The 44481-nt window shown below is 32.7% G+C and carries 44 protein-coding genes (1 of these 44 running past the window's edge); 23 read left to right on the forward strand and 21 right to left on the reverse strand.

The features are described 5' to 3' along the window. A protein-coding gene (locus tag ACIQ2Z_RS00820; RefSeq protein ID WP_396182318.1) for a YraN family protein crosses the window boundary here: on the forward strand, positions 1-129 show its final stretch. 231 nt of this gene lie to the left of the window's left edge; 129 of the gene's 360 nt are visible here — the last part of the coding sequence; its start codon lies beyond the left edge, outside the window; its stop codon occupies positions 127-129. A 63-nt stretch (positions 130-192) separates the two neighbouring features. Further along, positions 193-852, forward strand: a complete 660-nt coding sequence (locus ACIQ2Z_RS00825) for an aspartate kinase (protein WP_396182273.1) — start codon at positions 193-195, stop codon at positions 850-852. 79 nt (positions 853-931) lie between these two features. On the opposite strand, the gene mfd is transcribed toward ACIQ2Z_RS00825, so the two are convergent. Both mfd and ACIQ2Z_RS00835 read right to left on the reverse strand, forming a co-directional pair. Then, positions 932-4228 carry a transcription-repair coupling factor gene (gene mfd, locus ACIQ2Z_RS00830; RefSeq protein WP_396182319.1) on the reverse strand — a complete coding sequence of 1099 codons (3297 nt, stop codon included), beginning with the start codon at positions 4226-4228 and terminating at the stop codon, positions 932-934. Between the two features lie 66 nt (positions 4229-4294). Further along, positions 4295-4882 (reverse strand): hypothetical protein, encoded by a 588-nt coding sequence (locus tag ACIQ2Z_RS00835; RefSeq protein WP_396182274.1) that lies wholly within the window; start codon positions 4880-4882, stop codon positions 4295-4297. 142 nt (positions 4883-5024) lie between these two features. On the opposite strand from ACIQ2Z_RS00835, the gene ACIQ2Z_RS00840 reads away from it, so the two are divergent. Beyond that, the gene (locus ACIQ2Z_RS00840) at positions 5025-5972 is read left to right on the forward strand and encodes an L-threonine 3-dehydrogenase (protein WP_396182275.1); all 948 of its coding nucleotides are present in this window, start codon (positions 5025-5027) and stop codon (positions 5970-5972) included. On the opposite strand, the gene ACIQ2Z_RS00845 is transcribed toward ACIQ2Z_RS00840, so the two are convergent. From ACIQ2Z_RS00845 to recA, 5 genes are all read right to left on the reverse strand, one after another. Next, positions 5964-6485, reverse strand: a complete 522-nt coding sequence (locus tag ACIQ2Z_RS00845) for a nuclear transport factor 2 family protein (RefSeq protein WP_396182276.1) — start codon at positions 6483-6485, stop codon at positions 5964-5966. The two genes, ACIQ2Z_RS00840 and ACIQ2Z_RS00845, sit on opposite strands and share 9 nt — an antisense overlap. Positions 6486-6632: 147 nt before the next feature. Then, a complete protein-coding gene (locus ACIQ2Z_RS00850; RefSeq protein WP_396182277.1) occupies positions 6633-8021 on the reverse strand; it encodes a hypothetical protein in 1389 nt (462 codons plus the stop codon). Next, complete coding sequence (locus tag ACIQ2Z_RS00855; protein ID WP_396182278.1) at positions 8018-8560, reverse strand: RNA polymerase sigma factor; 543 nt, start codon at positions 8558-8560, stop codon at positions 8018-8020. The genes ACIQ2Z_RS00850 and ACIQ2Z_RS00855 overlap by 4 nt, the downstream gene beginning before the upstream one ends. Positions 8561-8583: 23 nt before the next feature. Further along, a complete protein-coding gene (locus ACIQ2Z_RS00860; protein WP_396182279.1) occupies positions 8584-8991 on the reverse strand; it encodes a hypothetical protein in 408 nt (135 codons plus the stop codon). Between the two features lie 93 nt (positions 8992-9084). Beyond that, entirely contained in the window at positions 9085-10086 is a 1002-nt protein-coding gene (gene recA, locus ACIQ2Z_RS00865) for a recombinase RecA (protein WP_396182280.1), read from the reverse strand. A gap of 139 nt (positions 10087-10225) precedes the next feature. Here recA and ACIQ2Z_RS00870 point away from each other — a divergent pair, with 139 nt between their 5' ends. From ACIQ2Z_RS00870 to ACIQ2Z_RS00880, 3 genes are read left to right on the forward strand one after another with little or no spacing between them, the layout of a single operon-like run. Continuing rightward, positions 10226-10960 (forward strand): lysophospholipid acyltransferase family protein, encoded by a 735-nt coding sequence (locus ACIQ2Z_RS00870; protein ID WP_396182281.1) that lies wholly within the window; start codon positions 10226-10228, stop codon positions 10958-10960. A gap of 3 nt (positions 10961-10963) precedes the next feature. Beyond that, positions 10964-11953 (forward strand): acyl-ACP desaturase, encoded by a 990-nt coding sequence (locus ACIQ2Z_RS00875; protein WP_396182282.1) that lies wholly within the window; start codon positions 10964-10966, stop codon positions 11951-11953. A gap of 9 nt (positions 11954-11962) precedes the next feature. Then, complete coding sequence (locus ACIQ2Z_RS00880) at positions 11963-12607, forward strand: HD domain-containing protein (RefSeq protein ID WP_396182283.1); 645 nt, start codon at positions 11963-11965, stop codon at positions 12605-12607. A gap of 84 nt (positions 12608-12691) precedes the next feature. Here the strand turns inward: ACIQ2Z_RS00880 and ACIQ2Z_RS00885 are convergent, their stop codons facing one another. The 8 genes from ACIQ2Z_RS00885 to ACIQ2Z_RS00920 form a co-directional block, all read right to left on the reverse strand. Beyond that, a complete protein-coding gene (locus ACIQ2Z_RS00885; protein ID WP_396182284.1) occupies positions 12692-13810 on the reverse strand; it encodes an ATP-binding protein in 1119 nt (372 codons plus the stop codon). Positions 13811-13931: 121 nt separating this feature from the next. After that, entirely contained in the window at positions 13932-15608 is a 1677-nt protein-coding gene (locus ACIQ2Z_RS00890; RefSeq protein WP_396182285.1) for a hypothetical protein, read from the reverse strand. Between the two features lies 1 nt (position 15609). Further along, the gene (locus ACIQ2Z_RS00895; protein ID WP_396182286.1) at positions 15610-16392 is read right to left on the reverse strand and encodes an enoyl-CoA hydratase/isomerase family protein; all 783 of its coding nucleotides are present in this window, start codon (positions 16390-16392) and stop codon (positions 15610-15612) included. A gap of 3 nt (positions 16393-16395) precedes the next feature. Continuing rightward, positions 16396-17829 (reverse strand): sensor histidine kinase, encoded by a 1434-nt coding sequence (locus ACIQ2Z_RS00900; protein WP_396182287.1) that lies wholly within the window; start codon positions 17827-17829, stop codon positions 16396-16398. 53 nt (positions 17830-17882) lie between these two features. Continuing rightward, a complete protein-coding gene (locus tag ACIQ2Z_RS00905; RefSeq protein ID WP_396182288.1) occupies positions 17883-18425 on the reverse strand; it encodes a CopD family protein in 543 nt (180 codons plus the stop codon). Further along, a complete protein-coding gene (locus tag ACIQ2Z_RS00910; protein ID WP_396182289.1) occupies positions 18412-19767 on the reverse strand; it encodes an MATE family efflux transporter in 1356 nt (451 codons plus the stop codon). Before ACIQ2Z_RS00910 ends, ACIQ2Z_RS00905 begins: the two co-directional genes overlap by 14 nt. Continuing rightward, the gene (hemH, locus tag ACIQ2Z_RS00915; RefSeq protein WP_396182290.1) at positions 19768-20805 is read right to left on the reverse strand and encodes a ferrochelatase; all 1038 of its coding nucleotides are present in this window, start codon (positions 20803-20805) and stop codon (positions 19768-19770) included. Between the two features lie 17 nt (positions 20806-20822). Next, positions 20823-21689, reverse strand: a complete 867-nt coding sequence (locus tag ACIQ2Z_RS00920) for a helix-turn-helix transcriptional regulator (protein ID WP_396182291.1) — start codon at positions 21687-21689, stop codon at positions 20823-20825. 218 nt (positions 21690-21907) lie between these two features. Between ACIQ2Z_RS00920 and hemA the strand changes: the two genes are divergently transcribed. From hemA to ACIQ2Z_RS00975, 11 genes are all read left to right on the forward strand, one after another. Beyond that, positions 21908-23170, forward strand: a complete 1263-nt coding sequence (hemA, locus tag ACIQ2Z_RS00925; RefSeq protein WP_396182292.1) for a glutamyl-tRNA reductase — start codon at positions 21908-21910, stop codon at positions 23168-23170. Continuing rightward, positions 23163-24098 (forward strand): hydroxymethylbilane synthase, encoded by a 936-nt coding sequence (hemC, locus tag ACIQ2Z_RS00930; RefSeq protein WP_396182293.1) that lies wholly within the window; start codon positions 23163-23165, stop codon positions 24096-24098. Before hemA ends, hemC begins: the two co-directional genes overlap by 8 nt. Positions 24099-24108: 10 nt before the next feature. Then, positions 24109-25851: a TrkH family potassium uptake protein gene (locus ACIQ2Z_RS00935; protein ID WP_396182294.1), complete on the forward strand. Its 1743-nt coding sequence runs from the start codon at positions 24109-24111 to the stop codon at positions 25849-25851. Positions 25852-25862: 11 nt separating this feature from the next. Continuing rightward, entirely contained in the window at positions 25863-26552 is a 690-nt protein-coding gene (locus ACIQ2Z_RS00940; RefSeq protein WP_396182295.1) for a potassium channel family protein, read from the forward strand. Between the two features lie 2 nt (positions 26553-26554). Then, on the forward strand, positions 26555-27235 hold the full coding sequence (locus tag ACIQ2Z_RS00945; RefSeq protein ID WP_396182296.1) for a uroporphyrinogen-III synthase: 681 nt from the start codon (positions 26555-26557) through the stop codon (positions 27233-27235). Positions 27236-27280: 45 nt separating this feature from the next. Then, the gene (gene hemE, locus ACIQ2Z_RS00950) at positions 27281-28306 is read left to right on the forward strand and encodes a uroporphyrinogen decarboxylase (RefSeq protein WP_396182297.1); all 1026 of its coding nucleotides are present in this window, start codon (positions 27281-27283) and stop codon (positions 28304-28306) included. Positions 28307-28823: 517 nt separating this feature from the next. Beyond that, complete coding sequence (gene tnpA / locus ACIQ2Z_RS00955; protein WP_396182298.1) at positions 28824-29285, forward strand: IS200/IS605 family transposase; 462 nt, start codon at positions 28824-28826, stop codon at positions 29283-29285. A 174-nt stretch (positions 29286-29459) separates the two neighbouring features. After that, entirely contained in the window at positions 29460-30362 is a 903-nt protein-coding gene (hemF, locus tag ACIQ2Z_RS00960) for an oxygen-dependent coproporphyrinogen oxidase (RefSeq protein ID WP_396172290.1), read from the forward strand. Then, positions 30353-31294, forward strand: a complete 942-nt coding sequence (locus tag ACIQ2Z_RS00965; RefSeq protein ID WP_396182299.1) for a DUF4421 family protein — start codon at positions 30353-30355, stop codon at positions 31292-31294. Before hemF ends, ACIQ2Z_RS00965 begins: the two co-directional genes overlap by 10 nt. Before the next feature lie 34 nt (positions 31295-31328). Continuing rightward, the gene (hemB, locus tag ACIQ2Z_RS00970) at positions 31329-32318 is read left to right on the forward strand and encodes a porphobilinogen synthase (protein WP_396182300.1); all 990 of its coding nucleotides are present in this window, start codon (positions 31329-31331) and stop codon (positions 32316-32318) included. A gap of 65 nt (positions 32319-32383) precedes the next feature. Then, positions 32384-32785, forward strand: coding sequence for a c-type cytochrome (locus tag ACIQ2Z_RS00975; protein ID WP_396182301.1), 402 nt, complete (start codon positions 32384-32386; stop codon positions 32783-32785). Position 32786: 1 nt separating this feature from the next. Here ACIQ2Z_RS00975 and ACIQ2Z_RS00980 read toward each other — a convergent pair whose 3' ends face one another. Both ACIQ2Z_RS00980 and ACIQ2Z_RS00985 read right to left on the reverse strand, forming a co-directional pair. Further along, on the reverse strand, positions 32787-33467 hold the full coding sequence (locus tag ACIQ2Z_RS00980; protein WP_396182302.1) for a response regulator transcription factor: 681 nt from the start codon (positions 33465-33467) through the stop codon (positions 32787-32789). Then, on the reverse strand, positions 33464-34732 hold the full coding sequence (locus ACIQ2Z_RS00985) for a sensor histidine kinase (protein WP_396182303.1): 1269 nt from the start codon (positions 34730-34732) through the stop codon (positions 33464-33466). Before ACIQ2Z_RS00985 ends, ACIQ2Z_RS00980 begins: the two co-directional genes overlap by 4 nt. Before the next feature lie 163 nt (positions 34733-34895). On the opposite strand from ACIQ2Z_RS00985, the gene ACIQ2Z_RS00990 reads away from it, so the two are divergent. The 6 genes from ACIQ2Z_RS00990 (at position 34896) to ACIQ2Z_RS01015 (ending at position 40948) form a co-directional block, all read left to right on the forward strand. Next, a complete protein-coding gene (locus ACIQ2Z_RS00990; protein ID WP_396182304.1) occupies positions 34896-35351 on the forward strand; it encodes a DUF1573 domain-containing protein in 456 nt (151 codons plus the stop codon). Between the two features lie 363 nt (positions 35352-35714). After that, entirely contained in the window at positions 35715-36410 is a 696-nt protein-coding gene (locus ACIQ2Z_RS00995; protein ID WP_396182320.1) for a T9SS type A sorting domain-containing protein, read from the forward strand. Positions 36411-36475: 65 nt separating this feature from the next. Then, complete coding sequence (locus ACIQ2Z_RS01000; RefSeq protein WP_396182305.1) at positions 36476-37855, forward strand: T9SS type A sorting domain-containing protein; 1380 nt, start codon at positions 36476-36478, stop codon at positions 37853-37855. Positions 37856-38148: 293 nt separating this feature from the next. Next, on the forward strand, positions 38149-38862 hold the full coding sequence (locus tag ACIQ2Z_RS01005) for a 3'-5' exonuclease (protein WP_396182306.1): 714 nt from the start codon (positions 38149-38151) through the stop codon (positions 38860-38862). Then, entirely contained in the window at positions 38855-40546 is a 1692-nt protein-coding gene (locus tag ACIQ2Z_RS01010) for an ABC transporter ATP-binding protein (protein ID WP_396182321.1), read from the forward strand. The genes ACIQ2Z_RS01005 and ACIQ2Z_RS01010 overlap by 8 nt, the downstream gene beginning before the upstream one ends. 12 nt (positions 40547-40558) lie before the next feature. Continuing rightward, positions 40559-40948 carry a hypothetical protein gene (locus ACIQ2Z_RS01015; protein ID WP_396182307.1) on the forward strand — a complete coding sequence of 130 codons (390 nt, stop codon included), beginning with the start codon at positions 40559-40561 and terminating at the stop codon, positions 40946-40948. 51 nt (positions 40949-40999) lie between these two features. Here ACIQ2Z_RS01015 and ACIQ2Z_RS01020 read toward each other — a convergent pair whose 3' ends face one another. The 4 genes from ACIQ2Z_RS01020 to ACIQ2Z_RS01035 form a co-directional block, all read right to left on the reverse strand. After that, on the reverse strand, positions 41000-41659 hold the full coding sequence (locus tag ACIQ2Z_RS01020) for a CoA transferase subunit B (protein ID WP_396182308.1): 660 nt from the start codon (positions 41657-41659) through the stop codon (positions 41000-41002). A gap of 3 nt (positions 41660-41662) precedes the next feature. After that, entirely contained in the window at positions 41663-42364 is a 702-nt protein-coding gene (locus tag ACIQ2Z_RS01025) for a CoA transferase subunit A (RefSeq protein WP_396182309.1), read from the reverse strand. Positions 42365-42443: 79 nt separating this feature from the next. Next, positions 42444-43055, reverse strand: a complete 612-nt coding sequence (locus ACIQ2Z_RS01030; protein ID WP_396182310.1) for a DUF6705 family protein — start codon at positions 43053-43055, stop codon at positions 42444-42446. A 6-nt stretch (positions 43056-43061) separates the two neighbouring features. Further along, positions 43062-44481 (reverse strand): hypothetical protein (locus ACIQ2Z_RS01035; RefSeq protein WP_396182311.1); only part of this gene is annotated, 1420 nt, incomplete at its 5' end.

Consider the following 44481-nt stretch of genomic DNA (forward strand, 5'->3'; position numbering starts at 1 on the left):
AAAGCCGTTGATCAATACATGACCGAAAACGACCTTGATTTGGAGGTGCGTTTTGACATCATTGGTATTGTCCTCAACAATCACGAAACTTCTATTGAACATATTGAAGATGCTTTTTATTATTTTTAATGTTATATTTGTAACAAATTGTCTTTTATTTATAACTTTACCGTGTTTTTAAAACATTTTTAAATGAAAACAATTTCTTCTGTTGTTGAACATTACATCAAAACCAAACCTTTTTTATTGAGTGCTTTGTCGCAAGGCATCATCAATCTCACTTCATTATCTCGAAACATGATGCCCGAATTGGAGCAGGAATTGGGTAAAGATGTCAAGCAAGGAGCGGTTGTCATGGCTTTAAAACGCCTTTCGGAAGAATTAGATTTCAGAGTTAATCACAAAATCTTAAAAGTCTTAAAAAACATTGGCGAAATCACTGTTCGATCTTCGTTAATCGATTATACGTTTGCGGTTTCAGAAACCATTTTAGACAAACAAGCTGCTTTGATTTATGAAATCAATAAAGAAACAGGAATTTTCTACACGTCTTCAAGAGGCGTAAACGAAACCAATATTGTTGTTAGTGAAAGCGTAGGTCACTTAGTAGATAAACATTTTTCAGGCGAAAAATTGATTCAGAAATTGGATAATTTAGCCTCAATTACCGTAAAATTACCGAAAGAAAATATAAGCATTCCCGGAATATACTATTTCATTTTCCAACGTTTAGCTTGGGAAGGAATCATCATTAATGAAGTTATTTCTACCTCAAACGAGTTTACCATTTTAGTTAGTGAACAAGAAGTAGATGTGGCTTTTAAAGTAATTAAGGATTTAAAGAGTTTATAAAACTTATTTGACTTATATGGTTAATTTATTTTTCACCATATAAGTCATATATGTTTAAAGCTTTTAGTAGTTTTGAATTTTATCTTGCCATCAATTCCATCAATTCCAATGCTTTCTTAATAGACTTCACATTCTCAAAAGTCAACAATAAACGCAAACCGCTTTTGGTTTCTTTCTCTTTCATTTTGCATAAATTGCCATTTTGTTGCACAAATTGAAGTACTTTATGAAAACGAGAGGATTGGTAATAATCACTTTGTTGATCGCCCACAAAATAACCAATCATTTTGCCTTGTTTCATGATGAGTTTTTCAATACCTAATCGGGTAGCAATCCATTTGATACGGATGCTGTTCAACAAGGATTGGGCTTCTTTTGGCAATGCACCAAAACGGTCAATTAGTTTTTGTTCATAAGCCAATAAACCTTCTTCGTCTTTTACATTTCCGAGTTCGTTGTATAGATTCAAACGTTCATTCACGCTGTTGATGTAATCATCCGGGAACAACAATTCAAAATCGGTATCAATTTGCAAGTCTTTTACAAATTCTTTGGTTTCAATGTCATTTTCCTCCTGATACAATTCTTTGAATTCGTTTTCTTTTAGTTCTTCAATGGCTTCGTTCATGATTTTTTGGTAGGTTTCAAAACCAATTTCATTGATAAAACCACTTTGTTCACCCCCTAATAAATCGCCTGCACCACGAATTTCCAAATCTTTCATGGCAATGTTGAAACCGCTTCCTAACTCGCTAAATTGTGTTAACGCATTGATTCGTTTTCTCGCATCTTCCGTCATCACTGATTGTGGTGGCGTGATGAAATAACAAAATGCTTTTTTATTGCTTCGACCCACGCGACCCCGCATTTGATGCAAATCGGATAAACCAAAATTATTCGCGTTATTGATAAAAATCGTATTGGCATTTGGGACATCCAAACCACTTTCGATAATGGTTGTGGCCACTAACACATCAAATTCGCCATTCATAAATGCCAGCATTAATTCTTCTAATTTTTTGCCGTCTAATTGTCCGTGTCCAATGCCAACGCGAGCATCAGGAACGAGTCGCTGAATCATTCCGGCTACTTCTTTAATATTTTCGATACGGTTATTGATGAAAAAAACTTGACCATTTCGCTGAATTTCATACGAAATAGCATCCCGAATCAGCTCTTCATTAAAACCAACCACATGACTCTCAATAGGATAACGATTCGGTGGAGGAGTTGTAATAACCGATAAATCCCTCGCTGCCATTAATGAAAATTGCAACGTTCTCGGAATTGGAGTGGCGGTTAAGGTCAATGTATCAACCGTTGCTGAAATCGTTTTGAGTTTATCTTTTACATTCACTCCAAATTTCTGTTCTTCGTCGATAATTAATAAACCTAATTCTTTAAATTTTACATCTTTACTCACCAATTGATGCGTACCGATGATGATGTCCACTTTGCCTTCTGCCAAACCTTTTATCGTTTCACTTTTTTGTTTTGCGGTTCTAAATCGGTTTAAATAATTTACCGTCACGGGCATGTCTTTTAAACGTTCGGTAAATGTTCGAAAATGTTGATAAGCCAAAATCGTTGTTGGAACCAAAATGGCGACCTGTTTTCCGTTGTCAACGGCTTTAAAAGCGGCTCGAATGGCGACTTCTGTTTTGCCAAAACCAACATCACCACATACCAATCGATCCATTGGACGGTCGCGTTCCATATCGTTTTTTACATCTTGCGTAGCCGTAATTTGATCGGGTGTATCTTCATAAATAAATGAACTTTCCAATTCTTTTTGAAAATAACTGTCGGGAGCACAGGCAAAACCTTTTTCCAAACGCCTTTTAGCATACAATTGAATCAAATTGAAAGCAATGTGTTTGACTCTGGCTTTGGTTTTTTGTTTTAAAACTTTCCACGCATTCGACCCTAATTTGTAAATTTTTGGAGGTGTTCCGTCTTTTCCGTTGTATTTTGAAATTTTGTGGAGCGAATGAATGCTCACATACACAATATCATTATCGGCATATACCAATTTTATGGCTTCCTGCATTTTTCCTTCCACCTGAATTTTTTGCAAACCACCAAATTTTCCAATTCCGTGGTCAATGTGTGTCACATAATCGCCAACCGAAAGTTGCGTTAATTCCTTAAGCGTTATGGTTTGCTTTTTAGAATAACCGTTTTTGATGTTGAATTTATGATACCGTTCAAAAATTTGATGGTCGGTGTAGCATGCTAACTGATTTTCCTCATCAATAAACCCTTGAAAAAGTGAAAAAACGATTGTTTTATATTGTTTTCGAATGTTTTCATGATTTTCTTCATCAATACTTTCAAAAATATCATGAAAGCGATTGGCTTGATTTTCATTGGAACAAAACAAATAATTTTTTATTCCGTTAAAGTGATTTTCGTTCAAATCATTCAACAATAAATCAAATTGTTTGTTGAAAGAAGGTTGTGGTTTGGTATGAAATTCAAAACTTTTTTCAGTTTTGAAAATAGGTTTTAATCCGATTTCAACAATCGAAAAATCAAGAGCTTTTTTTACAAATAACGATTGATTGATAAAAAGTTCATCCGGAGAGGCATGTTTGATTTCACCTGAAAGTTTTCCGAAAGCTTCCGTTGCTTTTTTGAATAATTTATCAAATTGAGTTAAAACCATTTCCGTTTCCTGAACAAAAAGGACGGTTTTTGGGTTGATGTAATTGAGGAAACTTTCTCTATTTTCCTGTAAAAATTTATTTTCTACGTTGGGAATGATTGAAATTTTCTTTTGTTTTTCAAGCGAAAGTTGTGTTTCTACATCAAACGTTCGGATACTATCAACTTCATTTCCAAAAAACTCAATACGGTACGGATTGTCATTTGAAAACGAAAATACATCGATAATTCCACCACGAACGGAAAATTCACCAGGTTCCGAAACAAAATCAACGCGTTTAAAATTGTATTCAAATAAAACTTCGTTGATAAAATCAATCGAAATCTGATCGGCAACTGCCACTTTCAAAGTGTTTTTATCTAATTCTTTTCGGGTAACCACTTTTTCAAAAAGAGCTTCTGGATAAGTGACAATAATCGATGGTTTTTTGCGGGAATTGATTCGGTTTAACACTTCCGCCCGAAGCAACACATTGACATTATCTGTTTCTTCAATTTGATAAGGTCGTCGGTATGAACTCGGATAAAACAACACATCTTGATCGTTGATGAGGTTTTCTAGATCATTCAAATAGTAAGCAGCTTCTTCTTTATCATTAAAAAGTAACAAAAATGGTAATTCTGTTTTTTGAAATAAAGATTGAATGACAAACGAAAACGACGAACCAATTAATCCTTTGATTTGAATTTTTTTCTCGGGAATAGTAATACTTTCCGCTAACTGAACTAGTTTTACGGAAGAATTATAAACAGAATAGATGTTTTTTAAATTCAATTAATTTAAATTTTTCGGAACATTTTTAACCGCACGAGATGTGTCAAGCATTCGAATCATATCGGCTTCTCCTTTTTCCATTGGGATTTGATTTTTTCGAACTAATTCATTCATTTGTAATTCAATTGAAGCCATCTGAAGATTGATTTCAGCTATTAGATTGATTACTTTTTGATCTGGAATAGAATCCAAAGAAAGATACATTTCTAATGAACGAAATTTAGTCAACAATACAGTAAATCTACTTTTAAATTCATGCATAAATATTTCCCCAGGAATCGATTGTAAAACTTCATCTGCTTTTATAGAAAGGGTTTTTGATTTTTTTTGAAAGGCTCCTATTGAACTGGTTGGTTTTTGTTGTAGTTCAGTTAAAAATAAACGCCATTGAGCCCAGTCTTTTACTAATTCTTGGGAGGAAGGTTGAAGATTCATTGTTCTGAAATTCCAAGCACTGCTAATTTTTTTAAAAATAACTTCGTTTTTAGCAAGTTCTTTTTGTTGTTGAATCAATCGTTTCTCATTATCCTGCTGACAGGAAAAAAATATAAAAACAATCAAAAAAGGGAAAAACACTAGAATTTTCATTATAAGCAAATTTGATTTCAAAAATACAAAGGTAAATTGAATCTTGGTTATTCGCGTTAAAGCTTTCCAAAAAATAAAAGTGATTTCTTAACTGATTTCTCAATAACGAAAACGTTATATTTGTATTTTAAATCTAGAACGAATGAGTACAAAAATTCTGATAATTGGAGCCTGCGGACAAATAGGCACCGAGTTAACACATCAATTAAGAAACTTATATGGCAATGAAAATGTAATTGCTACCGATATTCGAAAGTTAAATAATGAAGTAGTTAATGATGGAATTTTTGAAGTATTGAATGCCCTAGATTTTAATCAAATTGAACACATTATTGAAAAATATCATGTAGAGGAAGTTTATTTAATGGCGGCATTACTCTCTGCTACAGCCGAAAAAAATCCTGCCTTTGCATGGGATTTGAATATGAATTCACTTTTTCACGTATTAAATTTAGCGAAAGCAAAAAAAATAAAAAAAGTGTTTTGGCCTTCAAGCATTGCTGTTTTTGGACCAACTACACCAAGGGAAAACACACCTCAATTCACCATTATGGAGCCAACAACCGTTTATGGAATTTCAAAACAATCCGGTGAACGATGGTGTGAATATTACCATAATATATTTGGTGTCGATGTTCGGAGTGTACGTTATCCCGGATTGATCAGTTGGTCAACGCCACCCGGTGGAGGAACAACTGATTATGCTGTAGACATTTATCATAAAGCTTTAAGTGATGGAAAGTTCGAATGTTTTTTGTCGGAAGAAACGCGTTTACCAATGATGTACATGGATGATGCAATACGTGCAACAATAGAAATAATGCAAGCCCCGGCTGAAAAAATTAAAATTCGTTCTTCTTATAATTTGTCCGGAGTAAGTTTTACTCCCAAAGAAATTGCAGCTGAGATTCAAAAACACATTCCGGATTTCACAATTTCATATAAACCGGACTTTCGTCAAAAGATTGCGGATAGTTGGCCTGGATCAATTGATGATTCATCTGCTAGACAAGATTGGAATTGGAAACATCAATTCAACATGAATTCAATGACTGTTGAGATGTTGGAAAACTTAAAAAAATCAATTTAAGAATTTCTTTTTAGTTTGTTTTAATTCCATTATTAGAATACTTTCGAGTGAATCTTTTATAGCAACGACTTGATTAGATTTGTCATTTGGGATAGTCATGGACAATACATAATGTTTAACTTTCCATTCTCCATTAACATTTTCTATAATTCCTGAGCCTCTACAAATTTTAAAGGAAGAGTCTAATAGTTCGTCAAACCAAGCAAATTTAGAGTTATTATCAAGATAAATATTTCTTTGGATAGGATGAAAAGTCCACGCTTTTCCTTTATCAAAATAAGGTTTTGAGAAATTTTCAAAGTCTTTTCGATTCCAGTTTTCGGTTGCGTCTGTTCCAATAAAAACAGCATCTTCTGTCATCAGCTTAAAATAATTTTCAAAATTTGCCTCTGCGGCTGCCTGATGCCAAAGATTGAGCATTTTATCAATATCTTTTTTGTTTTCAATTGGATTTGATTTTGAACAAGAAAATAGACATATTGAAATAAAAAGAAGGAATATAATTTTTTTCATCGGTTTTCAATTTGAAATAAAGATACAAAAAAAGAGCACTAAAACCGAAAGTGCTCTTTTCTGAGTTATTACTGATGGCAATAAAAGTAATAACGAACTTAACTAAAGTCTAAAACAAATAAGCAAAACCAACTTAAGGCTTATCAATTAAAATCGGTAACTAACCCCGGAATACAATCCAATAAAGTATGGTCTGAAACCACCATCATTGCTGCTAAAGGTGTTGATTTGGTATTTAAAGGTTGGTTCAAAATTTGCTTGAAAGGATTTCCAAAAGCGATATCTAAAACCAACTCCTACATTTGTGCTAAAATGAACGGTATTTAGATTATTTGCTTTTCCCAATGTTGCAGAAAAGTCATTTGAAATAACCGTTACTTCATTGTTATTTAGTATAAAGGAACTCATACCGCCAATGAAATTTATCCCTAATTTATTGTCTAAAATTTTATATGAAATTTCTAAAGGAATTTCAAAATAATCTAATTGTTGTTGTATTGAACCAGATTGTTTACTTTGTATAGCTTTTGGTTCAATTAAATTATCATGAACAACAATTGTAGCACCTTCATTGCTATAACTCAATGTTTCTATTCCCTTTCCAATAATTTCAGGATAAAAGGCAATGTCATTGGTTTTATAACTTAAATTTATTTTGCTTATGCCGGTTCGAAGATTGAATTTTTTATGAATATCATAATTCACTCCAAGGCCATAACTTAAAGTGTTTTGATAATCTTTTGGGTTATCAGCAAATTCGGAATCAATTGGTGAACCGTTGGAAGATGAACCCATGTAAATAGGGGCAACACTTGAAGTGATTTGCCACTTATTAACATTGGGTTCAACTTTTGGTTTTTTTTCTTTTTCTTTTAGCAATTCTTCCAACGCATTAGGTTCAATTTTGTTTTCAGTAATAGCTGAAAGGACAGTTGAATCTAAATTATTTTTAATTTGTTCTAAAGGATATTCCGTAAGAACAAATTCTTTTTTTGGTTCACTTTGTTGTGAATTTAATATTTCTTTTTCAAAGTTATTTGATTTATCATTGTGGGCTAGTTTATTTTTTTCTTCAATTAAACTGGCTAAATTTGGAAGAGGTAATTTACTTTTTTTCTGAATAGCAGAATTTTGAGATTTATTTTGAACTGTTTTTTGATTTTCAACATTATCATTAACAATTGCTACGCCCATTTTTGTTTTTTCAATTTGGTCAACTTTGTCACCTTGTTTTTTCTGATTTTCAATGGGTGAACTGGGATTTGTTTCAGACTTTTTTAAATCCATTTCGTCCAATACTATTTCATTTTTAATTTCTTTATTGGAAGAATTCATTACATATTGGATACCTAAAGTTCCAAAAACTAACAATGCTGCTACAGTCGATAATTTCCACCAAATTGGAATTACTCTTCGTTTTTCCTCTTTTTTATTGAGTTTTTCCTCAATGTTTTTCCAAACAATTTCCGGCGGATTTTCTTCAAAATCTTTGAATTGTTCTTGAAAATGTCGTTCTAAATTTTTTTTATCTTTCATTTGGCTTCATACATATCGTTGGACGCCTGATTTTCTATTTGGTCTTTCAATATCATTTTAGCTCTCGCTAAATTAGACTTAGAAGTGCCGGAAGATATTCCCATCATTTCTGCTATTTCATTATGTGAGTAACCATCTAAAACATATAAGTTAAACACCATTCGGTACCTGTCAGGCAATTCCTGAATTATTTTTAACAAATAACTCATGTTTATATTTTCTTCTTCAATTTCAACTTCAATTGTTTCCGGAATATTCTCCGTAACGATTTCAAAAACAGTATGAGACCTATATTTTTGAAGTATAAAATTAATCATTACTCTTTTTAACCATCCTTCAAAAGAACCTTTGTGATCATACTGATTAATTTTCTTAAAAATCAACAAAAAACCATCATGTAAATTATCTTGTGCTTCTGCATAATTCTTCGAATACTTCAAGCAAACGCTAAACAATTTAGATGAAAATAATCTGTATAATTGTTCTTGTGCTTTAGTATTTTCTTTTTTACAATCTTGTATTAGCTGATCTAAACCCACAAGCGTTCATTTTGCTAAAATTATTAATTAGTAACCGGTATTTCTATATTTTCATAAATTGCTTCACCATTTTCATCTTTACCTTTGTAAAATTTAAATAAATAGGTTTCTAAACTATTGGCATAAAAATTTAAAGAAACTTCTGAGGCTTCTCCATCATAAGTTTGACAATAACTATTATTAGCCACAGCACATTGTATTGCCATTGTCCTTGTATTATCAAAAGAATTATAATATAATCCCTGAAAAGCGTGACATGTTGTTGGCCTTTTGTAAAAAATTTTTATTTCGTAGTTATTTCTAAAAACGAAAGATTCCGGCACAATATAACTATCCACAGCTAAAATTTCATAATGAAATTTTGGTTCTTCATCAACACTACAGGAATTAAATAAAACAGCAATAACAATTAACCAAAAAAACTTTTTCATTTATTCTTTCTAAATTCTATAATTTACAGATGCAAAATTGTTCAAAAGGTTGCGTTGAAAATAAAAAAACCCGAATAATTCGGGTTTTAATTTTTATTCAGTTTCTTTTATTCGGTCTTTAATTTTAATTTCAAGTTCGTCCGCTAATTCTGGGTTGTCTTTAATTATGGCTTTAACGCCATCACGACCTTGTCCTAATTTTGTTTCACCATAGCTAAACCAAGAACCTGATTTTTTGATGATTTCAAATTCAACAGCTAAATCTAAAATTTCTCCTGTTTTAGAAATTCCCTCTCCATACATTATGTCAAATTCAGCAGTTCTGAAAGGTGGAGCTACTTTGTTCTTAACCACTTTCACTTTTGTTCTGTTACCAACAACATTTTCACCATCTTTTATTTGAGAAGATCTTCTAATGTCTAAACGAATGGAAGCATAAAATTTTAATGCATTACCACCGGTTGTAGTTTCAGGATTTCCGAACATCACGCCAATTTTTTCACGTAATTGGTTAATAAAAAACACAGTGCAATGTGTTTTGCTAATAGTTGCTGTTAATTTTCTCAACGCTTGTGACATTAAGCGAGCATGTAATCCCATCTTAGAATCACCCATTTCACCTTCAATTTCGCTTTTTGGAGTTAAAGCGGCAACCGAGTCAATCACTACAATATCAATAGCTCCTGAACGAATTAGGTTTTCGGCTATTTCTAAAGCTTGTTCTCCGTTATCCGGTTGAGATATGATTAAATTTTCGATGTCAACACCTAATTTTTGAGCATAATTTCTATCAAATGCGTGTTCAGCATCAATAAAGGCAGCAATTCCTCCCGCTTTTTGAGCTTCAGCAATCGCGTGAAGTGTCAACGTTGTCTTACCGGAAGATTCTGGGCCATATATTTCAATAATTCTTCCTTTCGGATAACCATTCACACCTAAGGCTAAATCGAGACCTAACGAACCGGAAGAAATAGTTTCTACTTCTTCAACAGCTTTGTCTCCCATTTTCATTACGGTGCCTTTGCCGTAAGTTTTGTCTAATTTGTCTAACGTTAATTGCAGGGCTTTTAATTTGGCTTCTTTCTCTGAACTCATAATATTTGGCTTTAAATTTAAATACAATTGTTTTTGTAAAAATACTTTTTTTTTTAATGTATAAATAAATTATTTTTCCACAAAAGGGAATAACCTATGTAAATTCGATTCCGTACTTTTGCAATCATCACATATTGTTATGCATAAACTTATTTCCTATCCAATTTCATTACTTTATTATATCACGTTTGTGTTGATATTGTCAGTTTTTGACCCCATTCAAAGGATATGTTATTATTTTTTTGGTTATGAAGCCCATAAGCGAAGTGTTTCTGTTTTAAATTTTTTTTTAGTTCGAAACACTCATTTGTTAGGGACTACTTATGATTTTCAAAATCGTGAAAAACTTCCAAATGGAGTGCCTTTGATTATTGTTGCTAACCACCAAAGTTTGTATGATATTTTGCCAATTATTTGGTTTATGCGAAAATGGCACCCTAAATTTGTCAGTAAAAAAGAATTAGGAAAAGGAATTCCCAGTGTTTCATTTAATTTGAAATACGGAGGGTCTGTTTTAATTGACAGAAAAGATCCGAAGCAAGCTCTTCCACTTATGAAGAAAATGGGAGAATACATTGAGAAGCACAATCGTTCTACAGTCATTTTTCCCGAAGGGACAAGAAGTAAAACAGGTGTGCCCAAAAAGTTTTCAGAAAACGGATTAAAGATATTATGCAAATATGCACCCTCGGCTTATATTGTGCCAATTTCAATTAATAATTCATGGAAAATGGTTCGATTTGGTCAATTTCCATTGGGATTAGGAAATAAAATCACACACACTATTCATGATCCCTTCCCGATAAAAGGAATTCCATTTGAAGAAATATTGCTACGAACAGAAAATGCCGTTGTAAACGGAATTAAAATTTAAAATATGTCTATAAAAAACATTAGATTAGAAGTGATGCAACTTTTGGAAAAGAACATTGACAATTTTGTGAATGATTACCTTATTCCTGTTGAAAAAATATGGCAACCTACCGATTTATTACCCGATTCTGAAAAAGAAACTTTTTTTGAAGAGGTTAAAGAATTACGTGAAATTGCTAAAGATTTACCATATGACTTTTGGGTTGTTTTAGTTGGTGATACTATTACAGAAGAAGCATTGCCAACCTATGAATCTTGGTTAATAGAAGTTGAAGGGGTTGATAATGAAGGAAGAAACGGTTGGTCTCGCTGGGTTAAAAATTGGACTGGTGAAGAAAATAGACATGGTGATGTGTTGAATAAATATTTGTATTTATCCGGAAGAGTGAATATGCGTGAAATTGAAATGACTACCCAACACTTAATTAATGATGGATTTGATATAGGTACTGGTAGAGATCCATACAAGAATTTTGTGTACACTAGTTTTCAGGAATTGGCAACATATATTTCGCATAACCGAGTTGCACAAGTGGCCAAAAAGTATGGCGATAATAAGTTATCTAAAATGTGCAAACTCATTGCAGGTGATGAAATGCGTCATCATCATGCCTACAGTGAATTTATTAATCAAATATTCAAAGTAGATCCAAGTGAGATGATGTTGGCCTTTCAATACATGATGAAGCAAAAAATAGTCATGCCGGCTCATTTTCTTCGTGAATCGGGTCAGAAAATCAGTTCTGCTTTCGAAAATTTCTCCGATTCTGCTCAACGACTTGGCGTTTATACCGCTGCCGATTACGTTGATATATTGCAAAAACTCATCGAAAAATGGGAGATCGACAAAATCAACGGACTTACTGATGAAGCGGAAAAGGCCAGAGATTTTTTAATGAAATTACCTGCTCGAATGGCTAGAGTTTCTGAACGATTAGTCGTGCCACAAGAAAGTCACATTTTTAAGTGGGTACAACCGGCTTTAGTAAAATAAACCAACTTTATGTCAATAATTGACAAGACGATTTTATTTGTAAAAGATAAACTTCAAAATGCTGAAGGATGCCATGATTGGTTTCATATTGAACGTGTTTATAAAAATGCAATGCAGATTGCAGTAGATGAAACGTGCGACTTAACAGTTGTTAAGTTAGGAGCATTGTTGCACGACATAGCCGATTCCAAATTCCATCAAGGCGATGAAGAAATTGGGCCAAAAACAGCTCAAAAGTTTTTAGAAAGTGAAAATGTGACTGAAGAAATTATTGAACATGTCATTCAAATCATCAAGAATATTTCGTTCAAAGGCGGAAATTTTGAAAAAACTTTTTCATCCAAAGAATTAGAAATTGTGCAAGATGCCGATCGATTGGATGCTTTGGGAGCCATCGGAATTGCTAGAACTTTTAATTATGGAGGATTTAAGAATAGGGCGATATATAATCCAACTATTGCTCCAAAATTAAATATGAGCAAGGAAGAATACAAAAAAAGTGAGGCTCCAACTTTGAATCATTTTTACGAAAAATTATTGCTGTTAAAAGACAAAATGAATACCGAAACCGGTAAAAAATTGGCTCTAGAACGTCACCGTTTTATGGAGTTGTTTTTGAGCCAATTTTATGCAGAATGGGAAGGGGAGAAGTAGTTTGAAGTTTTCAGTGACAGTTTTGTCATTTTGCAAGATGTCGAAGTCGAAATATAAATCTCCCGCCTTGGCCGGTAAAACTGCTTACAATAAAAACTCCCAAAAGTTTTCTTTGTGAATTACTTGAGTTGATTTGGGATGGTATTTTTCAGTAAACGATTTGGTAAATTTTACTTTTACATTTGGATTATATTTTATTTCATACGCATCAATTGCATCGTTTTTAACTTCTAAAAAATCAATCTCAGCTTGTTGCGTATTTCGCCAAAAAAAAGTTTCTTTGAATGATGATTCATAGTTTAGTTTCTTTTTACGTTCGCTGACAATAAAGTTTTCCCACAACGGACCATAATCATCCCTAAGTTCAATCAGACTGAAGTTTTTTATAATTCTGTTGCGTAAACCATTATCCCAAAAATAGACTTTCCGACTTTTTTTAATTTCGTTGTCCTGATTTTTACTAAAGGCATTTAAACTAAAAACGATGAAGTTTTTTTCTAAAATATCAATGTATTTTTCAACGGTTAAACGGTTTATCCCCAAGTCGTTTCCAAGGGAAGAAAAGTTAATTTCACTACCAATTCGAAAGGCGAGCATTTGAACCAGTCGTTGCAATGTGCTTGATTTTTTAATTCCTTCCAAATTTAAAATATCCTTGTATAAAAAGGCATCAACCAAATCGTTTAGAATTTTTTCTTCTTTTCCGGGATTATTCACTACTTCGGGATAATATCCAAAAACCAATCGGTGAGGTACTAGCCGTGTTTCTTCTATAAAATTGGTGTGTTGCACTAGTTCCTTATAACATAAAGGGAAAAGTTGAATTTCTTCTTTTCTGCCTACCATACTTTCCTTGGTTTTATCAGCCAATTCAAAGGCACTGCTTCCGGAAGCGATTACTTGTATTTCAGGGAAGTTATCTACCATTCGTTTAATCAATAAACCAATGTTATGAATCATTTGGGCTTCGTCTATAACCAAAATAGTGTTAGTGCCAATTAACATTTTTAATCGGTTGGTGGTGATGTTTTCCAATAATAATTGGGTGTCGGGTTCATCGCCATTTAACCATAATGATGATTTATTTTGAATGGTATTTTTAATTAAAGACGTTTTTCCTACTTGTCTTGCACCAAAAACCACTATCGCTTTTCCTTTAAAAAGATAGGAATCTATTGCTGATTGCTGCGTTCGCTGGATCATAACATTCTGTTTTATGATGCAAATATATAATAAAATGATAATTGAATATCAAAAAAGTATAATAAAATGATAATTGAATATCAAAAAACCATAATAAAAATGATATTTTAAAGTCAGAATTTTAATTTAAATCAATTTTCAAAAGTTGTTTTTCTTTTCCTTTTTTGCCTAAAAAATAAAAAGATTTATCAATAGAAATTCCTTTAGAAACAACAAAAGGCACTTTGTTATCATCTTCATCTAAAACAAGTTGATAGCTAAATTCACCAAGATAATTAACTTTTAATAAATACAAATTCGCTTTATTTGGATTGGAGTCATTAAATTCAATTCTATTATCTTTTAATTGTTTTTCTTTATTTGAAGCATTTATGAAAAAATAATTGTTTCCCTCTTTAACAGTTGAAAAAATCGACAAGTAAGCTTCGTCTGAATAAGTGTAATTTTGAGATTTATTAATGTTTCTTGACCATAAAAGTTGCCCATTAATATTCATTCTAATTACTGCAATATCATCAAAATTAATACTTGTTAAACTGACTGAAGATGTTGTTAATCCTCCAATATTGTTAGAGTGTTGTGTTGAAGTTTCATATTCTTCTTCTGCATTAAAAAAAATATCATCATTTTCAAAATGAACGTTTTTAATTTTTAAATGCTTAATTTCTTTGTTAGGTTTTTTTCCGTGTTTGTCACATTTAAATTGATCCGTGAATGGAGTATAAGTAATTTTTTCTGCTACTAAATTTTCAGAATTAAATTTATAAAAACAAATACCTTCATTATTATATGGGTCTTTTTCAGAATAAAACCCAAGGCAGTAGATGTTATTTTTGTAAAAATTTAATTTTAGTGATTTTATGAATTTATTTTCAATTTCAACACTTTCAGTTTTTATTAACTGGTCGCTAATTTCTGACATTTCAAAATCATATTTTTTTCTACCTACTTCACTTTTGTTTTGAATGTTGTAATTCTTTGCTAAGATATAAACCTTTTGTTCATTATTAGAGATAGTTGCATTCTGAATAACATAATCCTTTTCTCTAATTTTTAATTCAATATGTTTATCAAAAACTAAATTGAAATTTTTATCGAAAAGATAAACCATATAACCTTTTTGATCTTGGTTCTTGTAATCTAAGATGATTGAAAATGAGGTTTTATTTTCGTTTTTAATCATAACAATGTTACTTCTTTTATCTCTCAAGGATTCGTTAGAATTAAAAAATGATAAATTATATTTTTTATCCGTTTCAATGTTAAAATTGTTCAAATTATCATTTGTCCAAGCCTTGCTATTTGTTTCAAAAAAAAGATCTTGTAAATTAAAATTTCCATATTTTTTCATTTCATCTTTAGAAATTCTAAAAAGTTCTTTGGTGGAAATATTAAAATTTTCATTGATAATGTTAACTTGACATATATGTGCTTTTTCTTTTAAATCGAAAAATATTTCTACAATATTTACATTTTTATTTGTGTAAAAAACCCCTAAAACTGTTTTATATTTGTGTGTATTAGGATAGTCAATTTTATATTCAAAATCTTTTATAAGCTTTAAATTTAAATCATGTTTTTCGATTAAATATCCGTTTGTAAGAGTTAAAGAATTTGCCTTATACGACCGAACCAATAAAATTTGATTATCATTTGTTTTCTCTCCTAAAACTAAAGTTGTTTGCTTGTAATCATCTTTAAAAAGTTCGCTCTTCACTGTTTTAACTTGAGTTCCTTGTGCAAGAATATTTCCAAAAAATAAAAGTAAAATTGTTGAATATAAATAAGATTTTATCATGTTATTCCCCTTTAAACTCCGCTTTTCTTTTCTCCAAAAACGCTGTCGTTCCTTCTTTAAAATCTTCGGTTCCAAACGATTTTCCAAAGTTTTTAATTTCTACTTCGTAACCGTTAATACCATCTTTAAAATTGGCATTTACCGCTTCAATGGCATTAGAAATTGCAATAGGAGAATTTTTAGAGATTTTTGAAGCAATTCCTTTAGTAAATTCTAATAACTCAGCTTGCGAGACAACATGATTGACCAAGCCATGATTTTTAGCCGTTTCGGCATCAATCATTGCAGCACTCATAATCATTTCCATAGCTCTGCCTTTTCCGACTAATTGTGGTAATCGTTGCGTACCGCCATAACCGGGAATGACGCCTAAAGTTACTTCCGGCAAACCCATTTTAGCATTATCGGAAGCCACTCTAAAGTGAGCAGACATCGCTAATTCTAAACCTCCACCTAAAGCAAATCCATTTACGGCAGCAATAACCGGAGTAGATAAGTTTTCCACAAAATCAAACAATAATTCTTGTCCTTTTGCGGCTAATTTTCTCCCATCCTCTACAGAAAAATTTGCAAATTCAGAAATATCGGCTCCCGCTACAAAGGCTTTTTCTCCACTTCCGGTGATGATAATCACTTTGGTTGAATGGTCTTTATTTTCAGCATCAAAAGCTTGATGAAGTTCGTCTATTGTAACTTTGTTTAAAGCATTTAATTTGGTTGGCCGGTTAATGGTAATTACTGTAATTCCATTGTCTTTTTCTATTAATAGGTTTTCAAAATTCATGATTTAAATCGTTTTTACGTTGGTAATAATTGGAAAAGAAACAATAAATTTTGTTCCCACATTTGGTTGGGATTCAAAAGCAATGGTTCCATTATAATTCTCTATAATTTTTTTGATAATTCCTAGACCAAGTCCCATTCCACTGGTTTTAGTGGTAAATTTTGGCTCAAAAACATAAGGTTTATTTTCTTCAGAAATTCCAATACCGTTGTCTTTTACCGTGATTATAGCATTTGAATTTTCTTTGTAAACCGTTACAATAATGCTCGGATTAATAGTATTATCTTGAATGGACTGGGTGGCATTTTTAACTAAATTGGTAATAACCCGAATGAGTTGAGTTCTGTCCATATTAGTGAAAATTTCATTCTCATTAGTTTCAAAGCGAATGTAATTCTCATTAAAAATTTCAAGAGCCAATCGAACAACATTAATCAAATTAATCTGTTCATTTTGCTGTGCCGGCATAGAGGCAAAATTTGAAAAAGCACTGGCTACGGAGTTCATTGTGTCAATTTGTTGCAATAATGTTTTGCTGTAGTCATCTAACTTTTGAGTAATATTTGAATCATTTACATCAAACTTTCGCTGAAAACTTTGCACAGTTAATCGCATGGGGGTCAAAGGGTTTTTAATTTCATGAGCCACTTGTTTTGCCATTTCTCGCCAGGCTTGTTCGCGTTCGCTTTGTGCTAATTTTACAGCACTTTCTTCTAATTTATCTACCATACTATTGTAGGCCTCAATCAATAATTCAATTTCTTGGCTGCTGGCTTCTAGTTCAATTTTTTCATTATTTTTTGTAAGTTGTGTTTTGATAAGTTTGTCAGAAATAGTTTTTAGTGACTTAGTAATAAAACTCGACAAAAAATAAGCTAATAATCCCGAAAGAATTAGCATGAAGGAATATACTTGTCCAAAGCGTAACATGAATTTTTTTAATTCCCGCTCATAATATCCATCATCCTCAATATAGGGTAAGTTTAAGATTGCTAAGGGTTTAAACTGTGTGTCTTTTATTTCACTGAAGGAGGAAAGGTTTTTTACACCATCAATTTCTTTGACTTCTACATATCGTTTGTCCATACTCGATTGTACAAGCCTTACAATATAAATATCGATGGATTTTGGTTCTTCATCTACAGCAAAGGAAGATTTAGAAGATTTTAATAACTTTCCTTCCAGATTAAAGAAATTTATTTCCATCCCGTGGATATCAGAAAGTTCATGAATTTTATCTCTTTCAGAAAAAATCAAAGGAATATTTTCGGTAGTTAATGGATAAGTTGTGGTGTTTAAGATATAATTAATGTGTTCTTTAATGGCATTTTCTTTTCTTTCTAGTCGTTCCCGATGATAATCTTTTGCTTCATTTCGAAATTGATATATGGAAACAGAAGCTATCAAAATAGAAGAAATAACGGTTAATAGAATCATCGAAAAGAAAATTCTAACCCGAAATGAGAGTTTGCTTATTTTTTTTGACAGTATCACGTGTTTCTTTCCCGAATTTTTTTATAAAATTTAAACCCAAGCATAATAAAAACGGAAAAAACAAAAATTCCTATAACTCCGTAGATCCAATTAATGGCACTTTTTAAAATAACCAAAAATACAACCGCAAATAAAATTATTGTGGCTCCTTCGTTCCACACTCTGAAAAAGTTGGAGCTGTTTTTTACTTCATCTTTTTGAAGTTGATTAAAAATGAGGTGACATTTCCAATGGTACAAATACAGTAAAACTACAAATCCTAATTTGACAATCATCCACTCTTGTTGCAACCATTGCGGCATAATCCATAACAGCCAAAAAGCAAAAATGCTTGCTAAAACGGCACTTGGCCAAGTGATAATATACCACAATCGATACTGCATGAGCTGGTATTGTTTGACCAAAATAGACTGTTCTGGTTCCAATTTGTCTTTTGCTTCTGCGTGATAAACGAATAAGCGTACGATGTAAAACAATCCCGCAAACCAAGTGATGACAAAAATGAGGTGCAATGATTTTATGTAGTTATAGTATTCCATCGTTTTTTTCAATCAATTTTGTTGTCATTTCTCTTCTCAAAAAGTAGGCCGTTACTATTGTAGATAAAATGTCGGCAATTGGAAAAGCAACCCATACACCAAAAATACCAAAATAATTTGGCAATAACAGCACCAATGGAATCAGAAAAAACCCTTGTTTACTTAAGGTCAGCAATAAAGCAGGAATTGCCTTGCCTGCCGCTTGAAAGTAAGCCGCTCCAATCAATTGCAAAGCAATAATGGGTGTAGCCGCAAAAACCCATCGCATTGCATTGGGTGTTTCGGCAATTATATCTAAATCTTTTGTAAAAACGGCAACAATTTGTTTAGCGAAGATTAAAATGATAAGGAAAATTATTGTGGCTAGAAACGCAGCATATTTTATTGAAATGGAAATTGTTTCTTTAACACGATTGTAATTTTCTGCACCATAATTGTATCCGGCAATTGGCAGAAAACCATGGGTGATTCCCAAAATTGGAAAGAGAGCAAACATTAGCATCCTACTGATAATTCCATAAATCACCACCGAATGTTCGCCCCCATAAGTAAATAGGGTATGATTAATTATAATTGCCAAAATGCTTACCACGCCTTGTCTGGAAAAAGTAACCAAACCAAGGGAGGAGATTTCTTTAACAATCGATGAAACAAATGTAAAATGATGCAATTCGGGTTTTAACTCACTTTTTTTGATAAAAAACCAAAGAATAAAAAGAAAGCACATAAAATACGAAAGGGTTGTGGCCAATGCCGCACCAAACATACCCATGTTTAAAAATTTGATGAAAATAATATCCAGAAAAATATTTCCAAAAGCGGGAATAATCATGGCCATCATCGCAAATTTTGCTTTTCCTTCGGCACGTATGACATTATTTCCCATCATACTTAAAGCCAAAAAAGGAACACCCACTAAAACCGGTATAAAAAATTCTTTTGCCGGTTGCATAATTTCGCCATTGGCACCAAAAAGTAATAGAATTTCATCGCAATAAACAAACCCTATAATGACAAACAGCAAAGCCAAACTCAAGGTCATCATGATTTGATTGCCAAAAGTTTGCATTGCTTTTTCTTTGTCTCGGGCTCCTAAGGCTCTGGATATGATGGAACTTCCGCCGATACCAATTGCCATTCCTAACGATGAAATTAAAAAAGTAATGGGTAAAACAACTGTAACAGCTGCAATAGCTAAAGAACCGATCCATTGACCCACAAAAATGGTGTCCACCAATATATTGATAGACATGAAAAGAATTCCAATAGAAGCCGGAACAGCTTGATTGATTAACAATTGTTTGATGTCTTCCGAACCTAATGCACCTGAAGAAAGAGCCATTTATATGGTAGTTTGAATATCGGCAAATGCCCATTGGTCAATCCATCGACTAAGGGTTTTACACCAATCGTCGTCGTCATTTAAACATGGAATTGCTTTAAATTCTTCGCCTCCATGCTCTTTAAATTCATGATTTGCTTCCATGGCAATTTCTTCCAAAGTTTCCAAACAATCGGATACAAAAGCTGGCGTGACAACAGCTAATTTTTTAATCCCTTTTTCAGGCATTTTATTTATTTCAACATCAGTATAAGGGGTTAGCCATTTGTCACCGGCTAAACGCGATTGAAACGTTTGACTATATTTTCCTTCCGGAATTCCTAAAAATTCAACTACCTGTTTAGTAGTTTCATAACATTGATGACGATAGCAAAATTCGTGTGCCGGTGATGGTGTGTTGCAACACGAACCATCAATTTTACAGTGACTTTTGGTAATATCTGTTTTACGAATGTGTCTCTCGGGAATACCATGATAGGAAAATAACAAGTGATCATACTCAAATCCTTCCAAATGTTTTTTGATCGAATTAGATAAATCTCTGATATAATCTTTCTGGTTATAAAATGCTGGAAGAATGGTAAAATTCATGTTTGGGTATTTCTTCTTCCGAATTTCCTCAGCTAAAACTAGTATCGTAACCGTTGAAGCCATGGCATGTTGTGGATATAAAGGAAAAAGCATTACCTCAGTCACTCCTTGATCATTTAATTCTTGCAAACCCGATTCGAGGCTTGGTTTGCCATAACGCATGGCTAAACTTACCGGAATACTCGTATTGGCTTGCACTTTTTTGTGCATTCTTTTGGATAAAACAATGAGTGGCGAACCTTCCTCCCACCAAATTTTAGCATAAGCGGCAGCCGATTTTTTTGGTCGGGTTTGCAAAATAATGCCGCGAACTAGCAATGCACGTAATAAAAACGGCACATCTATAACGTATTTATCCATTAAAAATTCGTCTAAATACGGTTTGACATCTTTTGGGGTTGGACTTTCAGGTGAACCTAAGTTGACTAATAATACTCCTTTTTTCATTTTTTTATTGTAGCAATTTAATTTGATAATGACATTAAATATTTCTTTGGTGTTGTTCCAAATTTCTTTTTAAACGCGGAGATAAAATGTGAGGAGGTACTGTAACCTATTAAAACACCTACTTCATTCACATTATAAGTGCCACTATCTAATAATTTTCGGGCATATTCCAATTTGTAATCGAATAAAAAACTATACACGCTGTCGCCATACACTTGCTTGAAACCGGTTTTCAACTTTTTTAAAGTTAAACCAATCATGTCTGCGAGTTCTTGCAGTCCGGGAGGTTCAGCCATATTGTTGATGACAATTTCTTTCGCTTTTTTAATTTTGGCGACATTTTCCTCATCAATTAAAAACGGACAATGATCGGTATTTGGATCTTCACTGCGGTTAAAGTACAAACTTAACAACTCATAGCCTTTACCTTTGTAATAGAGATTTTTGATAGAACTATTGAGATTGTAATGAAACAACTGATTCAATACGATGGCCATTGACGGTGTAATATCTTCCTCCGTGTAATATTTTTTTTCTTTGTTTTCGGCACTTAAAAAAGGAATGTGTTCTGCTTCATTTGAAAACAGCGTATGTAATTTCTTTATAGAAATTAAAACGGAAATCATCCACGAATTTGGACCTATTTCTAAATGTACCGGAAGTTCTTTTTGCGGATTGTACAGTAAAAGTGATTTCTCTTCAATTAAATCCAACGCATAAGTACCTTGATTGAAAACAAATTTTGCTTTTCCTTTTAAGCCATAGTGAAATTGAATCAAATCGGCATGAACCGGACGTTGAAAAAGTTGCGTATCATTGGTATCATTCTGAAAACGAATCAAATAGAAGTCGTTTTCAATTTTTATTTCTTCGTGAGAACCCATAGCGACATTTTTTATAGTAAAAAGTAAAGTATGTTAGCTTTTTATTTAGAATCATTCTATATAATTGTAGTTTAAAGGTCAATGAACACTAATATATTAGAATCATTATAAACTAAAGCAAAAATAATTCTTTAAACGATACAAAAAGAACTTTGAGCGTTATTTTTTTGAAAAGAATAGCTATAATTTTGTTCAACTTTTCAGGAAAGTGTATAATTATGGATCATTTAAAATTGTCGAAACACCAAACCTTTTATTCGGTTGGATTGAGTTACAAGAAGGCAGATGCTGAGGTTCGAGGCAAATTCAGTTTAGACGATCAGGCCAAAACAAGAGTTTTACTTCAAGCCAAAGCAGAAGGGATTGACAGCATCGTTGTAATTTCCACTTGTAACCGTACAGAGATATATGGTTTTGCAGAACACCCTTTTCAATTAATCAAATTACTTTGCGATAATAGTTTAGGAACCGTTGAAGAATTTCAACAAGTTGCCTATGTATACAAAAATCAAGAAGCCATTAATTTTTTATTTCGTGTAGGAACAGGTTTAGACAGTCAAATATTAGGGGATTTTGAAATTATCAGCCAAATCAGAAATGGATTTGTTGAAAGTAAAAAAATAGGATTGGTAAATTCTTTCCTAGAAAGATTGGTGAATGCAGTTATACAGGCAAGCAAACGAGTAAAAAATGAAACTGAATTATGTAGCGGAGCCACTTCGGTAGCTTTTGCTTCGGTTCATTATATTTTTAATACCGTTTCTGATCTTCAAAATAAAAACATTTTGCTTTTCGGAACCGGAAAAATAGGCCGAAACACCTGTGAAAATTTGGTAAAGCATACCAAAAATGAAAACATTACTTTAATCAATCGTACTAAAAATAAAGCTGAAAAAATTGCCGGAAAGTTTAATTTAATTGTAAAAGATTATGTCGATTTACAAGTTGAAATTCAACGGGCAGATGTTTTAGTGGTGGCTACAGGAGCCCAAAATCCTACGATAGATAAATCTTTGTTGAACCTCAAAAAGCCATTGTTAATTTTAGATTTGTCTATTCCCAAAAATGTTGATGAAAACGTGAAACAATTGGAAGGTGTTTCGTTGGTTCACATGGATCATTTGTCGCAATTGACCGATGAAACCATTGAAAAAAGAAAAGAACAAATACCTTTTGCTGAAACAATTATAACTGAAATCAGAGAAGAATTTGTTTCTTGGATGAAATCTCGAAAATTTGCCCCTACCATTCATGCTTTAAAAGAAAAACTTAATACTATTAAAAATAACGAATTGAGTTTTCAACGAAAAAAAATTACTAATTTTGATGAGAAACAAGCTGAAATAATCAGTAACCGAATTATTCAAAAAATAACCACGCATTTTGCGAATCATTTGAAAGACGATAGCACCACAGTTGATGAAAGCATCGAATGGATAGAACGTGTTTTTCAAATTGAGACCATACCATATAATGAGTAAAATTATTAAGATAGGAACCCGTGACAGTGAGTTAGCACTTTGGCAAGCTCACACGGTTAAACAAAAACTTCATGATTTAGGTTATCAAACAGAAATTGTTGCTGTAAAATCAACCGGAGATATAATTCTAGACAAACCTTTATACGAACTTGGAATTACGGGGATTTTCACTAAAACATTAGATATTGCTATGTTAAAAGGTGAAGTTGATATTGCTGTTCATTCCATGAAAGACGTGCCAACGGCTTTGCCCAAAGGAATTGTTCAGGCTGCAGTTTTGGAACGAGCTTCTACTTTAGATATTTTGGTACACAAAGGAGATTTGTCTTTTTTAGAAAATACAGGAACTATCCCGATAACCATCGCAACAGGAAGTTTACGCAGAAAAGCACAATGGCTCAACAAATTTCCTTCACACCAAGTAGAAGATTTACGCGGAAATGTAAATACAAGATTGCAAAAGTTAAAAGAGAATCCATGGAACGGAGCCATTTTTGCAGCAGCAGGATTGGAACGAATCAATTTGAAACCGGAATCTTTTATTAATCTCGATTGGATGATTCCCGCTCCGGCTCAAGGAGCAATGGTTGTTGTTGCTATGGAACAGGATGATTATTCAAAAGAGGCTTTAGCTCAATTAAATCATCACGAAACGGAAATTTGTACTCATGTTGAAAGACAGTTTTTGAAAACGTTGGAAGGCGGTTGTACTGCCCCAATTGGAACTCTTGCAATTATCGAAAATGATAACCTATTATTAAAAGGAATTCTATTTTCATTAGACGGTTCAAAGAAGCTAGCTATAGAAAAACAAATAAATATAGATTTATATCAAAATTTTGGAGAACTTTGTGCTACAGAAATTTTAAAAAACGGTGGTTCAGAACTCATGCAATCAATTAAAAAAGCATTAGATAAGAAACACTAATCGACGTATTATGCATAAAGATTCAATACTTAAAATTATCTACCGGTTTTTTGATTTAATTGTATTGACTTACATTATTTTTGACTTTGGTTATAGTGTAAATAAGGTATACAATACACCAAAACTGGTTGGATTAGTCATGATTACAGTTTCGTTGTTAGCATTCAACATCTTTAAATTTTATTATTTAAAGAAAAAAGGGCATAAAAAAGTGGCTCTTGCAAACTCACTCATTATTGGTATTTTGTTGTTTGTATCAATTATTGTTTCCTTAGCTAATATTGACTTACATTATTTAGATGTTTTACAACTCATTAGACCTATTTTGGAAGCAGGACTTCTATTTTATTTCATTATTAGATTAATGATTTTGGTTCGCTTTATTTATGAAGTATATTATAATCCGGCCATTGTTTTTGTAGGTAGTTTTTTTGCCATAATTATGATTGGCTCTTTTTTATTAATGCTTCCAAGAGCAACAACAGAAGGAATAACTTTTACAGATGCTCTTTTTACCGCAACCAGTGCTGTTTGTGTTACTGGGTTAATTGTGATGGATACATCCACAGATTTTACTATAGTTGGACAATCTATAATTATTACTTTAATACAAATAGGAGGATTAGGAATTTTAACTTTTACTTCCTTTTTTGCTTTCTTTTTTCGAGGTAGTTCTTCCTTTAAAGAAGGGCTAAACGTTCGTGATTTTATTTCTCAAGACACCTTGAAAGACGTTTTAAAAGCAGCATTAAATGTTGTTATTTTTACCCTAAGTGTGGAATTAATCGGAGCTGCATTTATTTATTCATCTATTGTTGAGAATCCGGAAATTGAAAATAAGTTGTTTTTTTCTGTTTTTCACTCTATTTCAGCTTTTTGTAACGCTGGTTTTTCAACGTTGACAAACGGTTTAAGTGAAAATTATATCCGTTTTAATTACTATATGCAATGGATCGTTATTTTTTTAGTAGTTTTTGGTGGTTTAGGATACAATATCATTTTTAATTTTTATCAATATTTAAAAATACATGTAGTTGAGTTTTTTGATCGAAAAAGAATTCATAAGCAAATCAGTATTATGACGCTCAATTCAAAAATTGTACTTTATACAACAGGAGCTTTATTAGTTGGAGGTTTCATATTCCTTTGGTTTTCTGAAATGAATAATATGCTTAATTTACATGATACTTTTTTCGGAAAAATTACGGCAACAGCATTTAATTCTGTAACGCCCAGAACGGCAGGTTTCAACACCATGGATTTTACACAATATACAGTTCCTTCTTTATTATTTATTATTTTTTTAATGTGGATTGGTGCTTCGCCAGCATCAACTGGGGGTGGTATAAAAACGAGTACTTTTGCCTTAGCAACGTTAAATATTTTTGCCATTGCCAGAGGGAAATCAAGGATTCAATTATTTGGAAGAAGAATTTCCAGCGAATCTACTTCACGAGCGTTTGCTATTTTATGTATCTCATTGATAATAATAGGATTTGCTATTTTAGCTTTGTTGATTTTTGAACCAAAAGGAACGGATTTACTTACCGTTGTTTTTGAATGTTTCTCGGCTTACAGCACGGTTGGACTAAGTTTGAACTTTACACCAACAATGACTGAGCCAAGTAAATATATTATTATAGTCACGATGTTTATTGGCAGAATCGGAATGCTCAATTTAATGATTGGTTTATTACGTCAAATAAATCATCAGTTTTATGAATATCCGAAAGAAAATATATTAATTAACTAATACCTAAGTAAATGAAAATAATCATTTTTGGACTTGGAAACTTCGGAATGTCGTTAGCTTTAAGCTTAACAGAAACCGGCAATGAAGTAATTGGAGTTGACAAACAAATGGATAAAGTTAATCTGATTAAAGATAAGATTTCCCACGCTGTTTGTATGGATTCTACAAATGAGTTGGCTTACGAATCTTTACCACTTAAAGATGCTGATAAAGTAGTAGTAGGAATTGGAGAAAATGAAGGTGCAGCAATTATTACAACAGCCATCATCAAGAAATTATCGAACGTAAAAATTATCAGTAGAGCATTATCACCTATTCACGATACGGTTTTAGAAGCGATGGGGATTTACAGTATTATCCATCCGGAGCAAGAAAGTGCCGATCGATTAACTAAACAAATTAATTTTAAAACTACTTTAGAAAATTATCAATTAGATAATAATTATACCATTTCCGAAGTTAAATCGAAACCTGAATTTCACGGAAAGACTTTACACGAACTTAATTCAATTGATAAATATCACTTGAATGTAGTAACCATTATTCGAAAAAAAGAAAAAACGAATTTAATCGGAAAAAAATCAATTGTTAAAGAAACAATTGGATTACCAACTCCGGAAACAGTAATTTTTGAAGACGATATATTAGTTGTTTTTGGTGAAAACAAGAATATTTCAATTTATTGTGACGGTCAGGAATAAAAGTGAAAAACAAAATCAGAATACTATCTACCAAAAAACTTCTGCTTAACCAAAAGCAGTTCTTATTAAATGCAAACTTTTGTTTATTAGAAGCAGATTTTATTAAGATCGATTTTCATAAGAATAAAATAGAATCAAAATATGATTATTTGATTTTCACTAGTCAAAATGCCCTTAATAATATTTTAACCAATGAAAATTGGAAAAAATTAAAAGAAAAAAAATGCTTTTGTGTGGGGAAAAAAACAAAGACAATTTTGGAACAGAACGGTTTTGATGTAGTTGAATCATTTGATTATGCGGAGGAATTGGCCTCCTTTTTAATTGACAAGTATAGTTCAAATACCTATACATTTTTTTCAGGGAATTTAAGACAAGATACATTACCCGTTGCTCTTCAACAAGCAAACATAATTTTTGAAGAAAAACAAGTGTATAGAACAGACTTAACTCCGGTAAAAATTGAAAGTAAAGTAGATGGGATTTTGTTTTTCAGTCCGTCAGGAGTGAAAAGTTATTTAAAAGAAAACACCATTACAAATCAAGTTTGTTTTTGCATAGGAACTACAACAGCAAAAGAATTGGAAAAAACAACCAAAAATGTAGTGATTGCTAATCAACCAACAGTTGAGAATACAATCATTCAGTGTATCAACTATTTCAATCAAAAGAATACTAATTAATAAAATAGCTTACAGCAAAGTGCTTGGAGCGTAAAGCAAAAGATGATGATTAAGAACGACCTTTTTTTAAGAGCCTTAAACAACGAAACCGTTGAACGACCACCTGTTTGGATGATGCGTCAAGCCGGAAGATATTTACCTGAATTTAGAGCTTTGCGTGATAAATACGATTTTTTTACCCGTTGCGAAACCCCTGAATTAGCAGCTGAAATTACGGTTCAACCCATTCGAATTGTAAAACCCGATGCGGCAATTCTGTTTTCGGACATTTTGGTAGTGCCAAGAGCCATGGGAATTCATGTGGAATTAAAAGACAATTTAGGGCCAATTATTCCCAACCCTATTCGTACCATTGAGCAAGTGGACCAAGTATATGTTCCGGATGTTAATGAAACTTTAAGCTATGTTTTTGATGCCATCAAATTAACCAAAGAAATGCTGAATGATGAGGTTCCACTTATTGGTTTTGCGGGTTCACCGTGGACCATCTTCTGTTATGCCGTGGAAGGGAAAGGTTCTAAAAGTTTTGATACAGCCAAAGGATTTTGTTTTTCAAATCCGGTAGCAGCCCATATTTTATTGCAAAAAATCACCGATACAACCATACTGTATTTGAAAGAAAAAGTAAAAGCAGGAAGTAATGCCATTCAGATTTTTGATTCTTGGGGAGGCATGCTTTCACCGGTTGATTATCAAGAGTTTTCATGGAGATACATCAACCAAATTGTTGAGGCGTTAGCACCACATACCAAAGTAATTATTTTTGGAAAAGGATGTTGGTTTGCATTGAATGACATGGCGAAATCAAAAGCATCTGCTTTAGGTGTTGATTGGACTTGCTCGCCAAGAAATGCACGTTATTTATCGGGAGGAAAAATCACTCTGCAAGGAAATTTTGATCCATCCCGATTATTGTCTCCTATACCAACTATCAAAAAAATGGTTCATGAGATGATTGATGAATTTGGAAAAGACAATTACATCGTCAACCTTGGTCACGGAATTTTACCCAATATTCCCGTTGATCATGCGAAGGCATTTGTGGAGGCTGTAAAGGAGTATAAGGCGTAATGAAATTTGGAATTTTAAATAAAGTAAATAGAATACCAGCAGTCATAATGTTCTGTGGTCAATTTTTATAGCATATCAATTCATTTTTAGAGTTCCTTCTTTTGATAATCAACATCCTGATGGAGCAAGTTTTTTTATAGTGGGTATAATAATAATGACAGGTATTGTTTTTCTTGGATCGCTTATTTTTATAGTATTGGCTAACATTTTAAATAAAGTTAAATTTTATTCTGATTTACATTTTGTGTTTATACCAATTGTTTTATTAGTGACTATAATTTTATTAAGATAATGAAAGACAGATTCAACTCATACATTGTTTTACCAAATATTCCGGTAGATCATGCAAAGGCATTTTTGGAAGTAGTGAAGAAGTATAATCAGTAGGCAGAGTTCAGTCTCAAAGTCACATGATAAGTGAGCAGTAAATGATTGTTTTGTATTTATTCATCGAATTAGTGTTAATTACTTCTTCCAGACATGTAAATGTCAATCAAGATTTCTAAAATTTTTAATTATGCCAAACACGTATTCACAATTATACATTCAAACGGTTTTTGCAGTAAAATATAGAAATGTGGTTATTGAAAAAGATTGGAGGTCTGAGCTCATGGCAGTAATAGGAAACCTTATAAATGAAACGGGTTGCAAAACAATTATTGTGAATGGTGTAGAAGACCACGTTCATTGTTTTTTTTCATTAGTACCAAAGTTGGCAATTTCAGATGTTATGCAAAGTGTTAAAGCAAAATCATCAAAATGGGTCAATGAAAACGGTTTTATGCTTGACCGATTTGAATGGCAACGAGGGTTTGGAGCTTTTAGTTATAACAAATCTGCCATTGAAAATGTTTATAATTATATTGCAAATCAAGAAGCACATCATCAACTGGAAAGTTTCAAAGATGAATATACCAAGTTGCTGACTGAATTTGAAGTGGATTATGATGAAGATTATTATTTTGAAGAGTTGATTTGATTTTAAAATACGTCAGTCAAACCCCTTAGAATGAATTCTAAGGAAAAAACATCGGTCGTCCCTATGGGACTTTGGTTGGGAAGTCCCATAGGGCCGGACGACAATGCTTGTGTTGGAGTTTATTCCAATGCAATAGATTGGATTTCATTGCAATGCTTATTAATTACAAACAGAATGAAAGATAAATTTCTAAAATATATCCAAACCCTCCAAAATCAAATCACTTCTAAATTAGAAGCGGTTGATGGTTTTGCGAAATTCCGTGAAGATGTTTGGGAACGAGCTGAAGGTGGTGGTGGACAAACTCGCGTCATCGAAAACGGTCAAGTATTCGAAAAAGGGGGTGTGAATATTTCAGCCGTTCATGGAAAATTACCTGATTCCATGCAAAAATTATTCAATGTGGGCGAAGCTGATTTTTTTGCCTGTGGTTTAAGTTTGGTTATTCATCCCAAAAGTCCGATGGTGCCAACCGTTCATGCCAATTGGCGGTATTTTGAAATGTATGATGAAAACGGAGCAATCATCAATCAATGGTTTGGCGGCGGACAAGATTTGACACCTCATTATCTATTTGAAGAAGATGCAATCCATTTTCATCAAACCTGTAAGGCAGCTTGTGACAAACACAATTTGGAGTACTATCCAAAATATAAAAGACAATGTGATAACTATTTTTGGAATGCTCACCGAAACGAAGCCCGAGGAATAGGTGGTTTGTTCTTTGATTATTGCAAAGCAACCGAAACAGTTTCCATGGACGATTGGTTTAATTTTGTAACCGAAATAGGGAATAGTTTTTTAGAAGCCTACGTGCCAATTGTAGAGAAAAGAGTACATTTGCCTTATACTCAACAACATAGAACTTGGCAAGAAATCCGTCGTGGTCGTTATGTAGAATTCAATTTAGTGCATGACAAAGGCACTTTATTCGGTTTGAAAACCAATGGTAGAATTGAAAGTATTTTGATGAGTTTGCCCCCGCATGTGCAATGGGTGTATGACCATCATCCTGAAAATGGAAGTGAAGAAGAAAAATTAATTGCTGTTTTAGAAAATCCGAAAGAGTGGTTGTAAAATTTGTCATAGTGTTGTTTTTTGGAGGAATCATGAGCTCATTTGCTCAAAAGGATTCACTTCAAAATACGCATTTTGTCTCCTATGATGAAAAAGTAATTTCAAGTATCTATTATCAAGACATATCAAATAGTTTTCAAGTCAATTTCAATACTGAAGGAGAAGCAAATTATTTGGGTTTAGAACCGAACCGAAGAGCACAGATCGGACTAAATTTAAGTTATAAATTTATTGACATTTCCTACGGATATTCGCCGGAGTTTTTGACTGAAAACAAAGACAACGATGGTTCTAAATTATTTAGTTTAGGGACTCGATTTTATTACAAAAAATGGATGCAATCTCTTTCTTTCATCAATCAAACAGGTTTTTATATAACCGATGGAGAAACAGAACTAGCTTTCCCCAGACTTAGAACCACAAAAATTGTAGGGACAACATCCTATATTTTTAATGATAAATTTTCATTCAAAATGATTGCTAATCAAAAGGAATGGCAAACAAAAAGTGCCGGAAGCTTCATTCCTAATCTTTCGATTTATTATACCAATTTCGATTTAAATGATGGAAATCCGGAAAGTAAAAGCAATATTTATTTAGTTTCTTTGTCGCCATCGTATTTTTATAATTGGGTAATTAACAATCACTTTTTAATTTCAGGCGGATTGTCCGTAGGTGGCGGATTTAATAGTGTTGATGGGGATTTTGCACCTATTTATGAGGGAAGCGTTAGTTTAAAAATTGGCTATAATTCCGACTCGTTTTTTACATTCGTCAATCTGAATTACATCGATTTTGCTCAAGATTCAGAAGCAGATATTCGTTTAAATGATCAAATATCAACCTTTAAAATTACAGCTGGTTATCGCTTTGACCCGCCCAAAAAAGTAAAAGAATATTACGACAAAGCAAATAAAAAAATCGGATTGTAAATGCTTAAATCTACAATCGTTAAATAAAAATAAAATGTACCCACTTAGAAGAAACAGACGATTACGAACCAATGAGTCTATTCGTTCACTTGTTCGCGAAACCATTCTTTCACCAAACGATTTTATTGTACCACTTTTTGTGGTGGAAGGAAAAGGAATCAAAGAAGAAATTCCTTCGATGCCAAATTATTTCCGATTGAGTTTGGATTTATTGGAAAAGGAAGTAAAAGAATTGGCAAAACTAAACCTGAAGTCCGTTTTGGTATTTGTAAAAGTACCGGATTCTTTAAAAGACAACAGAGGAACAGAAGCTTTGAATCCAAACGGGTTGATGCAACGAGCGGTGAAATTAATTAAAAATGCAGTTCCGGAAATGATTGTGATGACGGATGTGGCTCTAGATCCTTATTCAGTTTACGGTCACGATGGTGTGATTGAAAACGGAGCGATTGTTAATGATTTAACTTCAGCTATTTTGGCAGAAATGAGTTGTTCGCATGCAGAAGCAGGAGCGGACATTGTGGCTCCAAGTGACATGATGGATGGACGAATTCTGGAAATCAGAGAAGCTTTGGAAGATGAAGGTTATGTAAACACCGGAATCATGGCGTATAGTGCCAAATATGCTTCCGCACATTACGGACCGTTTCGCGAGGCACTCGACAGTGCTCCCGTTGACATGCAAAATGTTCCAAAAGATAAAAAAACCTATCAAATGGATTACCATAACCGCATCGAAGCCATTCGTGAAACCCGAATGGACATTGATGAAGGAGCGGATATTGTAATGGTAAAACCCGGAATATCGTATTTAGATATTGTTCGTGAAGTTAAAAATGCCTTTGATGTTCCTGTAGCAGTGTATCAGGTTTCCGGAGAGTATGCCATGATTAAAGCAGCTTCTGAAAGAGGGTGGTTAGACCACGACGCCATCATGATGGAACAAGTAACAGCAATAAAAAGAGCGGGAGCCGATATGATTGCAAGTTATTTTGCAAAAGACGTGGTGAAATTAATTTCATAAATGACTTTTATCAGCTATTTAAAATTATTTTACAAGTAAATTTGAGTAAATCAAAATGAAATCCTATGAAAAAACTATTTTTTTTACTTTTTACTTTGGTTTTTATTTCTTGTGGAGATAAAAAGTCGGAACCTTTTGGCAAAGCAACTGATGAGACATTGGTTGATCAAACAGAGGTTGCCGTTGACCCTACTCTTGCTTTAGGGGAAGATTTATTTAATGGTGTGGGATTATGCAAAACTTGCCATTTGCCTGATAAAAAAGTTATTGGACCTAGTATTGTTGAAATTGCTACTATTTATAAAGAAAAGGGAGGCAATATGGTTGAATTTTTAAAAGAAAATGCAGAACCTATCGTAGATCCTACGCAATATGAAGTGATGAAAACAAATTTTGCGGTGACTAAAACGCTTTCCGATGAAGAATTGAAAGCTTTAGAAACGTATATGTATAGTTTTTTGAAATAATTTATTCTAAAACTAATTTGAACCCAACTCTTGGAATGTTTTCAATCCGGATGTTGGGTTCTTCTTTAAATACTTTTCGCAGTCGCGAAATAAAAACATCTAAACTTCTCCCCACAAAATAATCATCGGTTCCCCAAAGTTCCATCAAAATTTTTTCTCTTTTTAAAACAGTGTTTTTATTCTCTAAAAAGAATTTTAATAAGGCAGCTTCCCGTTCAGTGAGGTTTGTCACTTCTTTTCCTTTGGAAACACAATAATTTGTTGGATCAAATTCAAAGAGACCAATTAAATAAGTTGTTGTTTTAGAGGTTGTTTTTTGACTTCGATTCAAAAACACTTCAATTTTCAAGGTCAATTCTTCTATGCTGTAAGGTTTAACCAGATAATCATCGGCACCCAACTTTAATCCTTTTATGCGGTCTTCTTTCATGGTTTTTGCTGAAAGAAAAATAATGGGGATTTCTTGATTTCGTTTTCGAATGGCAGTTGCAATTTCAAATCCATCCATATCCGGCAACATCACATCTAAAATACATAAATCATATTCCCCGGAACAAAAGGCATCAAAACCTTCTTTTCCATTAATAAAATGGGCAATATCATATTGATTTTCTAAACTATCAGCAGTTAAAAAACCTAGTGATTCATCATCTTCAACATAGAGAATTTTCTTTTTACTCATACTACATCTTTTTTTGGAATGAAAATAGAAACTGTTATGCCTTGATTTTCATTATTTTGAATAGCTATTTTCCAATGATGTAAATCAATTATTTTTTTCACATAAAATAAACCAATACCAAAACCTTCAATATCTTTTTTGTTTTCACGCGGAACCCGATAGAATTTATCAAAAACATAATCAATGTGTTGTGGAGCAATTCCGCTACCATTATCTGAAAAATGGAGAGTGATTCCTTTATCGGTTTCAACAGATTTTATTACTATTTCAGGGCTTTCAGAACAGTATTTCAAAGCATTATCAACAATGTTATACAAAACATTATTAAAATGAAATTCGTCGGCCAAAACAGAAATTTTAGAAGGTATTTCTATTTTAACAACACTTTTTTTAGTTGATTTTAAAATAGCATTTTCTTTTACTAATTCTAAAGCGTCTTTAATATTAATTGGTTTTTTGTCCAATTCTATCCATTTTGCATCTCCTTTTGCCACATTTAAAATCCGTTCAATATGTTGATTCAGTTTATGACTTTGGTTCGTGATAATTTGCATGTATTTGGCCAATTTTGGATTGTTTTTAATTTCATCCTGTGAAGAGGCATATTGTGAAGCAATTAAAATAGACGAAAGTGGTGTTTTGAATTCATGGGTCATGTTATTTATGAAATCAGTTTGCAATTCGGTATACTTTTTTTGTTTTAATAAAAGAAAAACAGAGTATACGTAAATAATTAAAACCAAAAACAATATGCCGGTGTAAATCCAATATTGACCTAACGAAGTAATAAATTTGTGTCGTAAATCCGGAAATCGAATTCCGAAATAATAGATTAAACCTTCATTTTTTTGAAAACAGTTTTCACACTTCTCCGGTTTACCCGAATCACTGGAAACATAATTTCCGTATATCATCTCATCTGTTCCACAATTATAAATGGCATATTCATAATCAATACCAAGTTTTACTTTTTGAAATTCAGATTTTAAATAATATTCTAAAACTTGGTGTTCAAAAACATCGTCAATATTTACAATATAATAATCGTCCGTAATTTTTTTAATTTGATTAGTAATGGCTAAATCCGTTTTGTTGTCACGATAAATCCGTTTTACTACATCTTGTAAAGCAAAGTGAATTTTGTCTTCAAACTCTTTTTTTTCAAAAGAATAGGCCTGATTTAGCATTAACAATTGCATAATCAACACCCCTACAATTGATAGGAATCCTGCAAAAATGATACTATTTAAACGGTTAAATTTCAATTTAATCTTAGATTTAGACACAAAACTACTAACACAAGCGTATATTTTTTTCTGATTAACAACTCATTAACAAAACTTATGATGTGCTTAACAAATATCCGCTTTCTTGTGAATATATTTGCTAAGTTCAAACGAATTAATCAATAATTTAAAAATAATAAGTATGAAATCTTTAAAAGTATCTTTATTTGCTTTTGCTGCAACAGTTTTGTTTTCAGTTAGTGCAAATGCTCAAGAAAAGAAAGCAGCAGTAACTCCTGCTATCACCACAACCCCAGCTCCTCAAAAACCAACAACTCCTGTAAAATGGAAAGAAGAGACTTTTGATTTTGGAGACATCAAAAAAGGAACACCAGTTTCTCATGATTTCACTTTTGTAAATACAACTAAACAAACAGTTTTAGTTACTGATGTAAAAGCATCTTGTGGATGTACGGCTACAAATTATACTAAAACACCAATTAAACCAGGTGAAAAAGCTACCATTACAGCAACTTATAATGCTGCAAGCCCAGGTGCTTTTTCAAAAACAGTAACTGTTTCTTTAAATGAAAATGAAGTACCAAAAGTACTCACTATTAAAGGGAAAGTATTGGATGATGCTCCTGTTACACAATAAGAATACCTGCTAAATTATAATTCGTTAAAAACCACCTTCTCCTAGAGGTGGTTTTTTTTGTTTTGTAAAAACCATAATTTAACCACTTCCCAATATCACTTAATGTATATACTTTTTTTACATTATTGTTTATTACTCTTTCTTCTACATTTTTCATATTTAATTTATTATTACTTATTACTAACTTCACATATAAATAGTCATAAAAAAAACTTCCAAAAATAAGTTGGAAGTTTGTTTTGAATGTAGTAATTTTATGTTGGGAAAATCTGTCTATTTCATATATAAAAGAAAATAAACGGAATTAACAACATAAAGATAATTGATTTAATATCAAAATACAACATTAAATTATTATTTTTTATTTTAGCTCAAAAAACGGATGGCACTTTATGGGGATGGGGAAGTGGTAGCTATGGTCAAGTAGGTAATGGTGAATTTAGTGGCAGTTTGACTCCCTTCCAGGTTACAACTGATACCTGGAAAGATTTTGCTGCGGGTTCCTTAAGATCCTATGGCATCAAAACCGATGGCACCCTATGGGCTTGGGGTAGAAATCAAGAGGGTCAATTGGGAGATGGCACTTTTGAAAATAGAAATGTTCCTACTCAAATTGGGACAGACAATAACTGGGATAGAATTTATGCAGGAGGAAATACCACTACCGTTGGAGTAAAATCCGATGGTTCCGTTTGGGTGTGGGGAACCAATGATTTTGGTCAATTTGGTAATGGCACACTCAATCAAGGGAGTACTGTGCCGTTACAAAACAATGCTTTGTGTACGTTGAGTATTTCTGACGTAGACAATCCGGAACTTAATGTCACCTTTTGGCCCAATCCAGTTACGGATGCCGCTTACTTAAAATGGAGTGTTGATTACTCTATCGATCAGTGGCGTTTGTATGACTTGAGAGGACAGTTGCTATTAGAAGAGAAAGTGCCCACTAATTCTTTTGAAACCAAAATTTCTATGGAACATCTACCTCAAGGGATTTATATGTTAACGTTGTGGTCAAACAACGAATATATTTCTTATTTTAAAGTTGTAAAAAAATAATTAGTACATTTTAATCATGACCTATCAGTAAAATAGGTCATGATTTTTCAATAAATTTTATATTAATGAAAAAGTTAATTTATTTTATTATTCTAATCAGCAGTATTTTAAATGCCCAATGTTATCAGAAAATTTCAGTAGGGGATGGTCATGTATTACTTTTAAAATCAGATAACAGCTTATGGGGATTTGGAGCATCAGGGGGAGGACAACTAGCTAATCAACCTTCTTCTACGACATTAATACCATCAGTTATTAGCTTTCAAAATATATGGAAAGATATTTTTGCAGCTCAAGGTAAATCATTTTTTACTAATCAAGATGGTTCTCTTTGGGCTACAGGAAATAATATCTATGGAAGCCTCGGTATCAATTCTACAACTTCAACCAATGTAATCACTCAAATAGGTTCAGGTAATAATTGGTTGAAAATAGTTGGTTCTCCCACCCACACCGTTGGTTTAAAAGAAGATGGCACTCTATGGGGTTGGGGTCAAAACAATGATTATGAATTAGGGCAAGGGCAAGGAAATAATTATCTAAGCCAGCTCACTCCCATACAAATCGGAACGGATAACCATTGGGTAGATGTTGCAGTAACTGATTCCGGTACTTTTGCACTAAAAAATGATGGAACGTTTTGGGGATGTGGGTTTAATAGTAATGTAATGTTGGGTTTTTTAGGCAACTATGTATATACCCTTTCACAAGGTCATTCGGATAATTGGAGTAAAATTCAAGCCGGTTCATTTTTTATTTTGGCTCAAAAAATGGATGGCACTTTATGGGCATGGGGAAATGGTAGCTATGGTCAAGTTGGTAATGGTGAATTTAGTGGCAGTTTGACCCCTTTTCAGATTACAACCGATACATGGAAAGATTTTGCAACTGGATTAATGCGTTCCTACGGCATCAAAACCGATGGCACCCTATGGGCTTGGGGTAGAAATCAAGAGGGTCAATTGGGAGATGGCACTTTTGAAAATCGAAATGTACCTACCCAAATAGGTTCAGATAACAATTGGGATAGAATTTATGCAGGAGGAAATACCACTACCGTTGGAGTAAAATCCGATGGCTCCGTTTGGGTGTGGGGAAGCAATGATTTTGGTCAGTTTGGCAATGGCACACTCAATCAAGGCAGTAATGTACCACTACAAAACAACGCGTTGTGCACGTTGGGTGTTGCTGATTTTGATGATGAAAAAGGGAGTGTTTCTTTTTATCCTAATCCTGCTCAAGATGTAGTTCAATTTACTTATAATGAACTACCTAATGCTAAATTTGAGGTGTTTGACCTTAACTGCAGATTGATGTATCAAACTAAAACCATTGGTTTTAGGGGTCAACTAGCTATTCCTGTGGCTCAATGGAGTCGAGGAGTTTATGTGTTTAAAATAGTATCAGAGAATAGGGAGATTATTAAAAAAATGGTGTTAAATTAATAATATTTTTTTAAGCTTAATAATATGAAAAGTAAATCACGAATTCTAGAATTAGAATGACTATTTCTAAATAGTAGATACAGATTATTAGATAAAATTTATTAAACACTTGCAAAAACGTTTTTACAAGTGTTTTTTATTTCTATTCATAAAAACAATACGCAGATTTATTAACATATGTTTAAACTCCAAACTAATTGTAAAATTTTTTCATTTAAAAGAATGAATGTATTTTTTATTCCTTATTTCTATCATTCTTTTTTATACATTTATAAAAGCTAAATTCATTGATTATGATAGAAAAAATTAAACTCGACAACATTTTATTTTTGGATATTGAGACTGTTCCGGAAGAAGAAAATTTCAAATTATTAGATGAAGAAAAGCAATATCTTTTTGAATCTAAAACGCAATACCAACGTAAGGATGAATTTACACCAGAAGAATTTTATGACAAAGCCGGTATATGGGCAGAGTTTGGTAAAATTATATGTATTTCTGTTGGCTATTTTATAACTAAAGGAGATGTCCGAAATTTTAGAGTCACTTCTTTTTTTGGAGAAGAGAAAAAGATTTTGAAGGATTTCAGCAATTTACTCAATAACCATTTTAATCAACCACAGCATATTTTATGTGGTCACAATGCCAAGGAATTTGATTTTCCTTTTATCGCCAGAAGAATGATTATTAATCAAATTGAAATTCCAGCTAAATTGAATTTATTTGGCAAAAAACCTTGGGAAGTTCCGCATTTAGACACGCTAGAGCTTTGGAAATTTGGTGATTACAAACATTATACTTCCATGCGTTTACTCACTAAAGTCCTGCAAATTCCATCTCCTAAAGATGATATTGACGGTAGTGAAGTAGCCTATGTTTATTATGTAGAAAAAGATATTGACCGTATCATCACTTATTGTGAAAAGGATGTGATAGCCGTTGCACAAGTTTTTTTACGATTACGTAGAGAGGATTTATTAATTGAAGAGGAAATTATTCATGTGTAATGAAATGCCAATATTATCAATAGATAATCTTGATATTTCCTTTTTGAAAGAAAGGAAATATCTACCGGTTGTTCATCAATTAACCTATGAATTATATGAAAATGAAATTTTAGGAATTGTCGGGGAATCCGGATCAGGGAAGTCTGTTTCTTCCTTGGCAATCATGGGTTTGTTGCCTTCTTCTATTTCAAAAATTGCCAATGGTTCTATCGTTTTTGAAGGCAAAGATATTTCCTTATTGTCGGATCAGGAATTTCAAAAAATCAGAGGAAATGAAATTGCAATGGTTTTTCAGGAACCCATGAGTTCACTGAATCCTTCGATGAAATGCGGCATGCAAGTAGCAGAAATTTTAGAAATACACACATCACTTTCAAAAAAAGAAATTAAAAATCAAGTAATTTCTCTTTTTGAAAAAGTAAAATTACCAAATCCGGAAGAACTGTTTTCTAAATATCCTCACCAAATTTCCGGCGGACAAAAGCAACGGGTTATGATAGCTATGGCAATTGCTTGTAAGCCTAAAATTTTAATTGCAGATGAACCCACAACTGCTTTGGATGTTACCGTTCAAAAGGAAATCATACAATTGCTAAAAGAGTTGCAGAGAGAAACGAAGATGAGCATACTCTTTATTTCACACGATTTATCTTTAGTTTCTGAAATCGCTAATCGGGTTTTAGTGATGTATAAAGGTCAAATTGTAGAACAGGGAATTGCCAAAGAAATTTTCGAAAATCCTCAACATAATTACACTAAAGCTCTTATTGCCTCGCGACCTTCATTGGATTTTCGCTTGAAAAGGCTTCCCACCATTCAAGATTTTTTGAAAGAATCATTCAAAAGCGAAATAGTTTCTGCAGAGGAAAGAAATAAAAATCAATTGAAAATCTATTCAAAATCGCCACTTTTAGAAGTGAAAAATATTGGAAAAGACTATTTTTCTTCAGTAGGTTTATTCGGAAAGCAACATTCTTTTAAAGCCGTAAATGATGTTAGTTTTAAAATTTATGAAGGCGAAACAGTTGGCTTAGTAGGGGAATCAGGGTGTGGAAAATCAACATTAGGAAATGCTATTTTGCAATTAGATAAAGCTACTTCGGGACAAATTTTTTATAAAGGAAATGACATTACAAACTTAAATAAGGAAGATATTCGAAAATTACGAAAAGAAATTCAAATCATTTTTCAAGATCCATATTCTTCTTTAAATCCAAGAATTCCAATTGGGAAAGCGATAATGGAACCCATGAAAGTGCATGGATTATTTGCTAATGATGCCGAACGAAAAGCAAAAGCAATCGAAATTTTGGAACGAGTTGGTTTAGGAGAATCCTTTTTTAACCGTTATCCACATGAGTTTTCAGGAGGACAGCGGCAACGCATTGGAATAGCCAGAACAATTGCCTTACAACCCAAGCTTATTGTTTGTGACGAATCGGTTTCGGCGTTAGATATATCTGTTCAGGCTCAAGTGTTGAATTTATTGAACGAATTAAAAGAGAATTTTGGCTTCACTTATATTTTTATTTCACATGATTTAGCGGTTGTAAAATATATGAGTGACCAAGTTTTAGTAATGAATAAAGGAAAAATTGAAGAAATGGCTGATGCCGATGAATTGTATGCTCATCCAAAAAGTGAGTATACTAAAAAGTTGATTGAAGCGATACCGAAAGGATAAAAATTAAAAAACATGTTATTTACTGCAACTTTTTCAGAGTTTTATGAAAAATTTAAAACCAGTCTTTCTGATGGGACTTTTGCCAAACTTACTTTTGCCAAAACCATTGGAAAAACGGAATTAAAAAATATTTTTATACGTCCTATTTTAGAAGAAAACGAGTTGAAATTAGAACTAAAATTCCGATTTCAAAAAGAAGAGTTGTTTGAAATTCATACTATTAACCAAGCCTTTAATCGCTTGCTTCCTTTTATTAACAATCCGTTTTTATCAGTTATTTTATTTACTACAGAATTTGATTTGACGTATAAATTAAACAAAAAAAGAGTGGTGAGTGTCACCGATCAACATCCAACTTTTGGCAATGCGAATGAGGTTTTATTGGCCTATTTAAACAAATAAAAAGCTATTAAAGGTTGAATTTTAATAGCCTTTAAATTTTTTGAGCAATATTTAATCTAAAATCATCTCAGGAATTTCACCTTCTACAATTAATTTCCCTTCCGTAGCTTTGATAATTTCTTCAACGGTTACTCCCGGTGCTCTTTCTAGTAATTTAAAACCGTTTGGTGTTACGTCCATTACTGCTAATTCAGTTACTATTTTTTTAACACAACCAACTCCTGTCAATGGTAATGTACAACTTTTAAGGACTTTGGATTCCCCAGCTTTATTAACATGCATCATGGCCACGATGATATTTTCGGCAGAAGCTACTAAATCCATAGCTCCACCCATTCCTTTAACCATTTTTCCGGGGATTTTCCAATTAGCAATATCACCGTTTTCGGAAACTTCCATCGCACCTAAAATCGTTAAGTCAACTTTTTTGCTTCGTATCATTCCAAAACTAAAAGCGGAGTCAAAAAAGGAAGCTCCGGGCAACGTAGTAATAGTTTGTTTTCCTGCATTGATAATGTCCGCATCTTCTTCTTCTTCAAATGGAAATGGACCCATGCCCAATACTCCGTTTTCACTTTGAAATTCAACAGAAATGTCTGTTCTGACAAAATTTGCTACTAATGTTGGAATGCCAATTCCTAAATTCACATAGTAACCGTCTTTTACTTCTTTTGCAATTCGTTTTGCAATTTGGTTTTTATCTAATGCCATGATTTATGCCTTTTGTCTAACGGTTCTTTGCTCAATTCTTTTTTCAAACTTTTCCCCTTTAAAAATACGATTGACCATTATTCCAGGAATGTGGATTTGGTTAGGGTCTAGAGTTCCGGCGGGCACTAATTCTTCCACTTCAGCAATCGTGATTTTGGCTGCTCCGGCCATACAAGAGTTGAAGTTTCTGGCTGTTCCTTTGAATATTAAGTTTCCGGCTTCATCACCTTTCCATGCTTTTACAATCGCAAAATCGGCTTTGTATGCTTCTTCCATTACATACATTTTGCCATTGAATTCGCGGGTTTCTTTTCCTTCTGCTACTTCGGTTCCGTAACCGGCGGGTGTAAAAAAAGCAGGAATTCCATGTTGAGCTGCTCTGCATTTTTCAGCCAATGTACCTTGAGGCGTAAGTTCAACTTCTAACTCACCGGACAACATTTGACGTTCAAATTCAGCATTTTCACCCACGTAGGAAGAAATCATTTTTTTGATTTGTTTTTTTTGAAGCAACAAGCCCAATCCAAAATCATCTACTCCGGCATTGTTCGAAATACAGGTTAGGTTGGCTACATTCATCTTAACCAGCTCAGCAATACTGTTTTCAGGAATGCCACAAAGGCCAAAGCCTCCTAACATAATGGTCATATTGTCAGTGATTCCCTGCAATGCTTCTTGCACAGAATTTACCTTTCGTTTAATCATATCGTTTGTTTGTTTTTCCGATTTTAAAGGTATAAAAAAATGGGCTTTTATAAAACCCATTTCATTTTTATTTCAGCATTTAATCAATTTTAGTTAACACATATTGACCGGAAGGCAACCTAAAATCATCAAAAGGGTAATCTTCCATGACAGAACCATAGACATGAAACATAATTTTAATTTTTTCAATTCCACTTTCTAAAAAATGACGCATTACTAATTTTGATGGCAATTCAGATCTTTCAGAATCTTCTAATCCTCCGGTAATGAATTTTTCATTGTTTAAACAATAAGGACAATCAAAATTCCAAATACCCCTAACTGAATCTACAATTCCATTAGCCACAAAATAATGATTGGTGTAGGTGTTGTTGATATTTGGTATTGTATTGAATATTATTGTATTATTTAAAACATATTTACATTCACCTATTAAAACATCATATTTTTTATTTAACGTTAAATCATTATATTGAATTATTTTTTTGAATTCAATTTCAATAAATGAAGTTGAGTTTAAATTTAATCTCCATTTACCTTCGTATTTGTTTAAATCGTTATTGAGATCTTTGTAATATGCACCATCAACAAAGAATACATTTTCAGGTGTATTATATAACGGGTAGGTTTGTGCATTAATTTCTGTAATAATTAAAAAAGCAATTATTAATGTTATTTCTTTAATTTTCATGATTTATTAATTTAAGTTTATCCAGTCTGAATTATCGTTATTTAATTTATACAGTGAAATACCAGCATTATGTTTTGTTAAAAATGTTATGAGATTATTTATATATCTTGTGCTACTAACATCTGTATTTGCTGTATTATTGTATAGTTTTTCTAATTCTCTATCAAACTTTTTAAAATCATTATTTACTGTATTACAAAACGCATTATATTGGTCAACATTTTTTATCTGATAGGCAAAAACATTATCTTCTGTTACGAGTATAAAGGTAAATACTTCTGGTGTTTCAACTTGGGTAGCAGCATTTTTAACTTTGTTTAAATTAATTAAATCTGAAACTGAAAACATTGGATAACCATTTCTGTTATGACTGTGAACAAAAGCAACAATAAAGGGCCCTTTTGGTACTTTAATCTCATTTGGTCCTCCACTAAAAATGTTAGCTAAATAAAAATTTGTACCATTATAACTAATATTAAAGCCATATTCTGATGCAGATAGTCCTTCTTGAGCAGCATACCCTTGTAAAGTAGAAATCTTATTCAAAAACCCAGTTGTGGTTAATAGCTTTTTTAAATATTTTTTACCGTCGGTATCCGGTAACATTCCTATTTGGCCTGCTTTAGGGCAAGGGTTGCTTGGAGTGCTTTGAGGAATTCTAAAATAAGTTATGATTAAATTAAAGTCATAACCAGCACAAGTATCTGAATTTTGCATTTCTTCATAACTTGTATATCTTCGTCTACAACTTGTATCTACACATTCATATATCCAACTCATATTAGTACCACTTCCACCACTTAACCCATCACCAGATATACCACCCGGCCCGGTTGGGTTACCTCCTCCGGATATTGTTCCACCGCCGGAAGTGTTGCCGTCAGAGGGTAGTGTAGGGTTCAATGGTAAAGGATCAACTTCAATAGGATCACATGGCCCGGTTGAAGATAAAGTGGTAAAATAAACCATCCCTTTGAAATCATGAATTTCTTTAAGGTTGTTATAATAGTCTTCCTTGAAGTCTTCATCCATTACATACTTTAAAAGTTCAATGGTTGATTGACCATCTTTAACACTAAACACTAAATTAAAAAAATTACCATCTGTTTTTTCCGGATGATTTATGATTTTAAAAGTATAGTTTGTATTGCCAAAACTATCGATTACTTCTATAATTTGAGCATAATCAACATATTGCCCGTCATCTCTCAAATGAAGAGAGCTTCTGCCTGTTTTTCTGCCATTTGAATAAGAAGTAAACATCATTTCTTTGATTTTTTTAGCTTCTTTGCCGGTTATTATTCTGGTTTTTTGATGATTAAGCTTAGGGCCAAAATGTGTGCCGTTTTCTAAGAAATCATCTTCTTTTTGGCAACTCTGAAAATAAACCAAAAAGCACATTAGAGTAAAAATACTCAAAAATTTC

The sequence above is a fragment of the Flavobacterium sp. genome (genome assembly GCF_044361015.1).
Classification (GTDB): domain Bacteria; phylum Bacteroidota; class Bacteroidia; order Flavobacteriales; family Flavobacteriaceae; genus Flavobacterium.

Bases quoted from the DNA above. Each gene is read 5' to 3' on its own strand.
- hemF (WP_396172290.1), top strand. From the start codon at position 29,460: ATGAAAGATAAATTTCTAAAATATATCCAAACCCTCCAAAATCAAATC.
- ACIQ2Z_RS00885 (WP_396182284.1), bottom strand. From the start codon at position 13,810: ATGATCCAGCGAACGCAGCAATCAGCAATAGATTCCTATCTTTTTAAA.
- hemH (WP_396182290.1), bottom strand. From the start codon at position 20,805: ATGAAAAAAGGAGTATTATTAGTCAACTTAGGTTCACCTGAAAGTCCA.
- hemA (WP_396182292.1), top strand. From the start codon at position 21,908: ATGGATCATTTAAAATTGTCGAAACACCAAACCTTTTATTCGGTTGGA.
- ACIQ2Z_RS00825 (WP_396182273.1), top strand. From the start codon at position 193: ATGAAAACAATTTCTTCTGTTGTTGAACATTACATCAAAACCAAACCT.
- ACIQ2Z_RS00905 (WP_396182288.1), bottom strand. From the start codon at position 18,425: ATGGAATACTATAACTACATAAAATCATTGCACCTCATTTTTGTCATC.
- ACIQ2Z_RS00880 (WP_396182283.1), top strand. From the start codon at position 11,963: ATGTCAATAATTGACAAGACGATTTTATTTGTAAAAGATAAACTTCAA.
- hemC (WP_396182293.1), top strand. From the start codon at position 23,163: ATGAGTAAAATTATTAAGATAGGAACCCGTGACAGTGAGTTAGCACTT.
- ACIQ2Z_RS00850 (WP_396182277.1), bottom strand. From the start codon at position 8,021: ATGAAAGATAAAAAAAATTTAGAACGACATTTTCAAGAACAATTCAAA.
- recA (WP_396182280.1), bottom strand. From the start codon at position 10,086: ATGAGTTCAGAGAAAGAAGCCAAATTAAAAGCCCTGCAATTAACGTTA.
- ACIQ2Z_RS01025 (WP_396182309.1), bottom strand. From the start codon at position 42,364: ATGATTAAACGAAAGGTAAATTCTGTGCAAGAAGCATTGCAGGGAATC.
- ACIQ2Z_RS00875 (WP_396182282.1), top strand. From the start codon at position 10,964: ATGTCTATAAAAAACATTAGATTAGAAGTGATGCAACTTTTGGAAAAG.
- ACIQ2Z_RS00900 (WP_396182287.1), bottom strand. From the start codon at position 17,829: ATGATTCTATTAACCGTTATTTCTTCTATTTTGATAGCTTCTGTTTCC.
- ACIQ2Z_RS00845 (WP_396182276.1), bottom strand. From the start codon at position 6,485: ATGAAAAAAATTATATTCCTTCTTTTTATTTCAATATGTCTATTTTCT.
- ACIQ2Z_RS01015 (WP_396182307.1), top strand. From the start codon at position 40,559: ATGTTATTTACTGCAACTTTTTCAGAGTTTTATGAAAAATTTAAAACC.
- ACIQ2Z_RS01000 (WP_396182305.1), top strand. From the start codon at position 36,476: ATGAAAAAGTTAATTTATTTTATTATTCTAATCAGCAGTATTTTAAAT.
- ACIQ2Z_RS01020 (WP_396182308.1), bottom strand. From the start codon at position 41,659: ATGGCATTAGATAAAAACCAAATTGCAAAACGAATTGCAAAAGAAGTA.
- ACIQ2Z_RS00990 (WP_396182304.1), top strand. From the start codon at position 34,896: ATGAAATCTTTAAAAGTATCTTTATTTGCTTTTGCTGCAACAGTTTTG.
- ACIQ2Z_RS00860 (WP_396182279.1), bottom strand. From the start codon at position 8,991: ATGAAAAAGTTTTTTTGGTTAATTGTTATTGCTGTTTTATTTAATTCC.
- ACIQ2Z_RS01010 (WP_396182321.1), top strand. From the start codon at position 38,855: ATGTGTAATGAAATGCCAATATTATCAATAGATAATCTTGATATTTCC.
- ACIQ2Z_RS01030 (WP_396182310.1), bottom strand. From the start codon at position 43,055: ATGAAAATTAAAGAAATAACATTAATAATTGCTTTTTTAATTATTACA.
- ACIQ2Z_RS00975 (WP_396182301.1), top strand. From the start codon at position 32,384: ATGAAAAAACTATTTTTTTTACTTTTTACTTTGGTTTTTATTTCTTGT.
- ACIQ2Z_RS01005 (WP_396182306.1), top strand. From the start codon at position 38,149: ATGATAGAAAAAATTAAACTCGACAACATTTTATTTTTGGATATTGAG.
- ACIQ2Z_RS00980 (WP_396182302.1), bottom strand. From the start codon at position 33,467: ATGAGTAAAAAGAAAATTCTCTATGTTGAAGATGATGAATCACTAGGT.
- hemB (WP_396182300.1), top strand. From the start codon at position 31,329: ATGTACCCACTTAGAAGAAACAGACGATTACGAACCAATGAGTCTATT.
- ACIQ2Z_RS00935 (WP_396182294.1), top strand. From the start codon at position 24,109: ATGCATAAAGATTCAATACTTAAAATTATCTACCGGTTTTTTGATTTA.
- hemE (WP_396182297.1), top strand. From the start codon at position 27,281: ATGATTAAGAACGACCTTTTTTTAAGAGCCTTAAACAACGAAACCGTT.
- ACIQ2Z_RS00840 (WP_396182275.1), top strand. From the start codon at position 5,025: ATGAGTACAAAAATTCTGATAATTGGAGCCTGCGGACAAATAGGCACC.
- ACIQ2Z_RS00895 (WP_396182286.1), bottom strand. From the start codon at position 16,392: ATGAATTTTGAAAACCTATTAATAGAAAAAGACAATGGAATTACAGTA.
- ACIQ2Z_RS00940 (WP_396182295.1), top strand. From the start codon at position 25,863: ATGAAAATAATCATTTTTGGACTTGGAAACTTCGGAATGTCGTTAGCT.
- ACIQ2Z_RS00835 (WP_396182274.1), bottom strand. From the start codon at position 4,882: ATGAAAATTCTAGTGTTTTTCCCTTTTTTGATTGTTTTTATATTTTTT.
- ACIQ2Z_RS00920 (WP_396182291.1), bottom strand. From the start codon at position 21,689: ATGGGTTCTCACGAAGAAATAAAAATTGAAAACGACTTCTATTTGATT.
- ACIQ2Z_RS00870 (WP_396182281.1), top strand. From the start codon at position 10,226: ATGCATAAACTTATTTCCTATCCAATTTCATTACTTTATTATATCACG.
- tnpA (WP_396182298.1), top strand. From the start codon at position 28,824: ATGCCAAACACGTATTCACAATTATACATTCAAACGGTTTTTGCAGTA.
- ACIQ2Z_RS00890 (WP_396182285.1), bottom strand. From the start codon at position 15,608: ATGATAAAATCTTATTTATATTCAACAATTTTACTTTTATTTTTTGGA.
- ACIQ2Z_RS00910 (WP_396182289.1), bottom strand. From the start codon at position 19,767: ATGGCTCTTTCTTCAGGTGCATTAGGTTCGGAAGACATCAAACAATTG.